A 57671-nucleotide genomic window follows, 5' to 3' on the forward strand; every position below is an offset into this window, starting at 1 on the left:
CGGGACGCTTGCGCGCGTTCAGCTTGGTAGTCGTTGCCCGGCTCACTATTTCGACGAATTTCGCGGCTGATAGTGGAGGGAAAACGACTCAGGCATCGAGTAATGGCTCGGAGGCTCAAGCCTTGAGAGAGGCAAACCTGGTTAGTGGCACGATCAGTAATGCTGAGTTCTAAGTATGACATGAGCGCAATACCTTACAGGGAACTCAGGTGTTGCACTCAGAATCTGCGGCCAAGTACTATAAAAAACTAAAGAAGCAAGTTAATTTTTGCCACTACACAAGCATAGCTGTATACTCTTGACTAAACAGCAGCGCAGCAAACATTGCACTTATAATAACTGCATGTTGACATGTACCTTATACTACACTGAGTAACTAATGAATTTATTTTTAGCTGAATCGCCATTACAGATTATCTCTTGCTATGAACTTGCAGCTCAGTTATTTAGAGGGCAGGAAAATATCCTAATTGTAAAATACTCTGGTGAGGATAAAAAAGCAACCCATGACTATCAGATCCAAAGAACTGTAGAGGCACTCGATTGGGATGAGGTAATTGAGATTTCTTTCAGACACCGCCTGCAGCAATTATCATGGCTGAAAAAAAGAAAACATATTTCTGAAATCACAAAAAAATATCAAAAGAGAGTTAATAATTTATGTATGGGAGAATTTCGTAGCGCTTGGATGCATGACATTAAAGAGCGCCTATCACCTCTTAATCTATATTTATCGGATGATGGAGCAGCGATTATTACAGTGAAAAAACAATACATCGACAAGGGAATCCATCACGTATCTAAGAAAAAAGAAAATACCAAGCACGACAATTATTCGCGACCAATCATCTTCACCTCTTTTCTTAATGACTCCAATAAAGAGGGGATCATACATAACGATTATCGTGTATTGCGAAGCAAGAATGATACAAAGCAGGTAGATGATAAACTTGTACTATATTTTGGCTCAAAATATAGTGAAGGTGGTATAATGAGCTTAGAAGATGAACTCTTGCTTATAGAAAAAGCCAACTCTTATTACATGAAAAAACATAAAAGAATGACTTATATTCCCCATAGAGGAGATTCTGAAAAAAAACTATCGCTTATCGCAGATACATTAGGAGTCAAAACAAATAGTCTCGGACTACCTGCAGAATTATATATTTTAACATTAAACAAGATGCCTTGGGGGATAGCTGGGGCATACACCAGCGCGCTCATAAGCCTTAAAGGTATTGCTGACTTTAACTCTATATGTTCTTTTAAAATACCCAACGAGCATTTAAACCCGAAACATGTAGACACAATAAACACTGTATATGAAGAATACTACAAATCTGGAATCGAAGTAATCGACTAACAGTCAGTTGATGAATTGCAAATAACACGCGACCACGACAAACGTGGTCGCGCGTATTAGATCAAAAGATATCTTCGCGTTTTAACTGCGATCCTTTTACAACATCTCTTTTCAATTTCTTACCTATAAGCATTTCATAGTCTTCTGCGGTGAAGTCACCACTACCTGGCCTTTTTACCCATATATCATCTTCTGAGATCATGCTACCTTCAGACATATCTCTTTCCGCGACAACTGAGGCGAAAGCAAAGTCCATGGTCACACGCTCTTCAGCAACTGGCCCTTTACTACCTCCACTTGCTTGATATATAGCTTTAGATCCTTTAACAAGATCTTTGAGCGCACCCGGATCCATCGAACACTCTATATCAGGACCAGGACGTGACATTTTGTCGGTGAAATGCCTTTCAAGTATTCTTGCACCTAGAGCTACAGCTCCAAGACATGCATAATTATCAACTGTATGATCAGATAAGCCAATGACAGCATCAGGGAAGCATTGAGCTAACTCAGTCATGGCACCTAAACGCACAAGATTATAAGGTGTTGGGTAAACATTAGTGCAATGTAATAATGAGAACGGGACTCCAGCCTCTCTCAAAATATTAACAGATTTTTCGATGCTTTCGATGCTATTCATGCCAGTAGACAATATTACAGGCTTACCGAAAGAAGCTACCAGCTTGACCAGTGGGTAATTATTACACTCTCCAGAGCCTATTTTAAATGCTGGAATATTCATTTTTGCAAGTCGATAGGCTGCGGCTCTTGAAAAAGGCGTACTGATAAACTCCATACCTTTAGATTGCACATATTGCATGAGACTCAATTCATCTGCCTCATTCAATGCACACCTTGCCATAATCTCATATATCGAAACATCGGCATTTCCGGGGATGACTTTTTTCGCTTCGTCCGACATCTCATCTTCGACAACATGAGTTTGATGTTTGACAATTTGAGCTCCAGCACGGTGAGCTGCATCAACCATTTCTTTTGCAACTGTCAAATCCCCTTCGTGATTAATGCCAATTTCAGCAATAACAACGGGGTGGCAAGCATTCCCTACTTCGACGTTACCAATTTTAAAATAATTCATATAGCTCTCCTAGAGTAAAGATAGTTTGCCAGTTCAAGATCAGCTTCAGTATCGATGTCTAATGATACATCTCTAGTCATTTGATAAAGACTAAAAGGTTTAACAAAGAACGTTTTATATGCAATCAATTCGGCAATTGACACGATATATATAGCACCATTCGGTTTGACCGCTAGTGGCAACTGCTGCCTAGGTGATTCTAAGTCTTTAAAATCACGCACAGGTGAGGCATGACTGCCTTCCATAACAAAAGACTTGAAAGGATGATCATGCATTTCACATACAGAAATAACACTTTTCACAGCGTTATCATCAAACTCTTCATAAGCTTTTAAAATATGTTCCGATGTTCGGAAAGGGCTAGTCGGCTGGAGTAGTGTAACTTCACCCTGTACTATTTTCATTGAATCTAGTGCATGCAAAACTGCATCAATACTTTTAGAGCCATCTTGTGATAAGGATGATGGTCTTTTTATAATATCGGCACCTAATGCTTTGGCGTGTATTAGTATCTCGTCGTTGTCGGAGGATACAACGATACTATCAAAAATATTTGATTCCAGTGCAGATTTGAAGGTGATGGCAAGGAGTGAATCACCGCCTACCTTACGTAAATTCTTTCTACGCACACCCTTTGAATTACCTCGGGCGGTGATGATTGCAATTTTTTTCATTCAAACTCCATAAATAACTTTTGTGTCGGTGTGGCCCAAAAATTATCATCTTTCAATGCTGCAGAGAATAAAGCCAAGCTATTACCATCACCAAACCAATCGTCTTTCGCAACTTCAGTTATCCGAGCAGCTTTTTCAATACCAGCTAAAATACTATTGCGGCTATAGTCAACATCAATAATCGTATTACCAGAATACCTATTCTGCTGACGAGTACCAACATTCACAGTTGGAACACCATAAAATGGTGCTTCTCTTATACCCGCGCTAGAGTTTCCAACGATCATTTCTGCATTTTCTAGCAATACCAAAAAGTGCTCAAAATTTATCGAGGGGAATACTCTGAAGTTCTCATCATCCTTTAAGCGTCTAATTTCATCAACGATGAAGTCTGAGCCATCATCATTATTAGGATATACGACAATATAATTTTTATTAGAAGCTTTAAGCGCGTTAAAAAAGCTCGAGGAATAGTCTTTAAATGAAGATTTCTCTGTTGTAACAGGATGAAATAGCGCTATCGAATATGTAGGAAATTCTATTTCGTACTTTCGCTTTGAGTCTTGTAAGGATGGTAGTGTCTTGCTATTCATAACATCAAGATCAGGAGATCCGATGATATATATATATTCGCTACCTTCCCCCATTTGCATTAGTCTTTTTTTTGCTCTTTCGTTGGCAACCATATGTATATTAGATAGCTTGCTTACAGAATGTCTAATCAACTCGTCTACAGTGCCAGAAACCTCGCCACCTTCTATATGGCACACTAATATATTTTGTAGTGCTCCCACAGCGGCCCCAGCCAAGGCTTCAAGTCGATCTCCATGGATAATAATCAGATCGGGAGAAATTTCTTCAGCTAACCTAGAGAAAATAGATATTGTATTGCCCAAAACCGAGCTCATTGGTTCACTCGAGTTCTGATTGGGAACAAAGTAGGTATGTTGAAAACCTTCTTTCTCGATTTCACGATATGTTGATCCATATCGCTTCATCATGTGCATACCAGTACCAAAAACATGCAACTCCAAGTCATCATGTTTTTCAATAAACTGCATGATTCCTTTGAGCTTGCCAAAATCAGCTCGAGTGCCAGTCAAAATTAATATTTTTCTCATCTATACCTCTAAACGTAATCAACCAGCAATATATAGACACTTAAAATTAATAAATAAGAACACTACATTACGTTAACTGCCAGTCGATCGGCTTTTCCCCACGCGCTTCCAGCCAGGCGTTGGCTTGAGAGAAGTGGCGAGAGCCGAAGAAACCGCGGTGCGCTGCGAGGGGGGATGGGTGCGGCGCGTGGAGCACTAGGTGCTTCTGGGTGTCCACAGCGCAAGCCTTCTTCTGGGCATGACTGCCCCAGAGCAGGAAGACGACACCCTGGCAGTGCTGGTTGATCACGTCGATGGCGCGGTCGGTGAATTGCTCCCACCCCTGCTTCTGATGCGAGGCGGCCTTGCCCTGCTCGACGGTCAGCACGCTGTTGAGCAGCAAGACGCCCTGCTTCGCCCAGCTTTCCAGGAAGCCGTGATCGACGGGTTCGACGCCGATATCGGTGGCCAATTCCTTGTAGATGTTCTTCAGCGAAGGCGGCGGGCGCACACCGGGGCGTACCGAGAAGCACAGTCCGTGCGCCTGGCCCGGGCCGTGGTACGGGTCCTGCCCGAGGATCACGACCTTGACGTTGGAGAGCGGCGTCAGCCAGAAGGCACGGAACCAGTCATCGGAGTGCGGATAGATGACCTTGCCGGCATCTTTCTCGGCGCGCAGAAAGTTGCGCAGACGCTGCATGTAGTCAGCCTGAAACTCAGGGCCAAGATGCGCCTGCCAATCGGCAGGCAGCACCTCGGAGCGGCCACTCGCGGCAGTCTCCAACGGCATGTCAGCTATCGCTCTCTTGCTTCTTGAGCTGCTCGGCGATCGGCTCGACGTAGGCGATACCCATGTCCCACGGGAACTGGATCCAGCAGTTCTGCGGCACTTCGGTGATGAAGCCATCGACCAGCGGACGCCCTTCCGGCTTGGCATAGACGGTCACGAAGTGCGCCTTGGGCAGCATGTCACGCACCGCACGTGCGGTATTGCCGGTATCGACCAGGTCATCGACCAGCAGCCAGCCGTCACCATCATGATCGACGCCCTTGACCACTTCCAGGCCACCCTGCTCCATGTGGTCGTGATAGCTCTTGATGCACACGGTATCGATGTGGCGGATACCCAGCTCGCGGGCGATCAGGCCGGCCGGAATCAAGCCACCGCGGGTGATGGCGATGATGCCCTTGTAATCGCGACCGCTGAGGTCGTGACATAGCGCGCGCACATCACGGTGCAGCAGATCCCAGGAAACGATGAAGTGGTCGTGGTAGCGTTCGGAAGACATGTGGGTCACTCGCAATGACGAAACAGAAGGAAAGCATGGTGGCTGGCGCGCCACCGCACAAGGGGAAGATCCACTCAGCCACGCCGCAGCGCGGACAAGGGCCTCGGATTCGCTGCCCGCAGCAACGACGATGGCCCTGCCAGAAGACAGGGCCATCGCGTCAAGCCGGCATTACTCGGATTCGGTGAAGCTGCACGCCGCGAAGACGCTGTGGCCTTCTTCACGAATGCGCGCGGAGCCGCCGATTTCCGGCAGGTCGATGATGGCTGCGGTCTCGACGACCACACCACCGGTGCGCTCGATCAGCTTGCAGGCCGCCAGCATGGTGCCGCCGGTGGCGATCAGGTCATCCATCACCAGGATGCGATCGCCTTCACGGAAGGCATCGGAGTGCAGCTCGACGGTGGACTCACCGTATTCCAGCGTGTAGGTCTCGCTGATGGTCTTGAACGGCAGCTTGCCCTTCTTGCGCACCGGCACGAAGCTGCAGCCCAGCTCATAGGCCAACGGTGCGCCGATGATGAAGCCACGTGCATCGATGGCGGCGATGGCGTCGATTTCCATCTCCTGATAGCGGTGCACGAAGGAGTCGATCAGCTTGCGGAATGCGGCGGAATTCTGCAGTACCGGCGTGATGTCACGGAAGTTGACACCTTCCTGCGGCCAGTCCGGCACGGTGCGGATGACAGACTTGATGTAGTCGCTGTAGATGCTCATTAGAGGGCTCCGTCGAGGAACAGGTATTTGCAGGCGAACAGGATGGCGAGAATCACCAGCCCCGGGCTCAGATCACGATAACGGCCGGAGAACAGCTTGATCACGGCGTAGCTGATGAAGCCCAGCGCGATCCCGTTGGCAATCGAGTAGGTCAGCGGCATCACCAGGGTGGCAATCACCACCGGTGCCGCTTCAGTAATGTCGTTCCAGTCGATGCGTGCCAGGCCACCCGTCATCAGGCAGGCGACATACAGCAGCGCACCGGCAGTGGCGAAGGCCGGAATCGAGGTCGCCAGCGGCGACAGGAACAGGCTGACGAGGAACAGGCCAGCCACGACCACGGCCGTCAGGCCGGTACGTCCGCCGGCGGCCACGCCGGTGGCGGATTCGATGTAGCTGGTCACGTTCGAGGTGCCCATGACGGAGCCGACCATGGTGGCACTGGAGTCTGCCATCAAGGCCCGTCCCAGTCGCGGCAGGTGGCCACGCTCATTGGTCAGGCCAGCCTGCTGGGAGACGGCGATCAGCGTGCCCGAGGTATCGAACAGATCGACGAACAGGAAGGCGAAGATGATCGACACCATGCCCAGATTGAAGGCGCCGGCGATATCGAGCTCCGCCAGCGTCGGCAGCATGCTCGGCGGCATCGAGGCGAGGCCGTGGAAGTCATTGTTGCCGGTCAGGGTCGCCAGCAGCGTGACGAGCAGTATGCCGATCATCACCGCACCGATCACCTTGCGGTAGGACAGCGCGACGATCAGGAAGAACGAGAGCAATGCATACATGGCCGCCGGCGAGGACAGATCGCCCAGCGTGACCAGCGTGCCGGGGGCGTCGACGACGATGCCGCTGCCCTGCAGGGCGATGATCGCCATGAACAGGCCGATGCCCGCGGCGATGCCGGTCTTCAGCGAGGCGGGAATGGCATTGATGATCCACTCGCGAATCTTGAAGGCGGAGAGCAGGAAGAAGCTCACCCCGGACAGGAAGACCGCGCCCAGCGCGACCTGCCAGGGCACGCCCATCTGACCGGCGACCGTATAGGTGAAGAAGGCCGTCAGCCCCATGCCCGGTGCCAGCGCGATCGGGTAATTGGCATAGAGGCCCATGACCAGACAACCGATGGCTGCCGCCAAGCAGGTCGCGACGAACACGGCGCCGTGATCCATGCCGGTGGAGGCCAGCATCGAGGGGGCCACGAAGATGATATAGGCCATCGCGAGGAAGGAGGTAAATCCTGCGATGACTTCGGTACGCACATTGGTACCGTGCTCGGAGAGCTTGAAAAGACGTTCCAGCATTGAGGTAGCCCCTATCCTTGAGCAGTGCCTGTCCGGCAAGGCGCAGTGGTCGATGATTGTCAGAATCAGCAGATCAAGACGAACTCGCTCGGACAGGTATGCCGCACAGGGCGTTGGATGACGCTTTTCCCCTGTTCAGCCTGCCTGAACCACGATGCCCCGCCGGCGGCAGGGCATCGAAAGGCGCAACATGGTACCCAAAGGTCTGCAGCGAATCGAGCATTCCCGGCATATTTCCTGACCAGTCAGACGAGTACTGGCGTCCTGCCAGTGAGGTGATCCGCTGCAGACCAGCAAGCCTCATGCCAGACGGGAGGCCATGACCCGCTCGACGGTCTCGACAATGGCCTGCGTCTGCGGGTCGACTTCAAGGTTGACCTGATCCCCGACGGCACGGACACCCATCAGGGTGCGCTCGAGCGTCTCGGGAATCAGATTGACGCAGAAGCGCGTACCCTGCACCTCGCCGATTGTCAGGCTGACACCGTCAAGTCCCACATAGCCCTTGTCGAACAGAAAACGCATCAGCTCGGCCGGCGCCTGGAACCAGATGCGACGATTGTCGGCAGTGGCTTCGATGGCATCGATGGTCACCATCGCCATCACGTGCCCGGACATCGAGTGCCCACCGATCTCGTCGCCGAAGCGTGCCGCTCGCTCCACGTTCACGACGCTGCCCACCTCGAGCTCGCCCAGATTGGTCAGACGCAGCGTCTCGCGCATCAGGTCAAAGCTGGCCAGTTGGCCCTCAAGCGCCGTCACGGTCAGACAGCAACCGTTATGGGCCACCGAGGCCCCCAGCTCCAGCCCCGCCTCCAGCCCCGCCGGCAACCGGACCTGATGCGTGCGAAAGTCAGTGCGCTCTTCAATGGCCACCACTTCCGCCATGCCTTGTACGATACCCGTGAACATGCGTGATCTTTCCTTGCACTGCTGCTTCTTGCTGTCGAGAAGCCGTGAATAAGGGACGGCATGCAGCAGCGAGATGACCGGCATGCCCAGCCGAAATCCTAGCATGGTGGACTTGCCGTCGACATGCTGGCGTTGTCGACCGTTGGGCTGCGCGGCGTTGCCGCCCTCGCCACCCGCCGCGGGCACGTGCAGCTGCCACCGCGAACGCAGAGCAGCGATAGCAGGCCGAAACTCATACCCGACTGACCGTCAAGACAGGAAAGCCATTGATAGCAGTTGAAACCCTCGCCACGACCAGATGCTTGTAAGAAATGGCTTACAGAGCGTATCGCCAAATTACCATATCGAACGCCAGTTCGAATAAACGCCCGGCGCAAGACCAAAGTCGTTGACACCCCCAAGGTGACTGATAGAATGCGCCTCAAATCTGTTTGGCGCCGATTTGTACCCGGATTGCGGGCGCCCACCACGAGAGCTGGTCTCACGAGGTGCAAGTTCTGCTAAAAGGGTGTGTCCAGCGTTGATGGCCACCCGTCTTGGGTGGTCTTTTTTCTCCCCACTGGATCACTCCCCTCTATCGCTGTCTGCCATGTGCGCAGACGCCGGCAGAACGCTCTGTCTTCTACAGACCTTCGCCCGCAATCCGGATGGTGCCTTAACCACTCGGACTCCCATGATCACACTCAAGAACGTCTCCAAGACTTACGGCAGTGGTGACAAGGCCGTGGTCGCGCTCAAGGATGCCAGCCTCACGGTTCCTCAGGGCGCCATTACCGGTGTCATCGGCCTGTCCGGTGCCGGCAAGTCGACCCTCATTCGCTGCGTCAACCTGCTCGAACGGCCCACCGCCGGTAGCGTCGTCGTCGATGGCCAGGAGCTGACCGAGCTCGACGACTCCACCCTGCGCAGCGCTCGACACCAGATCGGCATGATCTTCCAGCACTTCAATCTGCTCTCCTCACGCACGGTCTTCGCCAATGTGGCATTGCCGCTGGAGCTGGCTGGCATCTCGAAAGACGAGATCAGCAAGCGCGTCGAGCCATTGCTGGAGCTGACCGGTCTGAGCGACAAGGCCGGCCAGTACCCTGCCCAGCTGTCCGGCGGTCAGAAACAGCGCGTGGCCATCGCCCGTGCGCTGGCCAGCCGCCCCAAGGTACTGCTGTGCGACGAGGCCACCTCGGCCCTCGACCCGCAGACCACCGCCTCCATCCTTGAGCTGCTCAAGGACATCAACACCAAGCTGGGCCTGACGATTCTGCTGATCACCCACGAGATGGAAGTGGTCAAGAGCATCTGTGATCAGGTCGCCCTGATCAGCGGCGGCGAACTGGTGGAAGTGGCCTCGGTGGGTGATTTCTTCACCGCGCCGCAGACCCGCCTGGGCCGCGAGTTCCTCAATGACTTCCTGGAACTTGAGCCGCCGCGTGCGCTGGTCGATCGCCTCGAAGCCAGCGCAGGGCCTCACACCCATCCCGTGGTCCGTCTGGCCTTCAGTGGCGATGCCGTCTCCACGCCGCTGATCTCCCGCCTGGCGCGTGAATGCCAGGTGGATGTCAGCATCCTGCAGGCCAAGGTGGAATCCATTCAGGACCGCACCCTGGGCCTGATGATCGCCGAACTGATGGGCGACAGCCGCCAGACCCGGCAAGCCCTCGATTACCTCGAATCCCACGACCTGAAAGTGGAGGTGCTCGGTCATGTCACCCGCACTGCTTGAACTCGTTCTGTCCTCCACCCTCGAGACGCTTTACATGGTCGCGGTGGCAGGTCTGATCTCCGCAGCACTCGGCATTCCGCTGGGCGTGGCACTCTACACCTCACGCCCCGGCCAGATTCTCGCGCGCCCGGCCCTCAACAACGTGCTGAGCATCATCACCAACATCGGCCGCTCGGTGCCGTTCATCATCTTGATGGTGGCGATCATCCCGCTGACGCGCCTGATCGCGGGCAGCTCGATCGGCACCAACGCCGCCATCGTGCCGCTGACCATCGCCTCGATTCCCTTCGTCGCCCGCCTGATCGAAGGCGCGCTGAATGAAGTCGGCCCGGGGCTGGTCGAGGCCGCACAGGCCATGGGCGCCACGCCGATGCAGATCATTACCAAGGTGCTGTTGCCGGAAGCACGCGGCGGCATCATCAATGGCCTGACCATCACCGTGGTGACACTGATCAGCTATTCCGCCATGGCCGGCACCGTCGGTGGCGGCGGCCTGGGGGATCTTGGCATCCGCTACGGCTACAACCGTTTCGACCCGATGGTGATGCTGGTGACCGTGGTCATCCTCGTCGTCATGGTGCAGGGCTTCCAGAGCCTGGGCGATCATCTGGTGCGCAAGTCGAACCACAAGTAAGCCTCGTTCCATGAGCGGTGACGAATCCACCAGTGACGTTCGATCTACAAATCACATGGCTTTCGGTATCGTGACGACTCATCACAAGGAGCCGTCACTCATAACATCCCGCGGACCCCACCGGTCACGTCGGATCACAAGGAGAACATCGATGCGCAACATGCTGAACACGCTTTCTTCCCCACTGCGCCTTGCCGGTGCTGCCACTCTGCTCGGCGCCACTCTGCTGGCAGGCTGCGGCAACGACGCGTCCGACGAGAACACCCTCAAGATGGGTACCGTCGCAGGCCCGGAAACCGAGGTGATGAAGGTCGCGGCCGAGATCGCCAAGGAAAAGTACGACCTGAACGTCGAGATCACCGAGTTCACTGACTACGTGTCTCCGAACGCCGCGCTGGCCGATGGCTCTCTGGACGCCAACGCCTACCAGCACCAGCCGTACATGGAATCCATGGTGCGTGAGCGTGGCTACGAATTCGCCAGCGCCGGCAAGACCTTCGTGTACCCGATCGGTGCCTACTCCGAGAAGTACGCAGACATCAGCGAACTGCCGGACGGCGCGACCATCGCCCTGCCGAACGATCCGTCCAACGAAGGCCGCTCCCTGATCCTGATGCACGACCTGGGCATGATCGAGCTGACCGACAAGGACAACCTCGAAGCGACCCCGATCGACGTCGCCAAGAACCCGCATGACTATCAGTTCAAGGAAATCGAGGCTGCCCAGCTGCCGCGCATCCTGCCGGACGTCGACCTGGCCTTCATCAACAACACCTTCGCTCAGCCGGCTGGCCTCGCGCCGGAAGACGCGCTGATCCGTGAAGGCGCCGAGTCCCCGTACGTCAACCTGATCGTCGTGCGTCAGGGCGATGAAGACAGCGAGAAGGTGCAGAAGCTGGTCAAGGCGTACCAGACGCCGGAAGTCGAAGCCAAGGCGGAAGAGCTGTTCAAGGGCGCGGCGGTGCCGGGCTGGAAGTGAGCCTCACCCCATGTCACTGACAGACACCTGAACGCGAAGCGCCGACCACTGGTCGGCGCTTTTGCATCTGATTGATGAACCACCCATCACGTTCAGATACCGATGCGGTGCAAGGGCGCGCGCAGGACGTGCTTGAAACAGCCGACCCGCGACCGCATTCCTGCGCCATATCGCAATCTTACCTACCCCACAGGAGCTCCAATGGCCACTCGCCCTGACTACTCACTGCTGGCCCGCCAGCTGGACGCCATCCTCGACACTCGCGACTGGCTGACCAACGCCTCCCAGACGGCCGCCTTCGTCAACATGACGGTGGAAGACCTCAACTGGGCAGGTTTCTATGTGCAACGTCAGCCGCAGGTCCTGCACCTGGGGCCGTTCCAGGGGCAGCCGGCCTGCCACCCGATTCCCTTCACCAAGGGCGTGTGTGGCGCCGCCGCCACCCAACGCACCACCCAGCGTGTCGCGGACGTACACGCCTTCCCGGGACATATTGCCTGTGACGCCGCTTCGCGTAGCGAGCTGGTGATCCCGGTGCTCATCGAGCAGAACGGCCAGCAAGTGCTGTGGGGTGTGCTGGATCTGGACAGCCCGAGCCCCGAGCGCTTCGACGAAGAGGATCAGGCCGGCATCGAGCGCCTGGTCGAGATCTTCATCGCCTCCAGCGACTTCGACAGCGTTCCTGCCTGACAAACTGAGCGCCCGCCTGACGGACAGCCTGAACGTCAGCATCACGCCCTGCCGCCCGCCACGCCACTCGCACGGCGGGCGGTTTGCGTTGTGACCTGCCAGGCCTTGCACAGCCCTGCGCGAGGTGACAGGTTAAGAGCTCTTGCCCCTGACAGGAGCCAAACATGTCATCCCGGTCGCCATCTCATCCCTCATCGCTCTCTACTTCGCCCTCTACCTCGCCCTCCTCTCCGGATTCACCACCCCCGCACGCGGAGGCCTCGCTGCAGAATCACGACGATGCGCATGCCGGGCTTGCGCGGGTCATCAAGCATCTTGAGCGTATCAAGGCTTTCACGGCACGCACCGGCAACGACCTCGGCGCCAAGCGCACCCTGCTTGAAGCCTACTTCGCCGCCGATGCCAGCATTCTCGACACTGGCGTGACACCGCGTCTCGTGATGGTGCCGGGTGGCGAGGGAGAGCGTGTCTGTGAGGTATTGCCGGCACCCGATGACGCACCAGCCCGCCCACGTCGCCTGCTGTATGTGCATGGTGGCAGCTGGATCGCAGGCTCACCTGCCGGTCATCGTCCACTGGCCAGCCGTCTGGGGCGAGCAGCACGCGCCGAGACCTACACGCTGGATTATCGCCTCGCGCCAGAGGCCGCCTTCCCGGCCGGCCTGCAGGACGTGCTGGCCGCGTGGCGCTGGCTATGTGACGAATACCCGCAGGACCACCTGGTGCTGGCCGGTGACAGCGCGGGCGGCAACCTCACGCTGGCGGCCGTGAATGCACTCAAGAACGCAGGTGAGCGACTGCCGGATGCAGTGATCGCCTTCTCACCCGCCACGGACCTCAGCTGGGGCAGCGCCTCGCTGTCGCGCAAGGCCGAGGTGGACCCGATTCTCGACCCCAACCTGCTGCCCTTCGTGAGCATGGCCTATGTGCAGGATGGCACCGACATGAGCGACCCACGCATCTCGCCACTGGAAGGACATCTGTTCGAGCTGCCTCCGACGCTGATCCAGTGCGGCGAGGCGGAGATCCTGCTCGATGACAGCCGCCGCTACGCCGCTCAGGCCCAGGACTGCGATTCGCCCGTCACACTGAGTCTGTGGCCGGATATGCCACATGTGTTCGTCGGCTTCGCCCCGCTGCTGGGCGCTGCCAATGCCGCCCTCAAGGAAGCACGCGAATTCCTCGACGCCACGCTTGCCTGAGCGGCCCGTGCCTGGCCCGTGTCAGAATTTCATGACACGCACACGAAAACGCCCGACTCGATGAGCCGGGCGTTTTCTGGAATCTGGTAGGACCAGGCGGATTTGAACCGCCGACCTCCACGATGTCAACGTGGCGCTCTAACCAACTGAGCTATGGTCCTGAAGTGTGGCAGATGACCCAGGAGCACTTGAAACTGGCCGTGCAACGGCTTGGTAGGACCAGGCGGATTTGAACCGCCGACCTCCACGATGTCAACGTGGCGCTCTAACCAACTGAGCTATGGTCCTGAATCAAGTGGCGTGATGTTGCCATCAGTGCCGATGCTGGTAGGACCAGGCGGATTTGAACCGCCGACCTCCACGATGTCAACGTGGCGCTCTAACCAACTGAGCTATGGTCCTATGTCAGCATGCTGAAATGCGAAGCAGTGTGATGCGAAGTGCTTTGCCCTGTCAGCGAGGACGTATTCTACGCAACTCCCGTTTTGATGCAACCCCCTGATGATAAAAAATTTTCTCGCCATTCCGCCTTGCCATGCCCGGGTAAAGAACGGACACGGACCAACCGCACGAGCGAGGCACGTGAACGAGACACGTCATCATGGCCAAGCCCTCAAACTGACAGACCTGATCTGTCCGGCACTGCCAGCCGCTCTCGCCGAATGGCACAAGGCTGGCTGGCAGCGCACGGACACGACAATGCCTGGCCGCAGCGCCTCGAATGCTAGAAGAAGACTCGACGCAGCGCAGCTGCCAACACGGCCCCCAGCAAGGGGCCGGCAATCGGCACCCAGGCATACCGCCAGCCCGAACTGCCCTTGCCGACAATCGGCAACACCCAATGCGCGATGCGCGGCGCCAGGTCACGCGCCGGATTCATCGCGTTGCCGGTCGGCCCACCCAGTGACAGGCCGATCGCCCAGACCAGCACACCGATCAGATACGGCAGCGCCTGATCGGTGATCAGCGCGCTGTTGACCATGCTGCCGATGGCGAAGATGAGCACCACCGTCGCGATCGCTTCACTGATGACATTGGCCGTCTTGTGGGACACTGCCGGATCAGTACAGAAGACCGCGCGCTTGCGCAGCGGGTCTCGGGTCGCCTCCCATGCGGATAATAGGCCGCCCACACCAGTACCGCCCCCATGAAGCAGCCGAGAAGCTCCGCCAGCATCATCCTGGCGACCTTGAGCTCGTCGGTATGCACGCCCAGCAGGTATTTCGCGACCGTCACCGCCGGATTGAGATCGCCGTAGGGCGACCCTGTCGAGGTCGAGACCAGCACCCCGACCATCACGGCAAATCCCCAGCCGGCATTGATCATCAACCAGCTGGAACCCGCTCCCTTGGTGCCCCTGAGCATCGCATTGGCGACCACGCCACCTCCCAGCAGAATCATGAAGGTGGTGCCCAGAAACTCGCCCGTCATGACGTCAGTCCACATCTTGATGACCTCCGCCACTTGCCCCTGTCAGTCGTCTACCGCCACCTCTCGCCCGCACGAACGCGCCCCATCACGATGGAGTGGTGCCATCGCCGGGGGATGGCGAGAAAAGGCGGAGACCCGAAATGACTTCGCCCCGTCGTGGGACGGGGCGAAGTCAGGCTACAGTGCCACAGGTACAGGGAGCTGCTCCAGCAGATTGCGGCAAGGATTTGTTACAGCAGCAGATGCCACATGGAGGCGGCGATCAAGGCGCCCGCCAGGGGGCCGGCGATCGGCACCCAGGCGTAACCCCAGCCGGAGGCGCCCTTGCCGTGGATCGGCAACAAGGAGTGCGCGATACGTGGGCCCAGATCACGAGCCGGGTTGATGGCATAACCGGTCGCGCCACCCAGCGAGAGGCCGATGGCCCACACCAGCATGCCGACCAGATACGGCAGCAGACCAGCACTGATGGTGCCGGAGCCGACGATGGCGCCGATACCGAATATCAGCACCACGGTACCGATCACCTCACTGAGCATGTTGCCCAGACGACACTCGACTGCCGGGTCCGTGCAGAACACCGCCCGCTTGAGGTCAGCATCACTGGTGCGTTTCCAGTGCGGCAGATAGGCCAGCCAAACCATCACGGCACCGGCGAAACACCCGAGCATCTGCGCGATGATATGCCGCGCCACATCCATGAGGGTGGCATGCACCCCTAGCAGATACTTGGCAAGGGTCACCGCCGGATTGAGGTCTGCCTGGGGCGAGCCGGTCGAGACGGCCACGAACACGCCAATCATCACGGCGAAGCCCCAGCCGGTGGTGATCACGATCCAGCCGGAGCCATTGCCCTTGGTGTCAGACAGCACCACATTGGCGACCACGCCACCGCCAAACAGGATAAGGAATAGACAGCCGAGAAACTCGCCTGTCATGACATCGGTCCACATGCTCAGTGGCCTCCGTCGCTTTTCACTCTTTCCACCGCTTCCAGCCAGCCGGCGTAGAGGCGTTCGCGCTGCTCTTGCGCCATTTCCGGCGCGAAGGTACGCTCGCAGTGCCACAGCTCGCTGATCTCATCCAGGCTGTCATACCAGCCGATATGCAGGCCCGCCAGATACGCGACGCCCAGCGCCGTGGTCTCCAGCACGCGCGGACGATCCACCTTCACGCCCAGCATGTCAGACAGGAACTGCATCACCCAGTTGTTGCTGACCATGCCGCCATCCACGCGCAGATTCGCGCAGCTGATGGCCACGTCATCCAGCATGCACTCCTGCAGGTCACGCGTCTGATAGCACACTGACTGCAGGCCGGCCGCCACGATGTCGGTGATGCCGGTGCCACGGGTCAGCCCCAGGATCGCGCCACGCGCCTGCGGATCCCAGTGCGGTGCCCCCAGGCCAGTGAAGGCCGGCACCATGTAGACGCCGTGGTCGGCCTTGGCCGCACGCGCCAGCGGTTCGGTCTCGGAGGCATCGGAAAACAGCTTCAGGCCATCACGCAGCCACTGCACGGTCGCGCCCGCCACGAAGATGCTGCCTTCCATGGCATAGGTCGGCTTGCCATTGAGGCGATAGCCCACCGTGGTCAGCAGACGATTGCGGGACAGCTCCATCTTCTCGCCGGTGTTCATGATCATGAAGCAGCCGGTGCCGTAGGTGCTCTTGCTCATGCCGGGCGTGAAGCAGGCCTGGCCGACCAGCGCCGCCTGTTGATCGCCGGCAACGCCGCGAATCGGCATCGCTGCACCGAACAGCTGCGGATCGGTAGTGCCGAAATCATCACTGGAGTCCAGCACTTCCGGCAGCAAGGATTGTGGGATACCGAACAGCTCCAGCAGCTCACTGTCCCAGCACTGATCGACGATGTTGAACAGGCAGGTACGCGAGGCGTTGGTGGCATCGGTGACGTGGCGCTTGCCAGCGGTCAGCTTCCAGATCAAGTAGCTGTCGACGGTGCCGAAGGCCAGCTCGCCCTTCTCGGCACGTGCGCGAACGCCTTCGACATTCTCCAGAATCCAGCGCAGCTTGGTCGCGGAGAAATACGGGTCGATCAGCAGGCCGGTCTTCTGCTGGATCATGTCTCCATGACCGGCATCGGAAAGCTCACGACAGTACTCGTGGGTGCGGCGGTCCTGCCAGACGATGGCATTGTAGACCGGTACGCCGGTCTGGCGATCCCAGACGATCGTGGTCTCACGCTGGTTGGTGATCCCGATGGCCGCGACCTGCTCGGCGCCGATATTGGTATTGATCAGCGCCTGATGCACGGTGCGCTTCACCGATCCCCAGATATCATCGACGTGATGCTCGACCCAGCCGCTGTTCGGAAAGTGTTGAGCAAATTCTTCTTGTGCCAGTCCGGTCACCGCGCCTTCACGATCGAAGAGGATGGCGCGCGAGCTGGTGGTTCCCTGGTCAATGGACAGAATGTGGTTGGTCATCGTCAATATCTCCCGGTAGTCCGTTACAAGATGGCCCGCCCATGCAACGTGCGGCGGGCCATTTGAATGATGATGTTTCCGCTGGGAATCAGCTGGCGGTGCGTACCGACAAGCGAGCACTCTCGAATATCGTCAACGACAGCAGGACGACCGCCATCACGCACGAGCCAATCAACAACATGAAACCACCATCCCATCCATAGGCATCTACCGTATAGCCTACCAAGGCACTGGCAGCGACAGAGCCGCCCAGATAACCGAACAGGCCAGTGAAACCAGCCGCGGTCCCTGCCGCCTTCTTGGGCACCAGCTCAAGCGCCTGCAGACCGATCAGCATGACCGGGCCATAGATCAGGAAGCCGATGGCGACCAGACACATCATGTCGATTCCCGGATTACCGGCAGGATTCAACCAATAGACGGTGGTGAAGACGGCGACCAGCGCCATGAAACATACCCCTGTCGCGCCGCGGTTGCCCCGGAACAGCTTGTCGGATAACCAACCACACAACAACGTGCCGGGGATACCGGCCCACTCATACAGGAAATATGCCCAGGAGGACTTGTCGACGCTGAAGCTCTTGGCTTCCTGCAGGTAGGTCGGCGCCCAGTCGAGAACCCCGTAACGCAGCAGATATACGAAGACATTCGCCAGCGCGATGTACCAGAGCATGCGATTCTTGAGCACGTACTTGACCAGGATCTCCCGCGTGGAGAATTCCTGTTCGTGGCTTTCATCGTATCCCGCCGGGTAGTCATTCTTGTGCTTCTCGATAGGAGGCAAGCCACAGCTCTGCGGCGTGTCCCGCATGGTCAGCAGGGCGAAGATCGCCACGAAGACGGCCAGCGCGGCCGGCACATAGAACGCGGAATGCCAGTCGTTGAACCATGCCATGCCAAGAATGAACAACGGACCGACAAGACCACCGCCGACGTTATGGGCCACGTTCCACACCGAGACGATCTGGCCACGCTCACTCTGTGACCACCAGTGCACCATGGTGCGACCGCAGGGCGGCCATCCCATCCCCTGCACCCACCCATTGAGGAACAGCAGCACGAACATGATGCCGATACTGGAGGTTGCCCAGTCAGTGAAACCGAACAGGAACATGATGCCGGCGGACATCAGAAGACCAGCAGGAAGGAAGTAACGCGGGTTGGAGCGGTCAGAGACAGCCCCCATCACGAACTTGGAGATACCATAGGCGATCGACACGCCGGCAAAGGCCAGACCAAGATCACCACGGGAATAGCCCTGCTCCACCAGGGAAGGCATGGCCAGAGAGAAGTTCTTGCGTACCAGATAGTAGCCGGCATAGCCTAGAAAGATACCGAGAAATATCTGCCATCTCAGTCGCTTATAGGTGTCGTCTACCTTGGCGTCATGAAGCGGTGTGGCGTGCACCGCGGATTTGAATAAACCGTACATTCTGCTGCTCGCTCCTGATTTTACGACACCGACCTCTACACGGGCATAGCCACGCCTTGACAGACGCGCTTGGTGTTCGAATGCGAAAGTACAGGCTTCACATCAGTGTCACAATGCGAAAAGCACCGATATTCGCTAGACCTTTGTCTACATGATCTTGACAACCCTTTCTATTCAGTAAGTTATACATGATTTCACATGCCTTAAACGGCTTGCACTTACCGGGTCAGTCAGTGTGAAGACTGGCGTTACCGTAGGCATGTATCAAAAAGAACATCAAACGAACATTCTGGATGGCGCGCCGCCCCGCCCAGCCATCACCGGGCACCTGGTCGAGCAGCAAACGCACACAGACTCGCGTTGCCTCCGCGCCGGTTCAGAGCAGGCGTCTTTAACACCGGACATGAGCAAGAGGACAGGATGATGCAGCCAAAGCGCCATCGCGCCATTGTCGAACTGATCACGCGTCAGGGATATGCCTCCATCGAGCAGCTGGCCAGTCACTTCGATGTCACGCCACAGACCATTCGTCGCGACCTCAATCAGCTGTCCGAGGCCGGTGCGCTCAAGCGCGTGCACGGGGGCGCGGGGCTTGAGTCCAGCACCGTCAGCACCGCTTACAGCACCCGCAAGACATTGAACCTGGGCGCCAAGCGGCGCATGGCGGCGGCCCTGGCCAGGCAGATCCCCGACCACGCCTCGCTGTTCATCAACATCGGCACCAGCAACGAGATGGTGGCCGAGGCGCTGTGTGATCACCGCGGGCTTGAGGTCATCACCAACAACCTGAACGTGGCGGCCATCCTCCAGCACAAGGAGGATTTCAACGTCATCGTGGCCGGCGGCATGGTGCGCTCCCGCGATGGCGGCATCATTGGCGAGGCCACCATCGACTTCATCAACCAGTTCAAGGTCGACTTCGGCATCATCGGTATCAGTGGCATCGATGAAGATGGCTCGCTGCTGGAATTCGACTATCAGGAAGTGCGTGTCGCCCAGGCGATCATCCACAACTCACGCCAGGTCTTCCTGATCGCGGATCACTCCAAGTTCCAGCGCAATGCGGTCGTGCGCCAGGGCAACCTGAGCCAGCTCGATGCGCTCTTCACCGACATCCAGCCCCCGGAAAGCATTCTGACCCTGATGCGTCAGCACGAGGTCGCGCTGCACGTCGCCGACGACGAGTCGACGGGCGAGACCGGCGACGCTTGAGCACCGGGACGCGCCATCCAATCGACCAGTCACCTCACCAACGCGCCATGTCACCAACGAGCCAACACGACCAACTCGTCTCGCGATCACGGGGCCAGGCAACACGCCGACGAGCAGCCTGGCCCGGCTCTCACCCTTTTCTGCCTCGCCCCTTCCCCTCCATTCTCGTCGCCCCCTCTTGCACCAATGAGCCCTCGCAGATGACGACAGCCACACTTCTGCTGTCTTATCGCTGCCCAGTGACACCGCTTCGTCTACGCATGCCATGTCATGACGCTTGATCAGCCACTGCGCGCCCCGCCTGCGCCGCACGCGCGGTAACATGACAGCCAGCGCTTCATGAAAATGTCACGCCATGATCAGAGACTGAGAAAAAACACCGGCAAGACAACAGGTTGAATATCAGGCAATCCTCGGTTGCCAGACACTCGCCCAAATGATCACTTTCGAAAGCCATCGGCGCACAAGAATCCCCTTGATGTTCGACTTTTGCTAAGCTATGTTCACTTTCGAAAACCCATTATCGCGCACCTTGCCGGTGCAGACTCATTCGCCCCACCCGGTAGCGCCGGGCACGAGCAGGAGCAGCCCATGTCCCGCGACAACGATGCACTTCTTGACCTCTTCATCATCGGCGGCGGCATCAATGGCGCCGGTATCGCCAACGATGCCAGCGGCCGCGGCCTGAGCGTGGCCCTGTGCGAGCAGAACGACCTCGCCAGTGCGACCTCCTCCGCCAGCAGCAAGCTGATCCACGGCGGCCTGCGCTATCTGGAGCACTACGAATTCCGTCTGGTGCGCGAGGCTCTGCAGGAGCGCGAGGTGCTGCTCAAGAAGGCGCCGCATATCATCTGGCCACTGCGCTTCATCCTGCCGCACCAGCCGCATCTGCGTCCGGCGTGGATGATTCGCGCGGGCCTGTTCCTGTATGACCACATCGGCAAGCGCGAGACACTGCCAGCCTCCAAGGGTCTCAAGTTCGGCGAGCAGAGCCCGCTGGTCAGCGAGATCAATCAGGGCTTCGAATACTCGGATTGCTGGGTCGATGATGCGCGTCTGGTCATCACCAATGCGCTGCAGGCGCGCGAGCAAGGCGCCGAGATCATGACAGGCACCCGCTGTGTCGGCGCCCGTGATGTCGAAGGCCACTGGGAGCTGACACTTGAAGATGTCAGCAGCGGCGAGACCTTCATCCGCCGCGCACGCACCCTGGTGAATGCGGCAGGCCCGTGGGTGGAGTCCTTCATCAAGGGCGCCACCGAACGCACGCCGCGCTATGGCATCCGCATGATCCAGGGCAGCCACCTGATCGTGCCGCGCATCAATACCGATGACCGCGCCTTCATCCTGCAGAACAAGGACAAGCGCATCGTCTTCGTGCTGCCCTATCAGGAAGACTTCAGCCTGATCGGCACCACCGACGTGCGCTACAAGGGTGACCCCTCCGAGGTGGCCTGCTCCAGCGATGAGACCGACTACATGCTCGAGGTGGTCAACCATCACTTCAAGCGCAAGCTCGGCCGCGATGACGTGGTCTCGACCTTCTCCGGCGTACGCCCGCTGTGTGACGACGAGTCGGCAGACCCGTCCGCGATGACGCGTGATTACACCCTCCACCTGGATGACAGCGGCGCACCGATGCTGTCCATCTTCGGCGGCAAGATCACCACCTATCGCAAGCTGGCCGAATCGGCACTTGAAGACCTCAAGCCGCTGCTGCCGAGCATGGGCGAGCCGTGGACCCACGAGAAGGCCCTGCCCGGGGGTGATATCGAGAGCCGCGCAGCCTTCACTCGCCAGCTGCAGCGCGACTACCCGTTCCTCGGCGAAGCACGCGCCAGACGCTTCGCCTCAAGCTACGGCAGCCTGTGCCTGCATTTCCTCGACGGCAAGCAGAGCGAGGCGGACCTGGGCGAGGACTTCGGCGCAGGCCTGAGCGCTGCCGAGATCGACTACCTGGTCGAGCACGAATGGGCGCGTGAGGTGCAGGATGTCGTCTGGCGCCGCACCAAGCTGACGCTGCGCCTGAGCGATGAGCAGAAGACGCGCATCGGCGACTACCTCAAGGAACGCCTGCTGGCACGCGCCGCCTGATGAAAACCGGCTGAGCAAGCAGCGAAAAAAAGCCCGCCCCTCCGACAAGGAGGGGCGGGCTTTTCGTTCAGGGACAGGCGGAATTTTTGGTCATGTATTGACGACTTACTGGATACCGCCCGCCGTCAGCTTGGCCGGGTCGAGCAGACGCTCCAGCTCCTCGCGTGACAGCTCAGTCTCTTCCTCGGCCACATCCAGAATCGGACGCCCGGCCTGATAGGCCACCTTGGCCACTCGCGCCGCCTCGTTGTAACCGATCACCGGATTGAGCGCCGTGACCAGAATCGGGTTCTTGGCCAGCGGGGCCTCGATGTTGTCCTGGCGCACGTTGAAGGTGGCAATGGCCTTGTCCGCCAGCAGGCGGCTGACATTGGCACTCAGCGTGATCGAGGACAGCAGATTGTTGGCGATCAGCGGCAGCATGACATTGAGCTGGAAGTTGCCGCTCTGCCCGGCGATGCCGATGGTGGCGTCATTGCCCATCACCTGCGCCGCCACCTGAGCAGCCGCCTCGGGGATCACCGGATTGACCTTGCCCGGCATGATGGAGCTGCCCGGCTGCAGAGCCTCAAGCTCGATCTCGCCCAGCCCTGCCAGCGGGCCGGAATTCATCCAGCGCAAGTCGTTGCTGATCTTCATCATCGCCACGGCGTAGGTACGCAGATGGCCGGAGAGCTCGACTGCCGTGTCCTGGGAGGACAGCGCCGCGAAGAAGCTCTCGGCGGGGCGGAAGGCATGCCCGGTCTGGTGTGAAAGGCGTTCAGCGATGCGCTCGGCGAATTCCGGATGCGCGTTGATGCCACTGCCGACGGCGGTGCCGCCCTGGGCGAGGCGCTCGAGGCGCGGCAGCACCTGCTCGATACGCTCGATGGCCTGTCCGACCTGCGCCTGCCAAGCACCCAGCTCCTGACTCATGCGGATCGGCATCGCATCCATCAGGTGAGTGCGACCGGTCTTGACGACGTCGTCCACCTCAGAGGCCTTACGGGAGATCACCTCATGCAGATGGCGCAGCGCCGGCAACAGGGTGTCCGAGACAGCGATGACGGCGGACAGATGAATGGCTGTCGGGATGACATCATTGCTCGACTGCCCCATGTTGACGTGGTCGTTGGCACCGACGCTCACATCCTTGTCGCCCAGATGCTGATTGGCAAGCTGCGTCAGTACCTCGTTGACGTTCATGTTGGTCGAGGTGCCGGAACCGGTCTGGAAGACATCGACCGGGAATTGATCGGCATGCTGGCCGTCGATGACCTGGCGCGCCGCCTTGATGATCGCCTCGGCACGCACGTCATCCAGCAGCTCCAGGTCACGGTTGACCTCGGCCGCGGCCAGCTTGATGCGCGCCACGGCGCGAATGAAGGCAGCAGGCAACGGCTGGCCACTGACGGGGAAGTTATCGACCGCTCGCTGAGTCTGGGCGCCATAGAGTGCGCTTGCCGGCACTTCGAGTTCACCCATGCTGTCGCGTTCACGGCGGGTCTGGCTGCTCATGCTTGTCTCCCTGTGCTGTTGCATATGACGTCGCACCTGGCTGGCGTCACTTATGGGCGGCTGGCAATGACGTGATCGATGACCTGATCGCCAGCTTCAATCCCCTGATGATCAGTTGGGGACGTACAGGATACCAATCAAGCCGCTTGATGGTAGTGATTATCAATAACAATCACATATTCATTGCCGGGCTCCGTCATCACACGGCCTGCAATCTTTCGGATCCACCCTTGCAAGATGGCTCCTCACCAATCCTCTGTTACGCAAGACGAGGCCTCGGTTACACTGTGCAGCGCTTCAACCATGGCCATGGCCCCATGGCCACGCCTCATGAATCCTGTCGACGGAATGACCGCGAACCTGATGTCCACCTCTTCGCTGCTGAAACCCGCCGTGTGTGCGGTGTGCACCATCCCTCACTTCCTCGTGCCTGTCGGAGGGGAAATCGCGTCATGAAATGGTTATCGCACAACCCTTACTTCACCTACCTGCACCGCCAGCGCCTGCATATCCTGCGTGTGACCGTCGCTCTGACGCTGTGCTTTTCGATCATCGAGCTGTTCAGTCTGCCGCACAGTTCCTGGGCATTGGTCAGCACCGTGATGGTCATGGGCAATCTGCCCCACGTCGGCGGTGTCATCGACAAGGGCTGGCAACGTCTGGTCGGCACTCTGCTTGGTGGCCTGTGGGGCCTGATATTGATTCTGGTCGCCGAGCCACTGCCGGGCGTGGTGCCATTCTGGAGCATCGTCGGCATCGCCCTGGCGCTGAATGCCACCTTCAGCAACCGCTATGGCTACAGCTCGCTGCTGTTCTGCGTCACGCTGCTGATGGTGATCGGTGATGGCAATCATGATCTCGGCATCGGGCTGTGGCGTGTCTTCAATGTGGTGCTGGGCACCCTGATCAGCATCGTGGTCAGCATGGTGCTGCTGCCACAGAAGGCGACGGATGTCTTCCGCTTTCTGCTGGCCGACAACCTCGACAAGCTGGCACGCCTCTACCACGGCCATACCAAGGCCGAGCGTGAGGGCGTCAATGAGGGGCTCGCGCTGGTGCGTGCCACCTCGGCACAGCTGGTCAAGCAGCGCGGGCTGGTCGATGCCGTCGCTCAGGAAGGTCGCATCAATCGTGCCGACATCGAGGAAATCCTGTCCTTCGAGCGCCGCATGATCTCGACCATCGAACTGCTGCAGGAAACCCACTGGAACACCCGCGAAGGGCATGAATTCATCGAGGGGTTGGATGGCCTGCGTGATGCCCAGCATCGCCTGGCCCGTGCCCTGGGGACCCTGGCCTTCCAGGTACGCACCGGCCAGAGCATCGAGCTGACGGTGACGCCCTTTGACCTGCAACGCTATGCCGATGTTCGCAATGTCGAGAGCCGCAACGGCCGTGCGCTGTTCAGCCCGGCAGGCTACCTGTGGCTCAATCGCGAGCTGGCACGCCTGACCGAAGCCCTGGGCGAGCGGCTGGCCTTGCTGGAGCGTCTGCCGAGCCAGCGCCTGCAGCGCCGACTGCCGGGCCATGGCCTGATCAGTGATGCGCGCCGTCTGTTCCTGCCGGAAGACCCGACGCCGGGCGATACGGCAGCCCCCACCAGGCGCGAGAACAGCGCTGGCAGGCAACACTCTCCGGCCAGCAAGGCGCCGGCCAGCAAAGCGACGGCGAGTGATGACAGCAGCAGTGATGACACCTTCAGCGATGAGCCAGACCGCCGCGACAGGCGCCAGCCAGACTCGGGCGGCAATGAGACTGCCAGGAAAGATACATGAACTCAGTATCCGGAGTGACTCCCGCAAGCCAGCATGATGTGCTGATCGTCGGTGGCGGCGCGGCAGGTTTGACCCTGGCACTCAGCCTCGCCAATCGCCTGCTGCCCGGCCCGCGCACCCGCCGCGTCACGCTGTTGCGTCCAGCGCGTGAGGCACAGGGTGCCAGCCGCTGGGCACAGGGCGGTATCGCGGCGGTGCTGGCGCCAGAGGACGATGTGGAGTCCCATGTCGCAGACACCCTGATTGCCGGCGATGGCCTGTGCAACGAGCGCGCGGTGCGCTTCACCGTCGGTCACTCGCGGGAGGCGATCGAATGGTTGATCGCGCTCGGCGTGCCCTTCACCCCGGCCGATGCCGACGCCAGCTACCCCTTCCACCTTACCCGCGAAGGGGGGCATGGCCGCCGCCGCATCATCCACGCCGCCGACGCCACCGGGCGGGCGCTGCTCGACACGCTCAGCGCCCACGTCGAAGCTCACCCGAACATCGAGATTCTCGAAGACCTGCTGGCCGTCGACATCGCGATCAACGCTGGCCGCGCCAGTGGTCTGTGGGTGATGGACAGCACGGGCCAGCGCCAATGGCTGGCAGCCAATGACCTGGTACTGGCCACCGGCGGCGCCAGCGGGCTGTTCGCCCACGCCACCAGCCCGAGCGCCAGCGTCGGTGACGGCATGGCGATGGCGACCCGCGCCGGCGCCAGCCTGATGAACCTGGAGTTCCAGCAGTTTCATCCCACCTGCCTGTATGATCCCGATGGCACGCCCTTTTTGATCTCCGAGGCGGTGCGGGGCGAAGGGGGGCTGCTGCTGCGCCCGGATGGGCATCGCTTCATGGCCGATCATGACCCTCGCCTGGAGCTGGCGCCGCGTGATGTCGTGGCACGCGCCATCCTCACCGAGATGCGCACGCACGGTCTCGAGCATGTCTGTCTGGATATCAGCGCGCTGGGCGCCGAGGCGATCGAGCACCACTTCCCGACCATCGCCGAGCACTGTCTGACGCGCGGGATCGATATTCGTCATGCACCGATACCCGTCGTCCCTGCCGCCCACTACAGCTGCGGCGGCATCGCCACCGGGCTGGATGGCGAAAGCGACCTGCCGGGGCTCTGGGCCATCGGCGAAGTCGCCTGCACGGGCCTGCACGGCGCCAATCGCATGGCCAGCAACTCGCTGCTCGAATGCCTGGTGCAGGCGCGCGCCTGTGGTGAAGCACTTGGGCAACTCCACCGCGCCGACGAGCCACGCCTGACGAGCACGCTCGACTCGCTGATGCCGCAACACGCCACCCTGCTCACACAGCTTGCCGACAATGGTCAGGTCTGGCGCTGCGTGATGCGTTTGAGCGCGGACGAGGCACGCACGCGCCTGCACAGCTTGCGCCAGCTGATGAGTCTGCAAGCGGGAATCGAGCGCAGCCAGCACGGCCTGAGGGAGGCGTTGAAGCAGATAGCACAGTGGGTATCGCTTGAGGCGGGACAGGCGGCAGAGAGCGAGCAGCACAGGCAAGCTTCAGTGCCGCGGGCAGGGCTCGATCATCTTGCGCTCTATCAGGCCTTGACGCTGGCACCGCTGCTGCTGCTCTGCGCCCATCAGCGTCACGAGTCACGCGGCCTGCACTTCATCCGCGACTTCCCGATGCCGGCGCCGCGCGCTCGCGATAGCATCATTCGGCTCTCGGCCTTCGCTGCCGCGACCTGAGCGGTTTATGCGAAGCGCCATGAGAAGGACCATGAAAAGGCTCATAAGCAGGCTCAGCGTGCATGGCCCCCTTGGGCAGCGACGCGCCGCAGGGTATCCAATGGCGGTGGCTGACGCGGCAATCCATGCGGCAAGGGCGGCCACAGCAACCACAGGCGCAGCTGGTGAAGATCTTCGCTGGAGGCGCTATCCGGCCACAGCCATACCCGCTGGGTTTTCAGGTGCTGCTGGTCCGCGCCCTGCGCTCTCAAGCCCTGTAGCCCCATCCCCTGTGGCCCGAAGCCCTGCGGCGAGATCTCGAGCCCGATCAGCCGCGGCGAGCACCACAGGCAGCGCACGGTGACGGGCTGCCAGCTGCGTGAGGCACCATCGGCCCACCACCAGCAGAGCTGCATCTCCGGGTGACGATGGCGCGCATCTGAGGCAGGCGGGGTGTCACTGGCTTCGGTCTCGGCTTCGCTTTCTGCTTCGGTCTTGGCTTCAGCCTCATGCTCCGGCACTGGCGCCTGGCCACCGCTGGCAAGCGCCGCATCAGCGCAGAGGCTGCCCCCCAGGGCCAGCCAGACTCGCGCCTCGGGGTCCTTGAGACGCCGCCGAGCCTGGCGCCACCAAGATACCAGCTCTCCGGCCTGCAGCAGCCAGCCCAGCCCCACCACGCTCAAAAGCGCCATGACACCATCCGGCAGCTGAGCGAGCCCCTCAAACGCACAATGCCCCGCCTCGAAAGGCAGGGCATTGCGCAGGAATTGCCACTGACAGGTCCACCACGTACTGACAACGAACTGGCCAGTCGCCAGCTCGGCAAGCCAGACCCACAAGGCGAGACTCGCCGCCAACAGCCCGACGCGCAGGCTGGCGTGGGTCGCGAACGCCTGCCTAGAGGCCCTTGAACTGATCGCGCTCGCCATTCTCGGCATTGGCGATCACCATATTGATCAGGCGCTGGTACTCGGCATTGCCGCACGGGTCGCGCTTCATCAGCCACACGAAGAGATCCTGATCCTCTTCGGCCAGCAGCTGCACATAGAGCGCCTTGTCGTCTTCGCTCAAGGCGTCGAAACGCTGCTCCAGAAACGGCAGCAGCAGCAGATCGAGCTCCCACATGCCGCGACGCGAATGCCAATGCAGCCGCTTGCGAATCACATCTTCCATTGCCTGAACCTCAGTCGTCACATCAATGCGCGCAGTATACCCGAGGGGGGCGTCAGCGGCATCCGTTGACCCGTTGCTCGGGCAGGAATTGGCAATCCGTGCCGTGATCGGCAATGATGTCCCTAGTGCGTTGTTTTCTCAGGATTTGCCCATTATGCTGAGGAGATAACAATCACAAGGATGCGTGTGCCTGTCCGGTGACAAGAGGTCGCCCGGCTGACGCATCACGAACGCCTTTCGCGAGAAAGGTGCAGGCATGGAGAGATCCGATGACCAAGTCCGAGCTGATCGAACAGATAGCCATGCGACAGCCTGAGTTGTCGCTCAAGGATGTAGAGGCCGCGGTTCGCATCATCCTCGATGATGTGACAGACGCCCTGGCCCACGGCGGTCGCGTCGAGATTCGCGGTTTCGGCAGCTTCTCGCTGCACTACCGTGAGCCACGACTGGGGCGCAATCCCAAGACCGGCGAGCCTGTGGATCTGGATGGCAAGTTCGTCCCCCACTTCAAGCCCGGCAAGGAGCTGCGCGAGCAGGTCGATGCCAGTCGCGCCCTGGGGTATTGACCACAGTGATGATGACGATGCGACTGACTGACAGCGCTGACCGTAGATGAACACCCGGCGTGACAGGGCTGGCGGGTTCAGTGCCGGCAGACACCCGCTCAAGTCCTGATACCAGAGACGACAGCCACCCACCTCACGGCGTCGCCGCCAAGACTCGCGCGATGGGCAGTGATACACTCGCTCCCAGATGATTCACGACTGCATTTCATGACAAGGAAACCGTTATGCGTTGGCTAAAAGGTCTCGTTCTGGCCGTGATCCTGCTGATCGTCCTGCTGGTCGGTATTCTCTTTGCCGTTCACAACCAGCAAGCCGTGCCCCTCGACCTCATCTGGGTAGAGCTGCCTGCTGCGTCCCTTTCCATGTGGCTGCTGTTCTCGCTGGCCGTCGGCGTCGTGCTTGGCATGGTCGCGATGACCGGCATGTATCTGCGCCTGCGCACGCTGTTGACCCGTGCCCAGCGTCGCAACCAGCAGCAACGCAAGGAACTGGACCAACTGCGCATCCAGGAGATCAAGGAAGTGGCATAAATGCCTGATCTGATATTGCTGGGATTGCTGATGGCGGCCATCGCCATCGGATTCTGGCTGGGGCGGCGTGATCGTCGCCCCGATGAACAAGCACCGGCTCCTGCCACCCTGTCCCGCGACTACTTCGTCGGCCTCAATCATCTGCTCAACGAGCAGCCTGATCGTGCCATCGAAACCTTCGTTCAGGCCCTGGAAGTCAACAGCGACACCGTCGATACCCACATAGCGCTGGGCAATCTCTATCGCAGTCGCGGCGAAGTCGATCGTGCCGTCAAGATTCACCAGAACCTGCTGGCCCGCCCTGCCCTGGATAGCGAACAGAGCGAGCGTGTCCAGCTGGAACTTGCCCGCGACTTCATGCGCAGCGGTGTCTATGACCGCGCCGAGAAGCTGCTGGAAACTCTCCTCAAGCAAGCACAGCACGACAGTCATCGGCGTGCCGGCCGCCGCCTGTTGATCGACCTCCTCGAGCGGGAGCGCGAGTGGGAGGCCGCACTCGAAGTCGCTCACGCCATTCTGCGTCAGGAAGGCGGCATCCGCCGCGCGGCGGCCCATTGGCACTGCGAACTGGCCGCGCTGGATATCGCCGAAGGCAGCCAGGCGATGGCCCGCAAGCGCTTGAAGCAGGCGCTTTCCACCGACGAGAAATGCGTACGCGCCAACTGGATGCTGGCCGAGATCGAATTCGATCATGCCAACTACAAGCAGTGCATCCGCCTGCTGCAGCGCATCCCACGTCAGGACACCGGCTTCACCCCCATCATTCTCGAGCCACTGGGCAACGCCTTTCGCATGCTGGATGACGAGAGTGGCCTGGTGCGCCTGCTGCATCAGGAAGTCGAGCGCGCGCCCTACACCACGACCGTCATCAGCCTTGCACAATTGATCGAGCGTCGCGAGGGTGTCGAGGCCGCCGCCAGCTTCGCCAGCGAGCAGCTGCATCGTCACCCCAGCCTGCGTGGTGTCGACTACCTGCTCGATCTCTACCTGCTGGATGCCGACGAGCGCGAGACCGAGCGTTTCAATCTGCTCAAGCGCCATACCCAGCAGCTGATCCAGGCGCGTCCTCGCCATCGCTGTCATCGTTGCGGCTTCGAAGCCTCGATGCTGCTCTGGCAATGTCCGAAGTGCCGCCACTGGGGCACGGTCAAGCCGATCACTGGCCTGGAAGGCGAGTAATGGCGCCAACTGGTGCACAGCTACCCGCTGACAGACAGGCCACAGATACCAGAACGAAAAGCCCCCTGCAGCTACGCTGCAGGGGGCTTTTTCATGCCGCCTTGATGACTACCGGACTGACGCTATCGAACTGACGCTAGCGATCATATCAGCCCTGCCCGACGGTGCGCTCGCGCAGACGCGGCGAGAGCAGCTCGCCCACGAGACAGGCTGCCAGGATGACAGCCACGAAATACGGCCAGTCGCCGAATGACAGTTCTGCGACACCCAGGGCATCGACGAAGATCGCCAGGATGCAGACCGGGCTGACATAGCGAATCATGAACAGCCACAGACGATAGCCGGCGTCGCTCAGATTCAACTCATCGCGCAGCATGCTGCTCTTGAAGACGAACCCGGCCAGCAGCGCCATGGCGATGCCACCGATCGGCATCATCCAGCGCGAGGTCAGGTAATCGAGCCAGTCGAAGAAGTGCTTGCCGGCCAGCGTCCAGTCCGCGCCGAGATTGAACGACAGCATCGCGAACATCGCCACCAGCCACAGCACACTGCCGGCCAGCCACGAAGCCTTTGCGCGACTCATGTTGCGGTTCTCGCTCAGCCAGGCGACGGTCGCCTCGATCATCGAGATGGCGGAGGTCAGGGCGGCGATCGAGAGCATGGCGAAGAACAGCACCCCGAAAAGCTGCCCGAAGGGCATCTGGTTGAAGGCCACCGGCAGGCTCATGAAGATCAGCCCCGGCCCGGAGGATGGGTCCATGCCATTGGCGAAGATGATAGGGAAGATCGCCAGACCCGCCATCAACGCCACCAGAGTATCGGCGATCGCCACCGTGAAGGTGGTACGGGCGATGGAGGTGCCCGACGGCAGGTAGGAGCCGTAGGTGAGGATGGCGCCGGAGGCCAGTGACAGGGTAAAGAAGGCATGTCCCAGCGCGGCCAGCACCCCTTCGCTGCTCAAGCGCGTGACATCGAAATCGAACAGGAAGTGGAAGCCTGCCGAGAAGTTGCCCGAGGTCAGGGCGTAGCCGATCATGATCAGCAGCATGATCACCATGCCCGGCATCATCCAGCGCACACTCTTCTCGACACCTTCCTGCACCCCGCGCCCGACGATCAGCATCGTCACCACTGTCACCAGCGTGGCCCAGCCGCCCAATGCCCAGGGATTGGCGTTGCCGGCCTCGAAGATGGCGCCCAGCTCCGCGACGCTGTGTCCGGACAGCGCACCACTGGCCATCTTCCACAGGTAACTGAACGACCACCCCGCGACCACGACATAGAACGACAGGATCATGAAGCCGGCCAGCATCGCGATCCAACCGAAGACCTTCCACAACGGACTGGCCCCCGCTTCACGTGCCAGATTGGCAATCGCCTCGATGGGGCTGCCGCGCCCCCGCCGCCCGAAGGAAATCTCCGCCATCATCACGGGCACGCCCACGGCGAGAATGCAGGCCAGATACACCAGCACGAAGGCACCCCCGCCATACTCACCGGTGATATAGGGAAACTTCCAGATATTGCCCAGCCCTACTGCGGAACCGGTAGCTGCAAGGATGAAGCCCCAGCGACTGATCCAGAGATTCTTGGGTTGCTGTCTTGCCGTCATGGAATACCTTACAAGTTATTGTTGTGAGCCAGTGGTGATCGACGCAACGCCTGGCCGTCTTGGGTGCTCACACAGACCATTTTACTGATATGAAGCATGTTCGTCCGCGATTCCCATCGAAAATCACCACGATTCCCTCAGAATTCCTCTGCGAAAACGCCATCACCACACGACGGCAATCACTCTACATTAGATACTCCAACTTGGTAACATTTGAAACGATAATGACCACCCAGGGCTGGCAAGCAACCTACCCTGAGAGGAACGACGCCGCAAAAGGACCCGACATCACCGCATCACTGGAGTAGGCTCATTCAAGAGACGCAGACCAGAACGCTCTGGCTAGAGAGGTCTGGGCCTGAGAGTGCTGGGACCTGAGAGTGCCTGGCCAGAAAGCGTCTGGACAAAGAGCAGCTGGCCTCATCTGGCAGCGCAGACAAGGAGGCGTCATGCATCGTCAATTCGCGGTTATCGGACTGGGCTATTTCGGCAGCACCGTCGCGCGGGAACTCAGGCGCCATGACCATGAAGTGCTCGGCGTCGACGCCGATGAGAAGCGTCTCAATGCCGTGGCAGACCTGCTCAACCAGGCCGTGATCGCGGACCCCACCGATGAACATGCCCTGCAGGAGTTGGGGCTTGAACAGTACGATGCCGTCCTGATCGATCTGGCCGACTCGATGGAACAAAGCCTGATCTGCGCGCTGCTGGCCAAGGAGCTTGGCGCCAGAGAGCTGTGGGTCAAGGCCACCTCGGATGCACACCACAAGCTGCTCAGCCGCCTGGGGGTCGATCACATCGTGCATCCCGAGTACGACCTGGGCGTGCGCGTGGCGGAAAGCCTCGCCTACCATGCCATGGTCGACTTCATCCATCTCGGCGATCACCAGTTCGTGGTCGAGCTGGAGGTCAGTGCCCGGCTGGGCGATGACTGCCAGCAGCTCGATCAGCTGCCCATCGATGGCGACATCAGCGTGATCGCGCTGCGCAAGGGCAAGACCCTCGATCGCCAACCCTCCGGCAGCACGCGACTGTCCACCGGCGACCATCTGGTTCTGATCGGCGAATTGAGCGCGCTGCGCAAACTGGGGGCTCATCTATGAGGCAGCGCTACCGGCGCTATCTCCGCCCCCTGACCCGCACCCCACGCGGGCCCATCATCCATCTGTCGCCGCTGGAGATTCTGCTGAGCGGCTTTCTGGGCCTCGGCATGCTGGGCGCCTGCCTGCTGAAACTGCCCGGCATGCATCAGGAAGGCTTGAGCTGGCTGTCGGCGCTGTTCACCGCCACCTCGGCCGTCACGGTCACCGGCCTCTCCGTCACTCCGCTCAGCGACTTCACCCTCGCGGGCCAGACCATCGTACTGATACTGATCCAGCTCGGAGGCCTAGGCTTCATGACCATTGCCGCCCTGTCGCTGGTGATGCTGGGCCAGCGCCTGCCGATGCATCAGACCAGCCTGCTGCGCGAGGCGCTCAATCGCAGCAGTTCACGCGAGATAGGCCGCCTGCTCAAGATCATCACCGCCTTTGCACTGACGCTCGAGCTGGCAGGCGCTTCCTTGCTGGCGATGGACTGGGTGCCCGAGTACGGCTGGCAGGAGGGGCTCTGGCTGAGCCTCTTCCACTCGGTCTCGGCCTTCAACAATGCCGGCTTCACCCTGTGGCCGGACAGCCTGATGCGCGAGGCGGCCAATCCCCTGACCAGCGGCGTGATCGGAGTCCTGTTCATGACCGGCGGCATCGGTTTCGCCGTCATCGGCGAGCTGCGTGAGCGGCGACGCGAACATGGCTGGCGCGTGCTGCTGCAACCCTCGCGCTTTTCGGTGCAGACACGCCTGGTGATCGAAGCCACCGTGGCACTCAACCTGCTGAGCCTGGTGATGATACTGGCGCTCGAGTGGCGCAACCCCGGCACGCTGGGCGCCATGGCCAGTCATGGCGAACGCCTGCTCGCCGCCGCCTTCATGGCCATCACACCGCGCACCGCCGGTTTCAGCGTCATCGATACCGCCGAGATGACGCAAGCCTCGACCCTGTGGACCATGGCGCTGATGTTCATCGGCGGTGGCAGCGGCTCGACGGCCAGCGGAATCAAGCTGACCACCTTCGTGGTGCTGTTGCTGACCACCCGCGCCTTCCTGCGCCGCGAACCCTCTCCCACCCTGCATGGCCGCCGCATCGGCGATGACACCGTCTTCAAATCGATCGCCGTGGCACTGGCGGCGATGCTGCTGATCTTCAGCATGCTGTTCGGTCTGACCATCACCGACCCGGACCACGCCTTTCTGTCACTGGCCTTCGAGACCGTCTCGGCCTTCGGCACCGTCGGCCTGAGCCACGGCCTGACGCCCGAGCTCTCGCCCGGCGGGCAATTGCTGATCATCACGACCATGCTGCTGGGTCGCACCGGACCACTCGCCCTCGGCTACCTGCTGGCGACCCGCAGCCGCCCCGGCATCAGCTATGCGCGTACCGAGCTCTCGATCGGCTGATGTGCATGTGCACGGGCGATGGCGCGCGGCTGATGGCACACCACAGACGACACCTCAGAACGACGAAAGCCCCGACGCTGGGCATCGGGGCTTTCGTGAGCATGGTCACCCGCTCAGGGAGCGGCGGGTGAGGTCAGGCAATGACCTCAGTGATCATCATCATGATCATCGTGGTCATCATGCTCTTCAAGACGCTGATGTGCGTGCGTCTCGCCATCGTACTCATCCACTCGGGCCTTGAGCTTCTGACCTGGGCGGAATGTCACCACGCGACGCGCGGAGATCGGAATCTCCTCGCCTGTCTTGGGATTGCGCCCCGGACGTTCGCGCTTGTCACGTAGATCGAAGTTGCCGAAACCGGACAGCTTCACCTGTTCATTTTCCCGCAGGCAACCGCGAATCTCGTCGAAGAACACCTCTACCATCGACTTGGCTTCGCGCTTGGACATGCCGAGTTCTGCGTGCAGATGCTCGGCAAGTTCCGCCTTGGTCAACGCTCCCATGTCCGCTCCCTCGTTCAAGTGGCGACTCATGCTCTCAGCGCCGCCCCGAAACGTGTGTGGCCATCGGTGACGATCGCATCGACTAACTGATTGATTTCCTCATCATTCAGCGTGCGCGAAGGATGCTGCCAGGTCAAGCCCAGGGCGAGCGACTTGTGACCATCGGCTACCCCCTGGCCCTGATAGACGTCAAACAGGCGCAGGTCCGTCAGCCATTCACCGGCTTGCGAGCGGATGGCGTCGAGCAGCGACTGCACGTGAATGCCCTCTTCGACCACGAAGGCCAGGTCACGACGCACTTCCGGATACCTGGAGAGCGGCGCGAAGCGCGGCAGACGGCCTGCGCAGGCAGAGGCCAGCGTGATCTCGAACACGAACACCTCGACCTTCAGGCCAAGCTCGGCGCGCGCCGCCGGGTGCAGGGCACCCATCCAGCCCGCCGGCTCGCCATTGAAGAACAGCTGAGCGCACTGGCCCGGGTGCAGTGCCGGATGCTCGGCAGCTTCGAAGCGCCAGGCATCCAGATTGCCGCCCAGTGCCAGCAGTGCCTCGACATCGCCCTTGAGATCGAAGAAATCGACCTTGTCACGACCGCCATTCCAGCCTTCCGGCAGACGGGCACCGGTGATCAGGCCGCCGATCATCGGCGTCTGCTCGAGGGAGTCCAGCTCGCCGCGGAACACAAGCCCGGTCTCGAACAGGCGCACGCGCGACTGCTGACGATTGAGGTTGTGGCTCAGCGCCTTGACCAGCCCCGGCAGCAGCGAGCTGCGCATCACCGCCATGTCGCTGGAAATCGGGTTGGCCAGTGCCGGCGCCACCCCTTGCGGATCCAGCGTCTTCTGCAGCTCAGGGGCGACGAAGCTGTAGCTGATCGCTTCCTGATAGCCCCGCGCCACCAGCTGACGACGCAGGCTGGTCAGCGGCTGGGTGGTCTCATTGGCCACGGCCGGCGCCAGACGCGCGTTCGGGCGGCTGACAGGCAGATTGTTGTAGCCGTGGATGCGCGCCAGCTCCTCGATCAGGTCAGCCTCGATACTGACATCGAAACGCCAGCTCGGCACCGTCACCTGCCATTGGCTATTGCCATTCGCGGCGACCTGCATGCCCAGACGCTCAAGAATCTCGACGATCTCGTCATCCGGCAGCGCCATGCCCAGCGTGCGCTCGACACTGGTGCCGCTCAGGCTGACGACAGCGGCCTTGGGCAGCGCTGCGTCGCTGGCAACCTCGATGATCGGGCCCGGCTTGCCGCCGGTGATCTCGAGCAGCAGAGCCGTCGCGCGCTCGATGGCATCACGCTGCAGCTGCGCGTCCACACCACGTTCGAAACGATGCGAGCTGTCAGTGTGCAGGCCGTAGCTACGCGCCTTGCCAGCCACGCTCAACGGCGCGAAGAAGGCCGACTCGAAGAAGATGTCGCGCGTCTCGGCGTTCACACCACTGCCTTCACCACCCATCACACCGGCGATGGCCAGCGGGCCCTTCTCGTCGGCGATGACCAGGGTGTCGTCCCGCAGCGCGACTTCCTGACCGTCGAGCAGCGTCAGCGGCTCTTCAGCGGCTGCCATGCGCACCTCGATGCCACCGTTCAGGCGTGCCAGATCAAAGGCGTGCATCGGCTGGCCGAGTTCGAGCAGCACGTAGTTGGTGACGTCGACGACGGGGTCGATGCTGCGGATGCCACTGCGACGCAGACGCTCCTCGAGCCACAGCGGCGAGGTCGCGGCGACATTGACGTCACGCACGACACGTCCCAGATAGCGCGGGCATGCCTCTGGCGCGCTGACGGTGACCGGGAAGGTATCGTCGATCTGGGCGGCAACCGGCTCGATGCTCGGCGCCGTGACGGCGAGACGATTGAGCACGCCGACTTCGCGCGCCAGCCCCTTGACGCTCAGGCAGTCGCCGCGGTTCGGGGTCAGATCGACCTCGATGGCGTTGTCGTCAAGATTCAGGAAGTCACGTGCATCACGGCCCACCGGCGCGTCCGCGGCCAGCACCATGATGCCGTCGGAGGCCTCGGCTTCCAGACCCAGCTCGGAGGCGCCACAGATCATGCCGCGGGATTCGACACCGCGCAGCTTGGCCTTGCGAATCTTGAAGTCGCCCGGAAGCTTCGCGCCGACCTGAGCGAAGAGCACCTTCTGGCCAGCGGCGACATTCGGGGCGCCACATACGACCTGCACCAGTGCACCACTGCCATCATCTACCTGGCAGACATTGAGGCGATCGGCCTCCGGGTGCGGTTGCTTGTCCTTGACCTCGGCCACGACCACGCCGGTGAACTCACCGGCGACCGGTTCGATACCATCGACTTCCAGACCGGCCATGGTGACCTGATCGGCCAGCTGCTGGGTGTTCAGTTCCGGCGACACCCACTCACGCAGCCACTGTTCGGAAAATTTCATCTTGCTGTCCTGTTCCGTAAGTTCACGCCCTCAAGGCGCGATACGTGAATGAGTGCCTAGCTGAACTGGCGAAGGAAACGCAGGTCGTTCTCGAAGAACAACCGCAGGTCGTTGACGCCGTAACGCAGCATCGCCAGACGCTCTACGCCCATGCCGAAGGCGAAGCCGCGGAAGCGCTCGCTATCGATACCGGAGTGACGGAAGACTTCCGGATGCACCATGCCGCACCCCATCACCTCGAGCCAGCCGGTATGGGAGCAGACACGACAGCCGTCACCTGCACACATCACGCACTGGATATCGACTTCAGCGGACGGTTCGGTGAACGGGAAGTAGGACGGACGGAAGCGGACTTCCAGGTCATCACGCTCGAAGAAGGCATGCAGGAACTCTTCGACGGTGCCCTTGAGGTCGGCGAAGCTGACATTCTCGTCGACCAGCAGACCCTCGACCTGATGGAACATCGGAGTGTGGGTCAGATCGGAGTCGCAGCGATAGACGCGACCCGGGCAGACAATGCGCAGCGGCGGCTCACTGGCCTTCATGCTGCGCACCTGCACCGGAGAGGTGTGGGTGCGCAGAAGACGCGTGGCGTCAAAATAGAAGGTGTCATGCATCGCGCGCGCCGGGTGATGCGACGGGATGTTCAGCGCTTCGAAGTTGTGATGGTCATCTTCGATTTCCGGCCCTTCAGCGACACCGTAACCGATGTGCGAGAAGAAGCTTTCGATACGCTCAAGCGTGCGGGTGACCGGGTGCAGGCCGCCTACCGGCTCACCACGGCCCGGCAGGGTCACATCGACGCGCTCGGCGGCAAGACGCGCATTGAGCGCCGCCGTTTCCAGCGTATTGCGACGTGCATCCAACTCGCCACTCAACAGCTGCTTGGCTTCGTTGATGGTCTCACCGGCCTTGGGGCGCTCTTCGGGGGACAACTTGCCGAGGCCCTTGAGCAGTGCGGTGATCTCGCCCTTCTTGCCGAGAAAACGTACCCGTACCTCATCGAGGGTCTGGACGTCTTCGGCCGCCTGGATCGCGGTGCGTGCTTCGTCCACCAGGGTGGAAAGATGTTCCATCCGTTCAGCTCCGATCGCTTGAGTCACTGGCGCGGCAATGTCCGCCACCAATGGAAGTCGCGCCGACCTGAAGGTCGGCAGGGAGAGCGCCCCGCCTGCGGTGAATCACACAGACGATCGCGCCCTTGCCAGAGACCGGCCCGCAACGCGGCCAATCCCGTTCATGTCGCTGCTGCCCCACCGCCGGCTCTCTGACGGCGGGCCAAACAAAAACAGGGGAAGAGCGGCTGCTCTTCCCCTGTGACGTAACACGTCATCTCGATACCGCCTGAGTTGTCCAATGCAAGCATTCGACAGTCACGGCCCGGTTCGCCACCTCAGCGGCTCGCCGGGCCTGGGCGATATCTGATCCGGTCACTTACTGAGCAGCCTTGGCCTTCTCGACGATGGCAGCAAAGGCAGCTTTTTCGTGAACCGCGATATCGGCGAGGACCTTGCGGTCGATCTCGATATTGGCCTTCTTCAGGCCAGCGATGAAGCGGCTGTAGGACATGCCATTGATGCGGGCCGCAGCGTTGATACGCGCGATCCACAGGGCACGGAACTGACGCTTGCGGACACGACGGTCACGGTAAGCGTACTGGCCGGCCTTGATGACAGCCTGCTTGGCTACGCGGAAGACGCGTGAACGCGCTCCGTAGTAACCCTTGGCCTGCTTCATGATCTTCTTGTGACGGCGACGTGCGACGACGCCACGCTTGACGCGGGACATAGCGTACTCCTGATATTAAGAAAGTTGGACCGAGGTAAGGACGGCTTACAGGTTCGGCAGCATGCGCTGGATCAGCGCCTTGTCTGCAGCGTGAACCTGCTTCATGCCACGCAGCTGACGCTTACGCTTGGTCGACTTCTTGGTCAGGATGTGGCTACGGAAGGACTGCTTGTGCTTGAAACCGTTGGCAGTCTTCTTGAAGCGCTTGGCAGCGCCGCGGTTAGTCTTGATCTTCGGCATGAGTATTAACTCCGCTCGGTTTCTTGAGAAAATCCAGGGCCGACAAAAAGAGCCACGCCCGCAGGCGTGACCCTGATATGTCCGTTCTACTGCCTATGGATCACTTCTTTTTCGGCGCGAGAATCATGATCATCTGACGACCTTCCATTTTCGGGAAGGACTCGACGGTCACGAGCTCCGAGAGGTCGCCGGCGATCCGTTCCATCAGCTTGCGGCCGATGTCCTGGTGCGCCATTTCGCGACCACGGAAGCGCAAGGTTACCTTACCCTTGTCTCCGCCTTCGATGAAGCGAGTCAGGTTGCGTAGCTTGACCTGATAATCGCCTTCATCGGTACCAGGACGGAATTTGACTTCCTTGACCTGGATCTGTTTCTGCTTCTTCTTCTGCAGATTCTTCTGTTTCTTTTCGTCGAAAAGAAACTTGCCGTAATCCATGATCTTGCAGACGATGGGATCGGCATTGGAAATCTGGACGAGGTCGAGCCCTGCCTCTTCGGCCTTGACAAGCGCATCCTTGGTTGACACTACGCCAACCTGCTCGCCATCTGCGTCGATGAGGCGGACTTCGTCCGCACGAATACGGTCATTGATGGGAGCCCGCTTTTCCTGGGGGCGTCCGCGCTGATTATTCCGCTTGATCGTTGCGTCTCCGTTTGGCTGAAATTCGTTACTGTCAGACCTGTTCTTCCTTCAGGCGTTCCATGAATTCTGAAACTTTCATGGTGCCGAGGTCTTCACCGGAACGGGTTCTGACAGCTACTGCATCAGCTTCCACTTCCTTGTCGCCAACGACGATGAGGTAAGGAACCTTCTGCAGAGTATGCTCACGGATTTTAAAGCCGATCTTCTCGTTCCTCAAGTCTGCTTTGACACGGATGTCATGTTTCTCGAGGCGGGAGACCAGATCCTTGGCATATTCTGCCTGGGAATCCGTGATATTCATCACGACAACCTGCTCAGGGGCGAGCCAGAATGGCATCGCGCCTGCGTGGTGCTCGATCAGGATGCCGAGGAAGCGCTCGAAGGAGCCGAGAATCGCGCGGTGCAACATGACCGGCATGCGACGCTCTCCACTTTCATCGACAAACTGGGCACTGAGACGCTCAGGCAGATTGAAGTCGAGCTGTAGAGTACCACACTGCCAGACACGATTCAGACAATCTCGCAGAGAGAATTCAATCTTTGGTCCATAGAAGGCGCCCTCACCCGGCTGCAGCTCCCACGGCAGGCCAGTCGCATCCAATGCTGCCTGCAGGCCAGCTTCGGCCTTGTCCCACGCTTCCGGCTCACCGATGAAGGATTCCGGCCGAGTGGAGAGCTTCAGCTCGACGTCTTCGAAGCCGAACTGACGGTAGACTTCCAGCGTCAGACGGATGAAGTCCTCGGCCTCGGACTCGACCTGATCCTCGGTACAGAAGATGTGGGCGTCGTCCTGGGTGAAGCCACGCACGCGCATCAGCCCATGCAGAGAGCCGGACGGTTCGTTGCGGTGGCAGGAGCCGAACTCGGCCAGACGCAGCGGCAGGTCACGGTAGCTCTTCAGACCCTGATTGAAGACCTGGACGTGGCACGGGCAGTTCATCGGCTTGACCGCGTACTCACGCTTCTCGGACTCGGTGGTGAACATCAGCTCGTTGTAATGCCCCCAGTGCCCGGATTTCTTCCACAGCGAAAGATCGACCACCTGCGGTGTCTTGATCTCCTGGTAGCCATTGGCACGCTGGATACGGCGCATGTACTGCTCGAGCACCTGGTACATGGTCCAGCCATTCGGATGCCAGAACACCATGCCCGGCGCCTCTTCCTGCATATGGAAGAGGTCCAGCTTCTTGGCCAGCTTGCGGTGATCGCGCTTCTCGGCTTCCTCGAGACGCTTGAGGTAGGCCTTGAGCTGCTTCTTGTCCGGCCAAGCGGTGCCATAAATGCGGGTCAGCATCGGCTTGGTGGAATCACCACGCCAGTAGGCACCGGCCAGCTTGAGCAGCTGGAAGTGCTTGAGGTGGCGGGTATTCGGCACGTGCGGGCCGCGACACATGTCGGTGTATTCTTCGTGGTGGTAAAGACGGATGGTGTCGCCTTCGCCGATGCCCTCGATGATCTCCTGCTTGTACGGCTCATCGCGCTTCTCGAAAGCGGCCATGGCCTGGTCACGCGAGACATACTCACGCACCACATCGTACTCGCTGTCGATCAGCTGCTTCATGCGCTTCTCGATGGTCTCGAGATCTTCCGGGGTGACCGAACGGCCAAAGTCGATGTCGTAATAGAAACCGTCATCGATGACCGGGCCGATGGCCATCTTGGCCTCCGGGTAGAGCTGCTTGACGGCATGACCGATCAGGTGCGCGCAGGAGTGACGAATCACGTCCAGGCCTTCCGCATCACGCGCCGTGAGTATGGCGACGTTGGCGTCTTCGGTGATCATGTCAGCGGCATCGACCTCGACGCCATTGATCTTGCCGGCCACGCAGGCCTTGGCAAGACCGGGGCCGATGGACTCGGCCAGCTGCATCACGGAAATCGGGGTATCGAAGGTACGCTGGCTGCCGTCAGGCAGAGTAACGATAGGCATGAAGAATTCCTTGCGTTCAGTGGTGGCCCTTACCAAGGGTCACGTGAAGCGAATTTGGCCGAACGCGGGGCGCCGGCTCGAAATAGGGCAATGACGATCACACCCCTCACGCTACTGACCCCGGCCTACAATGCCTGGGGCGCCGCCCACCACCCCATGATGATCGAGTGACCAGTCAGGGTGTGGACACATAACGCGGGAACATGAGCGAGGCAAGACCTTAGCAGCCCGTTCAAAAGTCGTAAAGATACGCTTGAGCCACTGAAGACCATGCACGACACAGACGCAGACGGGGCGCCCTGAGGCGCCCCGTCTGATTCAGCTTACCGCGTTCGGCTTACTTGACTTCAGCAAGCTCGACACGACGGTTTTCGGCACGGCCTTCAGCGGTATCGTTGCTGGCGACCGGCTGCTCTTCACCGTAACCCACAGTCTGGATACGGTTGGTGTCAACACCTTCGGAAGCCAGGTAGGACTTCACGGAGTCAGCACGCTTCTGAGACAGCTGCTTGTTGTAGGAGTCAGAACCCACGGAGTCAGTGTGACCTTCGACGCGAACGCGGACGTTCTCGTTGGAGACCAGCTTGGCCGCCACACCGTTCAGCACTTTCTCGGCGTTGGCAGTCAGCTTGGCGGAGTCGAACTCGAAGTTCACGTCACGCAGGACGAGGTCAGCGACACAGCCCAGGGCATTGACCTTGGCGCCGGCCGGGGTATTCGGGCACTGGTCCTGGTAGTCCGGCACGCCGTCACCGTCGGAATCGAGCGGGCAGCCTTTCGCGTCAACAGTGACGCCGGCCGGAGTACCCGGGCACTGGTCCTTGTAGTCAGCAACGCCGTCACCGTCGGTGTCCAGCGGGCAGCCTTTCGCATCAACAGCGACGCCTGCCGGAGTCCCCGGGCATTCGTCACGGTCGTTCGGCACGCCGTCACCATCGTCATCCATGGACTTCGGAGCATCGTCAGCACACAGCAGTGCGCCAGCGGTCGCGCCGCCGACAGCACCCAGAGAAGCGCCGGTGTCTTCGTCGCTGTCACCAGAGACGCCGTAACCAATCCCGCCACCGATCAGGCCACCGGCCAGACCGCAGACGAACGGCTGGCTGTACCAGGGCTTCTCAGCAGATGAAGACTGGGAAGCAGAGCTTGCGCAGCCAGACAGGCCAACAACCAATGCAGAACCCAGAACCAGGCCAGTCGTAGATCTTTTCATGTAAGACTCCTTCTTAACACAGCGCAATATGTAACGAGGGTGTTACGTATCGACTCAGTATAAGAGCCGAACTCGTTACGATGAAAGGAATTTTATTCAAATCTTCCTTTAAGAAGAAAGCACATGCAGGTGCGTCCTTCCAGCTCTGATCGGGTCTGTTTCCCTTGAAAACGGTACCGATCCTCAGGCATACGTTGAAGGAAAACAGTGTTTTTTGCAACGTCGAAAAACTTTGACACTAACTGTATCAGATTGGCGACGCTGTAAAACCCCTGTTTTACTCTCTTCCAAGGTGCTGGCGTACCAGCCCCTCGAAAATCTCGACGCCGGGCGCCAACAGCGTATCAGGAAAATCGTAATCGGGGTGGTGAAGCCCCGGCATTTCCTCACCTGCGCCAAATGTGAACATGGCGGCATGGCAGTCTCGTGCCAGCACGCCAAAGTCCTCGGACCAACGATGCGCCTGGGGAAGTTCCACGCAATCAAGCCCTTGCTGCCGCGCCACACGGCGAATCATGTCATTCGCCTCAGGCGAATTCCAGGTCGCATCAAAGGTGTCACACCAGTCAACGTCGATACCCAGACGGTCTTCTTCCGCCTCGCTGCGCGCCAGTGACACGGCCGCTTCCGCCAGCGCCTTCATCATGTCATCGCTCTCGGTGCGCAGGGTGACCATCACCTCGGCATCGCCTGGCGAGGTACCGAACGCGACCTCGCCCAGGCGCGCATGGATCAGGGTCACCATCGCAAGCCCGGTTTCATCGGCAAATTGCAACGGCAGACGCGACAGGCCTTGCATAATGCGACACATGGCCATCGCCGGACTGCGACCGTTTTCCGGGTGGGCCGCATGCGCACAGAGCCCGGAAAGCCGCACGATCATGCCGCGCGAGGCACAGGTGAAGGCATGGTCGCGCACGCTGACTTCCCCGAGGGGACGCCCCGGCAAGTTATGGCACGAGTAGAGATAATCCGGCTTGAGTGCGGCAAAGGCCTTGCTGCGCACGACGGCACGCGCCCCTTCGCCGGTTTCCTCGGCGGGCTGGAACAGCAACACCACCTCGCCCCTGGCGACCGGAGACGCCGTCAGGCGCTGCGCCACGCCCAGCATCCAGCTCATGTGGCCGTCATGGCCGCACAGGTGCCCGACATGCGGATGACAGGAGGACCAGTCGCCACGCGGCGCCTCATCGATGGGCAGAGCATCCAGCTCACAGCGCAGCATGACGCGCGGGCCTGGCTCGGCACCGCGGAAGATGGCGGCCAGACCATGCCCGCCCAGACCGCTGACCACCTCGGCGCCGGCCTCCTGCATCCAGCCGGCGATGCAGGCCGCCGTGGCGGCTTCCTGTCCGGAGAGTTCCGGTGAGCGATGCAGTGCGTGACGCAGCTCGGCCAGCGGCGTACCCAGCAAGGAAAGTGTCGTGTTCATGCCTGCCTCTTGAAGACTCATCAGACGGCCTGCCCCAGATCTGCTGGCGAAGCGGGACGCTTGCGCCCCAGGTAATGCTGATGCCAGAACTCCATGTTGCTCAACACGCGACTCGCCGCCAGCTGCAGCGACTCCGCCAGCGCTTCCTCGACGGCGATGCGCTCCTTGTCTTCGGCCAGGCGCTCACGCGGCGACAGCTCCTTGCGCGCCGAGTGTGTGTGCAGGTGTGAGACCCGCCCATGCAGGACACCGAAGACCGAGAGCACGTCATCTTCGGCCAGTGAGGTATCGAGAATCTCGATCAGTACCTTGCAGCGCAGACCGCCTTCCACCATGTCGACCTGCCCGGCTTGCATGGCGCGTGCGATGGCTTCGAGGCTTTCCAGACAGTTGGCGCGTGCCTGGATGAGCTCTTGCTCGCGGCGCGCTTCACGCACCTTGACCTCGCGACGCAGCTTGAGGGCATAGAACGCCAATCCCGCGATGATGATGATCGCGATGACGGCCAGAATGATGCTGATAGTCAGGGACATGCCTTTCTCCTGCGGTAAACAAGCCATGAGTATAGGGACTGCACACGCGACACCCAAGGCGGGGCACTGCGACCGATGACCACGCACTCCGCCCCAGCCCGAACCTTTCGTCAACAAAAGACCCCGCATCAGGGATACGGGGCCAGTCGTGTCATTCACTCATGCGCGCTTTTCTCTGTCGCACTCATGCTTCGCTCGGCACGCGAGCGGCCAGTCTGGCAGCGCAGACTTCACCGCCCCGTCATCAAGGCCTCGAAGCTGGCCTTGAGCTTGAGATTCTGCGCCTGATGCGAGTAATTGCGTGCCAGGCTGGCCAGCGCAGTGCTCAGCGCCTGCGTGTCGCTCTCGAGCAGATGGGTGCAGCGCTCGGCCCACTGCTGTGGCGTGGACCCTGCGGCCATGACCAGCTCAGGATAGTCATCGAGCAGCTCGGCCGAGCCGACCCGCGCATTGAGCAGCACAGGCGCGCCACAGGCCATCGCCTCCAGCGCGACACGTCCGAATTCCTCGATATGGGCCGGCATCACGAACAGGTCCAGCGCGCCGTAGAGCGTCTCGACCTCCGGGATGGTCGAGCGCCAGAGCATGCGCTCGGCGATGCCCGCCTCTCTGGCCTGCTGCTGGTAAGGCGCGGCATCATCCTTGCCTACCACCAGGAAACGATAGCGGCCCGGTGAGGCCTGCTCCATCAGCGCCGCCATCGCCACGAACCCTGCCACATTGCGCTTGGTGAAGTTGCCGGATGACACCAGACCGACCAGCAGCTCATCTTCGGCCACGCCCAACGCCTCACGCCGGGCGGTGCGCCCTGCGCGCGCACGCTCGACCGTGAATTGCACCGGGTCATAGCCCGGGTAGCTGATCTCGATCCTCTCAGGCGCGATACCGTAGCGCGCCATCAGATCCTCGCCCATCATGCGCGAATTGACCGCGACCTGACGGAACTTGCCACCCTTGAGCACGTGATCATGAATCGCCGCCACTTCGTGGTCGCGAGGCAGCTCACGACCATGGATGCACTGCGAGGCAAGGTGCACGCAATTGTGCAGATAGACGGTATCCGGGCTTTCGCAGTCACCATGACTGATCAGCAGGTCGGGCGCATGACGGCTGGCCCAGGCCTGGACACGGCGATTGAACCAGAAACGACGATATGCCCCCTTGAAGGGCCACCGCCACAGGCGCACCAGCTCCGCGCCGTGGGAGCGAGCCAGTTCAGGCTTGCCGCGCTCGGCGAGTATCACCACGCGATAGCCCAGCGCGCGCAACGCATCCGCCTGTTCGAAGGCATTGCGGCTGGCACCGGTGTTCTTCTCGACCTGACGAATGGCGATCGCGGCCAGCTTGCCTGCATCAGTGCTCACGACGCCTCCTGCACACGACGCATGGAGTCACCGCGACCGACCGCGTAGTACATCAGGCCAGCGGCCTTCATGGCGGCGGGCTCGAACAGGTTGCGGCCATCGACCACCACCGGGAAGCCGAGCTGGGACTTCAGCCACTCGCCGTCCAGGGTGCGGAATTCCTTCCACTCGGTGCACACCACCAGCGCATCGGCACCCTTGACTGCCTGCTGACGGTCGGCGACCAGCACCAGATCGTCGCGCTCGCCGTAGATGCGGCGGCATTCCTTCATGGCTTCCGGGTCATAGGCCTGCACGGTCGCGCCAGCCGCCCACAGCGCTTCCATCAGCGTGCGGCTCGGCGCGTCGCGCATGTCATCGGTGTTGGGCTTGAAGGCCAGACCCCAGACGGCGATGGTCTTGCCCCTGAGGTCGCCATCGAAGGCCCGCGACAGCTTGTCGAACAGCGTGACCTTCTGGCGCTTGTTGACGGATTCCACGGCGGTGAGCAGCTCGGCGTCATAGCCGACCTGACTGGCGGTACGCGCCAGTGCCTGGACATCCTTCGGGAAGCAGGAGCCACCATAGCCACAACCGGGATAGATGAAGTGGTAGCCGATACGCGGGTCACTGCCGATGCCGCGACGCACTTCCTCGATGTCCGCGCCCAGGCGCTCGGCCAAGTTGGAGATCTCGTTCATGAAGCTGATCTTGGTGGCCAGCATGGCGTTGGCGGCGTACTTGGTCAGCTCGGCGGCGCGCACATCCATGAACATCAGCTTTTCATGGTTGCGGTTGTAGGGCGCGTAGCATTCGCGCATGCGCTCACGCACCGCTTCGGAATCGGTGCCGACCACGATGCGCGCGCCACGTGTGAAGTCCTCCAGCGCGGCGCCTTCCTTGAGGAATTCCGGGTTGGAGCAGACATCGAAGTCGACACTTTCGCCGCGCTCGGCAAGCACTTCAGTGACTCGCGCCGTGACACGGTCCGCCGTGCCCACCGGCACGGTGGACTTGTCGATGATGACCTTGTAGTCATTCATGTGCTCGCCGATGGTCTCGGCCACCGCAAGCACGTACTTGAGGTCGGCGCTGCCGTCTTCGTCCGGCGGTGTGCCCACGGCGATGAACTGCAGCACGCCGTGCTCGACGGCCTGACGGGCATCAGTGGTGAAGTTGAGACGGCCGGCCTCGACATTGCGCAGCACCATGCTCTCCAGCCCCGGCTCGAAGATGGGGATCTCGCCCTGCTTGAGGCCATCGATCTTGGCCGCGTCAACGTCCATGCAGATCACGTCATGGCCGACATCGGCCAGACAGGTGCCAGTCACCAGGCCTACGTAGCCTGTTCCGAAGACAGTGATTTTCATGTCAGTCCTTGAGAGTTTCTGAAGGTAATGAAGCAGGTGACAAGGTGAACGCCGACGAATCCTCTGGCGGCGTCACGCGGGAATCCGATTCTGGCGCTTGCCCATCGCGCGTCGCGCCCTGTCCGGACATGAACTCCGGACGCTCCAGCAGCTCGGTGGTCGCCTCGACCGCTTCCTCGAGCTCTTCGGCACCCGGCGCGAGAGGTCGGGAAAGAAAGTCCGACGGCAGGGCTTCATAGAAGTTCAATCGTCCCAGCTGGTCCAGCACCGGATGACGCTCACGCGGCTGATAGCAGACCGCCCAGGGCGACAGGCACGGCTTGTCACCGGAGAAGCGGATACCCATCCAGTCGCTGGCCAGATAGGGCAGATCAAAACTGGCGAAGGGCTCATCGGCATTCGAGCGCAGGCGAGTCAGCTCACGCGCGGGATTGGGCGCCTGCCCCATCTGCCACAGCCATAGCGGAATGCGGTACGGTGCCTGGCTGGGGCGATCACCACCATGCACATAGGCGTCACTGAGCGGGTCATGCTCGAGGCCGTGGTCCGACAGATAGAGCACGCCAGCAGGCTGCCCTTCGAGGCGCTGGAAGACGCCCTCGATTATCTGATCCGTGAAGCGGATGCTGTCATCGTAGGCATCGGTCAGCGGCGAGCGGCTGTCCGGAGTCAGGAAATAGCGCAGTGAGTCCGGGTACTGCAGGCTGGCCGGCGGATGGCTGCCGTAGAGATGCAGCACGATCAGCCGCGGCCCCTCGACCTCGCGCGCCAGTGCCTCATCAAGTGCATCCAGCAAGCCGTCGTCATAGTCGGTCATGATGGTGCGAGCGATATCGGCACGCTGGGCGATGGCGGTGATCCAGGTGCGCTCGGAGGTGATATCGAGCCCCTGGCGGGACAGCCACTCGGTATGATAGCCGGCCTGATTGGCCAGCGAGATCAGGTTGGCGTCCAGATAGCGTGGCGAGAAGGTCCGCGGGTCAGTCAGGCTGGCCAGCATCGGTACCGCCAGCACGGTCTGCGGCGCCGGCGCGATGGCCTGATCGAAGACCACCAGCTCATCGCGGCGTGCATCGAGATTCGGCGTCGTGGCGCGGGAATAGCCATACAGCGACAGCTGATCGCGGCGCTGGGATTCGCCGATGATCAGGACGAAGACAGCATCCTCCGACACTTCGGGGCTGCGCGAGACGCCGCCGAAATCATAGTCATCCGCCATCAGCGCCTTGTAGCGTTCCTTCTCCCACCAGGCATGCGAGGTGGTGGCCAGATTCCACCCCGGCGAGACCGACAGCGTCGTGATGACCAACGGCACGCTGGCCCGCCCCCACTGCCAGCTACCGGCCAGCAGCATCAGCATCCAGAGCACGAAGGCGATTCCGCTGCGCCCACCCAGCCGGGCACGCGCCAACCCCGACCCGAAGCGATTGCCCAGTGACAGCGCCAGCAGGAAGAATCCCAGCGGAACGATCAGGGCCAGCGGGAATTTGAACAGCATCGCCATCGATTCGCTGCGACTGGTATCCAGCGAGCTGAGCGCAAAGGCCAGGCCGTAGCGGGAATCGTAATAGACGGCGCTGACCACACTTGCGGAGAGATTGACACCCAGCGCCGCCATCAGCCCCAGCGCCGGCCAACGCCAGCGCGGGCGATGGAGCGCTGCCAACAGACACGGCCACAGCAACAGGTTGCCGAACAGGATCAGGCCGCCCTCGAGCAGGCCGTGATAGATCAATGGCACCAGACTCGCCAGCAGGGACAGCATGATGGCGGAGATCACCCCAGCCCGCTTGCTCGCCTGATCACTGCGCGCAAACAGGCGACGGATGAAGCGCTGCAGCAGGCCCTTCATGTGCGCCCTCGCCATGACATGAGTGCTTCAACCCTTGCGCGGGCCGATGGATGCACGAGCCGTCGAGCCCCGGCCACCCTCAGACGTCCAGCGCCTGGCGCCAGCGACCATCCGCTTGGCCACAGGCGATGAAGAAGGGATTCACCAGCGTATCGCGGGCGTTGTAGTCCAGACGACGCGGCTGTGCGGGCAATGACTCGGCATCGAAGACCTGGCCGCCGGCCGCTTCCAGCACGGCCTGTGCCGCCGCGGTGTCCCACTCGCTGGTCGGCGCGTAGCGCGGATAGAGATCCGCCTTGCCTTCCGCGATGCGACAGAACTTGAGCGAGCTGCCACAGCTGACATTCTCCACCGGTGCCAGGCGCTCGATCAGCGCCGCCGTGCGCGCATCGAGATGCGACTTGCTGGCCACGACTCTCAATACCTCCGGCTCCGGGCTGACCGCGATCTCGACACGCCCGGCGGCGTCTTCCCGGAAGGCCCCCACGCCGGCAAGCCCGCTCCAGGTCGTCTCCAGTACCGGCGCATCCACTACGCCCAGCACACTGCGCGACCCCTGGATCAGGGCCACGTTGACGGTGTATTCACCGCTGCCGGTGACGAATTCGCGCGTGCCATCCAGCGGATCGACCAGCCAGAAGGTCTGCCAGTCACGCCGCGCCACGATATCGGCCTTGTCGCTCTCTTCCGAGAGCACCGGAATCTGCGGTGCCAGACGGGCCAGCCCCTCGACCAGCACATGATGCGCCGCCATATCCGCCGCCGTGACGGGACTGTCATCCGCCTTGGCGCGCGTGCCGAGCTCTCCCCCACGGGCGACGGCGAGTATCGCCTGCCCCGCTTCACGGCAAAGCTGTTCAATGGCCGTCAGCAGTTCAAGATCGGGGGTGACATCAGACTGGGTCATGGGGGGCTCGCAGAGAATTCGAAGGAGTCGGCATGGGCCCTTGGGCCCGCCGTCATCATACGCAAAAGCGGCCGCGGATGCTGCCCGCGACCGCTTCGAGAGGTCTTCACACAAGCGCCGTCAACTCAAGCTCGGTCAATTCAAGCTTGGTCAAGTCAAGCTCGGTCAATTTCGGCGCACTGACCATGCAGTATCAATTGTCAGGCACTGCGATAGCCGTTGGGGTTGCGTGACTGCCAACGCCAGCTGTCGGCCATCATGCGGTCGAGACCCAGCTCTGCCTTCCACTTGAGCTCGCTGAAGGCCTTGTCCGGCTCCGCCCAGCACTCGGCGATATCGCCGGCACGACGCGGTGCGATGCGATACGGCACCGGACGACCGCTGGCCTTCTCGAATGCCTTGACCATGTCCAGCACGCTATAGCCGGTTCCCGTCCCCAGGTTGTAGGTGTGAACGCCATCGCGCGCATCACCGGCCAGGTAGTCCAGCGCCTTGAGATGGCCATCGGCCAGATCGACGACGTGGATGTAATCGCGCACCCCGGTACCATCCGGCGTCGGGTAGTCATCACCGAACACGGCCAGTTCCTTGAGACGACCCACGGCGACCTGGCTGATATACGGCACCAGGTTGTTGGGGATGCCGTTGGGGTCTTCACCGATGGTGCCGGACTCATGGGCGCCCACTGGATTGAAGTAGCGCAGCAGCGCGATACGCCAGCTGTCATCCGCGACAGCCAGGTCGCGCAGCACTTCCTCGACCATCAGCTTGGAGCGGCCATAGGGATTGGTCGCGGAGGTCGGGAAGTCTTCACGGATCGGTGTGGAAGCCGGATCGCCATACACGGTGGCGGAAGACGAGAACACGATACGCTTGACCCCGGCACGCGCCATGGCGGCACACAGCACCAGGGTGCCATTGACGTTGTTGTCGTAGTAGGCCAGCGGCTTGGCGACGCTCTCGCCGACCGCCTTGAGCCCGGCGAAATGGACCACGGCCTCGATATCGTGACGCTCGAACAGGCTGTCGAGCAGCGCGCCGTTGCGGATATCCCCTTCGACGAACGGCACTTCACGCCCGGCAAGCGTCGCCACACGCGCAAGAGAGGCTTCGCTGGCATTGGACAGGTTGTCCAGCACCAGCACCTGATGGCCGGCCTCCATGAGCGCCAATACCGTATGAGACCCGATGTAGCCTGCACCACCCGTGACCAGAATCATCAATCATCTTCCTTGTGAAGTAACGCGACAGCGGGCCACGCAGTTGCCCTGCGCTGGCCCTGTTCATGGCTGCTAACCCTACCTTCCAGCCCTTGCGCTCACAAGTCCACAGCCAACGACAGCGTCTGTCGCCAGACAGCAACCTGACCCGTGCAAGATGGCGTCACACAGGGGCCTGGCCGGAGGTTGGAACGCCTCGGATCACGCGTCGCGCTTGCGCGGCGTCAAGGTTTCACTAACCGGCGTTTCAAAACAGGCAATGAAGGCTATTGAGCCGCGCCGCAATACTGAGACAATGGCCGCGCCTTGTCGCATGAGCGCCCGGCTGATCGACTCGCGAGCGACTTTCTGACAAGGCAGGCAACATGACACGCCGTGCACGTCACCCCGACCGGGGATATATGCGCGGCATGTAATGAATAACACCAACACGACAACTCGCCATCACCTACCATGACCCATACCAACAACACGATGACCACCATGATGAGGAAGCCAGTCGCCGACCGGCTTCTCTGGAGTCGACATGCCTGAGCAATCTCCCGATCACATCGCTGATCAGTCCACTACGCCGCCACAAGCGCCACTCGCGGCGCGCATCGGCCTGATACTCGGACCGCTCCTGTTGCTGATGACCTGGCTTACACCGGCGCCGGGTGACATGCCGGACAGCGCCTGGCTCTGCGTCGGCCTGGCCCTGCTGATGGCCACCTGGTGGGCTACCGAGGCCCTGCCGATCCCGGTGACCTCACTGCTGCCCATCGTACTGGTGCCGGCACTTGGCATTGACGACATCAAGAGCACCACAGCCGCCTATGCCAACCCGACCATCTACCTGTTCCTCGGTGGTTTCCTGCTCGGGATCGCCATGCAGCGCTGGGACCTGCATCGCCGCGTGGCCTTGCATACGCTGAAGCTTGCCGGTCATTCCCCGCGCCGCCAGATCGCCGGCTTCATGATCGCCACCGGCTTCATCAGCATGTGGGTATCCAACACCGCCACCAGCATCATGATGCTGCCCATCGGCATGTCAGTGGTCAGCCTGATGTCGAGTGGTCAGGATGAGCGCGACAGCAATGACCCGGAACTGAAGCGCTACGCCGCCGCCTTGCTGCTGGGCATCGCCTACTCCGCCAGCCTCGGCGGTATCGCGACCCTGATCGGCACGCCGCCCAATGCCCTGCTGGCAGGTTACCTGTCCAGTGATCAAGGCATCGAGATCGGCTTCGCCCAGTGGATGCTCGTCGGCCTGCCGGTCGCCATCGCCATGTGTGCCATCACCTGGTGGTGGCTGACGCGCACGCCCTTCTCCTTCAAGTCCGAGACGGCAGACAGCGGCGAGATGATCAGCCGCGAGCTCAAGGCACTGGGTGCCATGAGCAGCGCCGAGAAGCGTGTCGGCGTTGCCTTCCTGGTGGCTGCCCTGCTATGGATGTTCCGCCCGCTGATCAACCAGATGGGCCTTGCCTGGCTGTCGGACACCGGCATCGCCATGGCCATCGGCGTGGGCCTGTTCGCCATTCCCTCCGGCACCTCACGCGGTCGTCGACTGCTGGTGTGGGAAGACGCGCGTGACCTGCCCTGGGGCGTGTTGCTGCTGTTCGGGGGTGGCCTGGCACTGGCGGGCGTGATCAAGAGCTCGGGCCTCGCCGAGTGGATCGCCGGCCAGCTGTCGATGTTCAGCGTGCTGCCGCTTATCGGCCTGGTCGCCATCGTTGTCGTGGTGATCATCTTCCTGACCGAAGTCACCTCCAATACCGCGACGGCAGCCGCCTTCCTGCCGCTTTTGGGAGCACTGGCGCTGTCACTGGACATCGATCCGCTGCTGATCACCGTACCGGCGGCCATCGCGGCCAGCTGCGCCTTCATGATGCCGGTGGCGACCCCGCCCAACGCCATCGTGTTCGCCACCGGCCACCTCAAGATCCAGACCATGATGCGCGCCGGCTTCTTCCTGAACCTGGCCGGTACCGTGGTCGTCACCCTGCTGGCCTATGGCCTGATCGTGGCACTGTGGGTGTAGAAGCAAGTGCTGACGCGGAGCCTGGAAGGCCACGAGGAAGAGTACGAGGAGAAGAGTGAAGGTGAGAACGAGGGGGAAAACACAAGCGCCTGACAAGTTTTTCACTGCCCTTGAAGCCTGAGCCCTCGAAACCTGTAAGCCTCAGCCCCGAAACGACAACGCCGGACTCCAATGGAGTCCGGCGTTGTCGTTCATGCCAGGCAGATTCTGCGACTTCTCATCATGACACCTGCGGTCATGTTCAGAAGAAGCCGAGGAAGCCCTTGATGATCAGCGAGTTGGCGATATCGATCAGGAAGCCGCCCACCACCGGCACGATGATGAAGGCCAGACGCGACGGCCCATGATGCTGCGTGACCGCTTGCATGTTGGCGATCGCCGTCGGCGTGGCGCCCATGCCGAAACCACAGTTACCCGCGACCAGTACCGCTGCGTCGTAGTTCTTGCCCATCAGGCGGAAGGTGATCTGGGTGGTGTAGAGGAACACCAGCGCAACCTGTGCCAGCAGGATGGCCAGAATCGGCAGTGCCAGATTGGCCAGATCCCAGAGCTTGAGTGTCATCAGCGCCAGCGCCAGGAAGATGGACAGGCTGATATTGCCCAGCACATCCACGGCGTGGGTATTGAGGTGCTTGTCGCCGAAGGCGCGCACCACATTGCCGATGACGATACAGCTGAACAGCACCCACACGAAGGTCGGCAGCGAGAAGGCGGTGCCCGACGTGAGCGACTGCAGCTGCTGGCCACAGACGACTCCGAGCAGCAGCATGAAGAGTGTCTTCAGGGCATTGGCCGTATTCAGCGGATGCTGGACTTCCGTCTCGTCATATTCGGAATCGCTGACCTGGGCGTTGATGTCCTGCCCTTCGCGCTTCATGCGATTGATCAGGAAGCGTGCCGTCGGCCCGCCGATCAGGGAACCGAACACCAGCCCGAAGGTGGCACAGGCCATCGCGACTTCCATCGCGCCATTGATGCCATATTCATCGGCGAAGACGTTGGCCCATGCTGCGCCGGTGCCGTGACCACCGGACATGGTGATGGAGCCACCGAGCAGACCCAGCACCGGATCAAGACCGAACAGGCTGGCGACACCGACACCCAGCAGGTTCTGCAGGATGAGCAGACCGATGACCAGCGCGAGGAACAGCACCAGCTTGCTGCCGCCGGCACGAATCATGCGAACGTCTGCCGACAGGCCAACGGAGCCGAAGAACAGCAACATGAAGGGAGTCTGGAGGCCGCCGAAGAACTGGAACTCGTAACCCAGGCCGCGCAGGCCGGTGACGATGATGGTAGCGATGAGGCCGCCGACCACAGGCTCGGGGATATTGAATTCGCGCAGCACGCGCACGCGCTCGACGATCAGATGGCCAACGACGAGGACAAGCGCCGCCAGCAACAGGGTGGTGATAGCATCAAGTTGAATCATGCGATACCGATGAGTAGTTGTGGGTTGTTCTAGCGGACCTCCTGAACGAGAGGTGCACTGGCGATTCCCGACCAGAGCATGGATGGGGACGCATCCATTATCTCTTCCATCAGGGGGGTTGCCTTTGCACCGCTTGGAATTGTTGTGTTCTCGAATCCGGTCTGCCACCAGATCGTTATCATTATGCGGGTGCAGCGATGATACGCAGGGTGGGCACCGGTGCAAGCCCGGATGTTGACTGAGCCGTCAACATCAGACAAAAGTCTATAGGGGCCTGGCGAGCATGACACGTATTTTCCACGCAAGCCTACCCGCGTCAGCCCAGCAACGGCGGGCGTGAGCGCCAGCCGGGCAACTTCTGCCCTGCCGCGAAACGCAAAGACCCTCGCTCTGATGAGCGAGGGTCTCGAGAGAGGCAAAAAAGCCTCTGATCAGTCACGCATGAGGCGTGATGTCATCAGACAGCGACCGGGCCGGCTTCCTCGGCACGTTCCGCTTCGCTGCGTGCACTGCTTTCCAGACCGCGATTGACCGCCGACAGCACGGCCTTGAGCGACGCGCTTACGGTATCGCCATCCTCGGCCATGCCGCAGACACGCTTGCCATCCAGGTTGAGCATCACGAAGGCCACCGCGACGGCATCGCTGCCTTCGCCGAGGGCGTGCTCACCGTAGTCCACCACGCTGACGGTGGAACCGGTGTGGCGCTGCCAGGCATCCATGAAGGCGGAGATGGCACCATTGCCTTCACCGGCCAGCGCGATCTGCTCGCCCTTGTCATCGACCAGTGTCGCGGTGAGCTGCTCAGCCCCTTCGCGATCCAGACGATAGCCCTTGAGACTCAGCGGCGCTTCGCGCTTGAAGCTGGCATCGAGAATCGCGCGAATCTGGTCGCTGGACAGCTCACCACTGACCTGCTCGCTGGCCTTCTGCACGTGCGGCGCAAGCTCGAGGCTCATCCAGCGCGGCAGGCTGATGCCGTGATCCCGCTCGAGCAGGAAGGCCATGCCGCCCTTGCCGGACTGACTGTTGACGCGGATCACCGCCTGGAAGTCGCGACCGAGATCCTGCGGGTCGATGGGCAGATAGGCGACCTGCCACGGCTCGTCAGGCTGCTGCTTCTTGAGGCACTTGCGGATGGCATCCTGATGGCTGCCGGAGAAGGCGGTGTAGACCAGTTCGCCGACCCACGGGTGACGCGGGTGAACCGGCAGGTTGGTGCACTCGGTGTAGACCTGGATGATCTCGTCCGGGTTGGAGAGATCCAGCTCCGGATCGATGCCCTGGCTGTAGAGGTTCATCGCCAGGGTGATCAGGTCCATGTTGCCAGTGCGCTCACCGTTGCCCAGCAGGGTGCCTTCGATACGGTCAGCCCCGGCCAGCAGGCCAAGTTCGGCGGCGGCGGCGGCGCCACCGCGGTCGTTGTGGGTGTGCAGCGAGATGATCGCACAGTCACGACGGCTCAGGTGCTTGATGAAGTACTCGACCTGGTCGGCGAAGTGATTGGGCGGGCCCACTTCCACCGTGGCCGGCAGATTGAGGATGCAGCGTTTTTCCGGCGTCGGCTGCCAGACATCCATCACCGCTTCACAGACCTCGACGGCGTAATCCATCTCGGTGGAGGTGAAACTCTCCGGCGAGTACTGGAACACCCAGTTGGTGTCCGGGTAGCGCTCGGCGTAGTCCTTGACCAGCTGAGCACCCTCGACGGCGATGGCCTTGATGCCGTCACGGTCCATCTCGAACACCCGCTCACGCTGCACGGTGGAGGTGGAGTTGTAGACGTGAACGACGGCATCACGCGCACCGACCAGCGATTCGAAGGTGCGCGCGATCAGATGCTCACGCGCCTGCACCAGCACCTGGATGCTGACGCCTTCCGGGACCTGATCTTCCTCGATCAACCAGCGCACGAAGTCGAAATCGAGCTGACTGGCGGAGGGGAAACCGACTTCGATCTCCTTGAGGCCGATCTTGACCAGCAGCTTCCACATCAGCTTCTTCTGCTCGACCGTCATCGGCTCGAGCA

The 57671-nt window shown here is 60.7% G+C and carries 51 protein-coding genes and 3 tRNA genes (1 of these 54 running past the window's edge); 16 read left to right on the forward strand and 38 right to left on the reverse strand.

Features of this window, described 5'->3' with window-relative positions; translation table 11 throughout:
- The coding region (locus tag QQF40_RS11390) for a helix-turn-helix domain-containing protein (RefSeq protein WP_285461408.1) at positions 1 to 182 on the reverse strand (182 nt) is incomplete at its 3' end.
- Positions 183 to 379: 197 nt separating this feature from the next.
- Between QQF40_RS11390 and QQF40_RS11395 the strand changes: the two genes are divergently transcribed.
- On the forward strand, positions 380 to 1363 hold the full coding sequence (locus tag QQF40_RS11395; RefSeq protein ID WP_285461409.1) for a polysialyltransferase family glycosyltransferase: 984 nt from the start codon (positions 380 to 382) through the stop codon (positions 1361 to 1363).
- Positions 1364 to 1424: 61 nt separating this feature from the next.
- On the opposite strand, the gene QQF40_RS11400 is transcribed toward QQF40_RS11395, so the two are convergent.
- From QQF40_RS11400 to QQF40_RS11435, 8 genes are all read right to left on the reverse strand, one after another.
- Complete coding sequence (locus QQF40_RS11400) at positions 1425 to 2462, reverse strand: N-acetylneuraminate synthase family protein (protein WP_285461410.1); 1038 nt, start codon at positions 2460 to 2462, stop codon at positions 1425 to 1427.
- Complete coding sequence (locus QQF40_RS11405; RefSeq protein WP_285461411.1) at positions 2459 to 3136, reverse strand: acylneuraminate cytidylyltransferase family protein; 678 nt, start codon at positions 3134 to 3136, stop codon at positions 2459 to 2461. Before QQF40_RS11405 ends, QQF40_RS11400 begins: the two co-directional genes overlap by 4 nt.
- Positions 3133 to 4257 (reverse strand): UDP-N-acetylglucosamine 2-epimerase, encoded by a 1125-nt coding sequence (gene neuC, locus QQF40_RS11410; protein WP_285461412.1) that lies wholly within the window; start codon positions 4255 to 4257, stop codon positions 3133 to 3135. The genes QQF40_RS11405 and neuC overlap by 4 nt, the downstream gene beginning before the upstream one ends.
- A gap of 67 nt (positions 4258 to 4324) precedes the next feature.
- Positions 4325 to 5026 carry a uracil-DNA glycosylase gene (ung, locus tag QQF40_RS11415; RefSeq protein ID WP_285461413.1) on the reverse strand — a complete coding sequence of 234 codons (702 nt, stop codon included), beginning with the start codon at positions 5024 to 5026 and terminating at the stop codon, positions 4325 to 4327.
- Between the two features lies 1 nt (position 5027).
- Positions 5028 to 5525 carry a xanthine phosphoribosyltransferase gene (gene gpt / locus QQF40_RS11420; protein WP_175089368.1) on the reverse strand — a complete coding sequence of 166 codons (498 nt, stop codon included), beginning with the start codon at positions 5523 to 5525 and terminating at the stop codon, positions 5028 to 5030.
- Between the two features lie 171 nt (positions 5526 to 5696).
- Positions 5697 to 6242: an adenine phosphoribosyltransferase gene (locus QQF40_RS11425; RefSeq protein ID WP_175089366.1), complete on the reverse strand. Its 546-nt coding sequence runs from the start codon at positions 6240 to 6242 to the stop codon at positions 5697 to 5699.
- Positions 6242 to 7543 (reverse strand): NCS2 family permease, encoded by a 1302-nt coding sequence (locus QQF40_RS11430; RefSeq protein ID WP_175089365.1) that lies wholly within the window; start codon positions 7541 to 7543, stop codon positions 6242 to 6244. Before QQF40_RS11430 ends, QQF40_RS11425 begins: the two co-directional genes overlap by 1 nt.
- 300 nt (positions 7544 to 7843) lie before the next feature.
- Positions 7844 to 8641 (reverse strand): riboflavin synthase subunit alpha, encoded by a 798-nt coding sequence (locus QQF40_RS11435; protein WP_438940920.1) that lies wholly within the window; start codon positions 8639 to 8641, stop codon positions 7844 to 7846.
- Positions 8642 to 9128: 487 nt separating this feature from the next.
- Here QQF40_RS11435 and QQF40_RS11440 point away from each other — a divergent pair, with 487 nt between their 5' ends.
- The 5 genes from QQF40_RS11440 to QQF40_RS11460 all read left to right on the forward strand — a co-directional run bounded on the left by QQF40_RS11440 (position 9129) and on the right by QQF40_RS11460 (position 13677).
- Entirely contained in the window at positions 9129 to 10172 is a 1044-nt protein-coding gene (locus QQF40_RS11440; RefSeq protein ID WP_285461414.1) for a methionine ABC transporter ATP-binding protein, read from the forward strand.
- Positions 10153 to 10806 (forward strand): methionine ABC transporter permease, encoded by a 654-nt coding sequence (locus tag QQF40_RS11445; RefSeq protein WP_175089362.1) that lies wholly within the window; start codon positions 10153 to 10155, stop codon positions 10804 to 10806. The genes QQF40_RS11440 and QQF40_RS11445 overlap by 20 nt, the downstream gene beginning before the upstream one ends.
- Positions 10807 to 10966: 160 nt before the next feature.
- Positions 10967 to 11785, forward strand: coding sequence for a MetQ/NlpA family ABC transporter substrate-binding protein (locus tag QQF40_RS11450; RefSeq protein WP_175089560.1), 819 nt, complete (start codon positions 10967 to 10969; stop codon positions 11783 to 11785).
- A gap of 201 nt (positions 11786 to 11986) precedes the next feature.
- Positions 11987 to 12475 carry a free L-methionine (R)-S-oxide reductase MsrC gene (msrC, locus tag QQF40_RS11455; RefSeq protein WP_285461415.1) on the forward strand — a complete coding sequence of 163 codons (489 nt, stop codon included), beginning with the start codon at positions 11987 to 11989 and terminating at the stop codon, positions 12473 to 12475.
- 164 nt (positions 12476 to 12639) lie between these two features.
- Positions 12640 to 13677 carry an alpha/beta hydrolase gene (locus QQF40_RS11460; protein ID WP_285461416.1) on the forward strand — a complete coding sequence of 346 codons (1038 nt, stop codon included), beginning with the start codon at positions 12640 to 12642 and terminating at the stop codon, positions 13675 to 13677.
- 84 nt (positions 13678 to 13761) lie between these two features.
- On the opposite strand, the gene QQF40_RS11465 is transcribed toward QQF40_RS11460, so the two are convergent.
- From QQF40_RS11465 to glpT, 8 genes are all read right to left on the reverse strand, one after another.
- Positions 13762 to 13838, reverse strand: a tRNA-Val gene (locus QQF40_RS11465).
- A 50-nt stretch (positions 13839 to 13888) separates the two neighbouring features.
- Positions 13889 to 13965 (reverse strand) — tRNA-Val (locus QQF40_RS11470).
- Positions 13966 to 14002: 37 nt separating this feature from the next.
- Positions 14003 to 14079 (reverse strand) — tRNA-Val (locus tag QQF40_RS11475).
- A 322-nt stretch (positions 14080 to 14401) separates the two neighbouring features.
- Positions 14402 to 14731, reverse strand: coding sequence for an aquaporin (locus tag QQF40_RS11480; protein ID WP_285461417.1), 330 nt, complete (start codon positions 14729 to 14731; stop codon positions 14402 to 14404).
- The gene (locus QQF40_RS11485; protein WP_285461418.1) at positions 14641 to 15123 is read right to left on the reverse strand and encodes an aquaporin; all 483 of its coding nucleotides are present in this window, start codon (positions 15121 to 15123) and stop codon (positions 14641 to 14643) included. The genes QQF40_RS11480 and QQF40_RS11485 overlap by 91 nt, the downstream gene beginning before the upstream one ends.
- Before the next feature lie 215 nt (positions 15124 to 15338).
- The gene (locus QQF40_RS11490; protein WP_175089355.1) at positions 15339 to 16061 is read right to left on the reverse strand and encodes an MIP/aquaporin family protein; all 723 of its coding nucleotides are present in this window, start codon (positions 16059 to 16061) and stop codon (positions 15339 to 15341) included.
- Between the two features lie 2 nt (positions 16062 to 16063).
- Positions 16064 to 17557 (reverse strand): glycerol kinase GlpK, encoded by a 1494-nt coding sequence (glpK, locus tag QQF40_RS11495; protein WP_285461419.1) that lies wholly within the window; start codon positions 17555 to 17557, stop codon positions 16064 to 16066.
- Positions 17558 to 17645: 88 nt separating this feature from the next.
- Positions 17646 to 18989, reverse strand: coding sequence for a glycerol-3-phosphate transporter (glpT, locus tag QQF40_RS11500; RefSeq protein WP_175089352.1), 1344 nt, complete (start codon positions 18987 to 18989; stop codon positions 17646 to 17648).
- Between the two features lie 420 nt (positions 18990 to 19409).
- Between glpT and QQF40_RS11505 the strand changes: the two genes are divergently transcribed.
- Together QQF40_RS11505 and glpD are read left to right on the forward strand one after the other, a co-directional pair.
- Positions 19410 to 20201 (forward strand): DeoR/GlpR family transcriptional regulator, encoded by a 792-nt coding sequence (locus QQF40_RS11505; protein WP_175089351.1) that lies wholly within the window; start codon positions 19410 to 19412, stop codon positions 20199 to 20201.
- A gap of 591 nt (positions 20202 to 20792) precedes the next feature.
- A complete protein-coding gene (gene glpD, locus QQF40_RS11510) occupies positions 20793 to 22295 on the forward strand; it encodes a glycerol-3-phosphate dehydrogenase (RefSeq protein WP_175089350.1) in 1503 nt (500 codons plus the stop codon).
- 105 nt (positions 22296 to 22400) lie between these two features.
- Here the strand turns inward: glpD and QQF40_RS11515 are convergent, their stop codons facing one another.
- Entirely contained in the window at positions 22401 to 23792 is a 1392-nt protein-coding gene (locus tag QQF40_RS11515) for a class II fumarate hydratase (protein WP_285461420.1), read from the reverse strand.
- A gap of 452 nt (positions 23793 to 24244) precedes the next feature.
- Between QQF40_RS11515 and QQF40_RS11520 the strand changes: the two genes are divergently transcribed.
- Together QQF40_RS11520 and nadB are read left to right on the forward strand one after the other, a co-directional pair.
- Complete coding sequence (locus QQF40_RS11520; protein WP_285461421.1) at positions 24245 to 25567, forward strand: FUSC family protein; 1323 nt, start codon at positions 24245 to 24247, stop codon at positions 25565 to 25567.
- Entirely contained in the window at positions 25564 to 27270 is a 1707-nt protein-coding gene (gene nadB, locus QQF40_RS11525; RefSeq protein ID WP_175089344.1) for an L-aspartate oxidase, read from the forward strand. Before QQF40_RS11520 ends, nadB begins: the two co-directional genes overlap by 4 nt.
- A gap of 53 nt (positions 27271 to 27323) precedes the next feature.
- On the opposite strand, the gene QQF40_RS11530 is transcribed toward nadB, so the two are convergent.
- On the reverse strand, positions 27324 to 28187 hold the full coding sequence (locus QQF40_RS11530; RefSeq protein WP_285461422.1) for a hypothetical protein: 864 nt from the start codon (positions 28185 to 28187) through the stop codon (positions 27324 to 27326).
- A complete protein-coding gene (locus QQF40_RS11535; protein WP_043335628.1) occupies positions 28147 to 28422 on the reverse strand; it encodes an FAD assembly factor SdhE in 276 nt (91 codons plus the stop codon). The genes QQF40_RS11530 and QQF40_RS11535 overlap by 41 nt, the downstream gene beginning before the upstream one ends.
- 269 nt (positions 28423 to 28691) lie before the next feature.
- Between QQF40_RS11535 and QQF40_RS11540 the strand changes: the two genes are divergently transcribed.
- The 3 genes from QQF40_RS11540 to lapB all read left to right on the forward strand — a co-directional run bounded on the left by QQF40_RS11540 (position 28692) and on the right by lapB (position 30697).
- Positions 28692 to 28988: an integration host factor subunit beta gene (locus QQF40_RS11540; protein ID WP_043335630.1), complete on the forward strand. Its 297-nt coding sequence runs from the start codon at positions 28692 to 28694 to the stop codon at positions 28986 to 28988.
- Positions 28989 to 29212: 224 nt separating this feature from the next.
- Positions 29213 to 29518: a lipopolysaccharide assembly protein LapA domain-containing protein gene (locus QQF40_RS11545; RefSeq protein WP_054555462.1), complete on the forward strand. Its 306-nt coding sequence runs from the start codon at positions 29213 to 29215 to the stop codon at positions 29516 to 29518.
- Positions 29519 to 30697, forward strand: a complete 1179-nt coding sequence (gene lapB / locus QQF40_RS11550; protein ID WP_175089339.1) for a lipopolysaccharide assembly protein LapB — start codon at positions 29519 to 29521, stop codon at positions 30695 to 30697.
- A gap of 148 nt (positions 30698 to 30845) precedes the next feature.
- Here the strand turns inward: lapB and QQF40_RS11555 are convergent, their stop codons facing one another.
- Positions 30846 to 32309: a sodium-dependent transporter gene (locus tag QQF40_RS11555; RefSeq protein ID WP_285461423.1), complete on the reverse strand. Its 1464-nt coding sequence runs from the start codon at positions 32307 to 32309 to the stop codon at positions 30846 to 30848.
- A 449-nt stretch (positions 32310 to 32758) separates the two neighbouring features.
- Between QQF40_RS11555 and QQF40_RS11560 the strand changes: the two genes are divergently transcribed.
- Complete coding sequence (locus QQF40_RS11560) at positions 32759 to 33412, forward strand: potassium channel family protein (RefSeq protein WP_285461424.1); 654 nt, start codon at positions 32759 to 32761, stop codon at positions 33410 to 33412.
- Complete coding sequence (locus QQF40_RS11565) at positions 33409 to 34803, forward strand: TrkH family potassium uptake protein (protein WP_285461425.1); 1395 nt, start codon at positions 33409 to 33411, stop codon at positions 34801 to 34803. The genes QQF40_RS11560 and QQF40_RS11565 overlap by 4 nt, the downstream gene beginning before the upstream one ends.
- A gap of 146 nt (positions 34804 to 34949) precedes the next feature.
- On the opposite strand, the gene ihfA is transcribed toward QQF40_RS11565, so the two are convergent.
- The 15 genes from ihfA to galE form a co-directional block, all read right to left on the reverse strand.
- Positions 34950 to 35306 carry an integration host factor subunit alpha gene (ihfA, locus tag QQF40_RS11570; protein WP_107336300.1) on the reverse strand — a complete coding sequence of 119 codons (357 nt, stop codon included), beginning with the start codon at positions 35304 to 35306 and terminating at the stop codon, positions 34950 to 34952.
- A 26-nt stretch (positions 35307 to 35332) separates the two neighbouring features.
- Positions 35333 to 37717, reverse strand: a complete 2385-nt coding sequence (pheT, locus tag QQF40_RS11575; protein ID WP_175089333.1) for a phenylalanine--tRNA ligase subunit beta — start codon at positions 37715 to 37717, stop codon at positions 35333 to 35335.
- A gap of 56 nt (positions 37718 to 37773) precedes the next feature.
- Positions 37774 to 38793, reverse strand: coding sequence for a phenylalanine--tRNA ligase subunit alpha (gene pheS, locus QQF40_RS11580; protein ID WP_043335643.1), 1020 nt, complete (start codon positions 38791 to 38793; stop codon positions 37774 to 37776).
- Between the two features lie 358 nt (positions 38794 to 39151).
- The gene (gene rplT / locus QQF40_RS11585; RefSeq protein ID WP_043335644.1) at positions 39152 to 39505 is read right to left on the reverse strand and encodes a 50S ribosomal protein L20; all 354 of its coding nucleotides are present in this window, start codon (positions 39503 to 39505) and stop codon (positions 39152 to 39154) included.
- A 45-nt stretch (positions 39506 to 39550) separates the two neighbouring features.
- Positions 39551 to 39745, reverse strand: a complete 195-nt coding sequence (gene rpmI, locus QQF40_RS11590; protein WP_043335648.1) for a 50S ribosomal protein L35 — start codon at positions 39743 to 39745, stop codon at positions 39551 to 39553.
- Positions 39746 to 39845: 100 nt separating this feature from the next.
- Positions 39846 to 40385 carry a translation initiation factor IF-3 gene (gene infC, locus QQF40_RS11595; RefSeq protein WP_082388253.1) on the reverse strand — a complete coding sequence of 180 codons (540 nt, stop codon included), beginning with the start codon at positions 40383 to 40385 and terminating at the stop codon, positions 39846 to 39848.
- 34 nt (positions 40386 to 40419) lie between these two features.
- Complete coding sequence (gene thrS / locus QQF40_RS11600) at positions 40420 to 42318, reverse strand: threonine--tRNA ligase (protein WP_175089331.1); 1899 nt, start codon at positions 42316 to 42318, stop codon at positions 40420 to 40422.
- Positions 42319 to 42655: 337 nt separating this feature from the next.
- The gene (locus QQF40_RS11605) at positions 42656 to 43531 is read right to left on the reverse strand and encodes an OmpA family protein (protein WP_175089329.1); all 876 of its coding nucleotides are present in this window, start codon (positions 43529 to 43531) and stop codon (positions 42656 to 42658) included.
- Between the two features lie 277 nt (positions 43532 to 43808).
- Complete coding sequence (locus tag QQF40_RS11610; RefSeq protein ID WP_175089328.1) at positions 43809 to 44963, reverse strand: amidohydrolase; 1155 nt, start codon at positions 44961 to 44963, stop codon at positions 43809 to 43811.
- A 20-nt stretch (positions 44964 to 44983) separates the two neighbouring features.
- Positions 44984 to 45496, reverse strand: a complete 513-nt coding sequence (locus QQF40_RS11615) for a DUF2489 domain-containing protein (RefSeq protein ID WP_175089326.1) — start codon at positions 45494 to 45496, stop codon at positions 44984 to 44986.
- Between the two features lie 230 nt (positions 45497 to 45726).
- A complete protein-coding gene (locus QQF40_RS11620) occupies positions 45727 to 46860 on the reverse strand; it encodes a glycosyltransferase family 4 protein (protein ID WP_285461426.1) in 1134 nt (377 codons plus the stop codon).
- The gene (locus QQF40_RS11625) at positions 46857 to 48209 is read right to left on the reverse strand and encodes a UDP-glucose dehydrogenase family protein (protein ID WP_282627780.1); all 1353 of its coding nucleotides are present in this window, start codon (positions 48207 to 48209) and stop codon (positions 46857 to 46859) included. The genes QQF40_RS11620 and QQF40_RS11625 overlap by 4 nt, the downstream gene beginning before the upstream one ends.
- 1 nt (position 48210) lies before the next feature.
- Positions 48211 to 50061, reverse strand: coding sequence for a sulfatase-like hydrolase/transferase (locus QQF40_RS11630; RefSeq protein WP_285461427.1), 1851 nt, complete (start codon positions 50059 to 50061; stop codon positions 48211 to 48213).
- Between the two features lie 79 nt (positions 50062 to 50140).
- Positions 50141 to 50968: a 3'(2'),5'-bisphosphate nucleotidase CysQ gene (gene cysQ / locus QQF40_RS11635; RefSeq protein WP_285461428.1), complete on the reverse strand. Its 828-nt coding sequence runs from the start codon at positions 50966 to 50968 to the stop codon at positions 50141 to 50143.
- A gap of 200 nt (positions 50969 to 51168) precedes the next feature.
- Positions 51169 to 52191, reverse strand: coding sequence for a UDP-glucose 4-epimerase GalE (galE, locus tag QQF40_RS11640; protein WP_175088648.1), 1023 nt, complete (start codon positions 52189 to 52191; stop codon positions 51169 to 51171).
- Between the two features lie 523 nt (positions 52192 to 52714).
- Between galE and QQF40_RS11645 the strand changes: the two genes are divergently transcribed.
- On the forward strand, positions 52715 to 54211 hold the full coding sequence (locus QQF40_RS11645) for an SLC13 family permease (RefSeq protein WP_285461429.1): 1497 nt from the start codon (positions 52715 to 52717) through the stop codon (positions 54209 to 54211).
- Positions 54212 to 54452: 241 nt separating this feature from the next.
- On the opposite strand, the gene gltS is transcribed toward QQF40_RS11645, so the two are convergent.
- On the reverse strand, positions 54453 to 55643 hold the full coding sequence (gene gltS / locus QQF40_RS11650) for a sodium/glutamate symporter (RefSeq protein WP_175088646.1): 1191 nt from the start codon (positions 55641 to 55643) through the stop codon (positions 54453 to 54455).
- 457 nt (positions 55644 to 56100) lie between these two features.
- On the reverse strand, positions 56101 to 57671 hold the 3' portion of the coding sequence (locus tag QQF40_RS11655) for a 2-isopropylmalate synthase (protein ID WP_285461430.1). It continues 154 nt past the right edge of the window; the window shows 1571 of its 1725 coding nt (coding positions 155-1725); its start codon lies beyond the right edge, outside the window; its stop codon occupies positions 56101 to 56103.

Origin of the sequence: Cobetia sp. LC6, from assembly GCF_030264805.1 — a bacterium.
Classification (GTDB): domain Bacteria; phylum Pseudomonadota; class Gammaproteobacteria; order Pseudomonadales; family Halomonadaceae; genus Cobetia.

Bases quoted from the DNA above. Each gene is read 5' to 3' on its own strand.
- QQF40_RS11395 (WP_285461409.1), top strand. From the start codon at position 380: ATGAATTTATTTTTAGCTGAATCGCCATTACAGATTATCTCTTGCTAT.
- QQF40_RS11400 (WP_285461410.1), bottom strand. From the start codon at position 2,462: ATGAATTATTTTAAAATTGGTAACGTCGAAGTAGGGAATGCTTGCCAC.
- QQF40_RS11405 (WP_285461411.1), bottom strand. From the start codon at position 3,136: ATGAAAAAAATTGCAATCATCACCGCCCGAGGTAATTCAAAGGGTGTG.
- neuC (WP_285461412.1), bottom strand. From the start codon at position 4,257: ATGAGAAAAATATTAATTTTGACTGGCACTCGAGCTGATTTTGGCAAG.
- ung (WP_285461413.1), bottom strand. From the start codon at position 5,026: ATGCCGTTGGAGACTGCCGCGAGTGGCCGCTCCGAGGTGCTGCCTGCC.
- gpt (WP_175089368.1), bottom strand. From the start codon at position 5,525: ATGTCTTCCGAACGCTACCACGACCACTTCATCGTTTCCTGGGATCTG.
- QQF40_RS11425 (WP_175089366.1), bottom strand. From the start codon at position 6,242: ATGAGCATCTACAGCGACTACATCAAGTCTGTCATCCGCACCGTGCCG.
- QQF40_RS11430 (WP_175089365.1), bottom strand. From the start codon at position 7,543: ATGCTGGAACGTCTTTTCAAGCTCTCCGAGCACGGTACCAATGTGCGT.
- QQF40_RS11440 (WP_285461414.1), top strand. From the start codon at position 9,129: ATGATCACACTCAAGAACGTCTCCAAGACTTACGGCAGTGGTGACAAG.
- QQF40_RS11445 (WP_175089362.1), top strand. From the start codon at position 10,153: ATGTCACCCGCACTGCTTGAACTCGTTCTGTCCTCCACCCTCGAGACG.
- QQF40_RS11450 (WP_175089560.1), top strand. From the start codon at position 10,967: ATGCTGAACACGCTTTCTTCCCCACTGCGCCTTGCCGGTGCTGCCACT.
- msrC (WP_285461415.1), top strand. From the start codon at position 11,987: ATGGCCACTCGCCCTGACTACTCACTGCTGGCCCGCCAGCTGGACGCC.
- QQF40_RS11460 (WP_285461416.1), top strand. From the start codon at position 12,640: ATGTCATCCCGGTCGCCATCTCATCCCTCATCGCTCTCTACTTCGCCC.
- QQF40_RS11485 (WP_285461418.1), bottom strand. From the start codon at position 15,123: ATGTGGACTGACGTCATGACGGGCGAGTTTCTGGGCACCACCTTCATG.
- QQF40_RS11490 (WP_175089355.1), bottom strand. From the start codon at position 16,061: ATGTGGACCGATGTCATGACAGGCGAGTTTCTCGGCTGTCTATTCCTT.
- glpK (WP_285461419.1), bottom strand. From the start codon at position 17,557: ATGACCAACCACATTCTGTCCATTGACCAGGGAACCACCAGCTCGCGC.
- glpT (WP_175089352.1), bottom strand. From the start codon at position 18,989: ATGTACGGTTTATTCAAATCCGCGGTGCACGCCACACCGCTTCATGAC.
- QQF40_RS11505 (WP_175089351.1), top strand. From the start codon at position 19,410: ATGATGCAGCCAAAGCGCCATCGCGCCATTGTCGAACTGATCACGCGT.
- glpD (WP_175089350.1), top strand. From the start codon at position 20,793: ATGTCCCGCGACAACGATGCACTTCTTGACCTCTTCATCATCGGCGGC.
- QQF40_RS11515 (WP_285461420.1), bottom strand. From the start codon at position 23,792: ATGAGCAGCCAGACCCGCCGTGAACGCGACAGCATGGGTGAACTCGAA.
- QQF40_RS11520 (WP_285461421.1), top strand. From the start codon at position 24,245: ATGAAATGGTTATCGCACAACCCTTACTTCACCTACCTGCACCGCCAG.
- nadB (WP_175089344.1), top strand. From the start codon at position 25,564: ATGAACTCAGTATCCGGAGTGACTCCCGCAAGCCAGCATGATGTGCTG.
- QQF40_RS11530 (WP_285461422.1), bottom strand. From the start codon at position 28,187: ATGCCGAGAATGGCGAGCGCGATCAGTTCAAGGGCCTCTAGGCAGGCG.
- QQF40_RS11535 (WP_043335628.1), bottom strand. From the start codon at position 28,422: ATGGAAGATGTGATTCGCAAGCGGCTGCATTGGCATTCGCGTCGCGGC.
- QQF40_RS11540 (WP_043335630.1), top strand. From the start codon at position 28,692: ATGACCAAGTCCGAGCTGATCGAACAGATAGCCATGCGACAGCCTGAG.
- QQF40_RS11545 (WP_054555462.1), top strand. From the start codon at position 29,213: ATGCGTTGGCTAAAAGGTCTCGTTCTGGCCGTGATCCTGCTGATCGTC.
- lapB (WP_175089339.1), top strand. From the start codon at position 29,519: ATGCCTGATCTGATATTGCTGGGATTGCTGATGGCGGCCATCGCCATC.
- QQF40_RS11555 (WP_285461423.1), bottom strand. From the start codon at position 32,309: ATGACGGCAAGACAGCAACCCAAGAATCTCTGGATCAGTCGCTGGGGC.
- QQF40_RS11560 (WP_285461424.1), top strand. From the start codon at position 32,759: ATGCATCGTCAATTCGCGGTTATCGGACTGGGCTATTTCGGCAGCACC.
- QQF40_RS11565 (WP_285461425.1), top strand. From the start codon at position 33,409: ATGAGGCAGCGCTACCGGCGCTATCTCCGCCCCCTGACCCGCACCCCA.
- ihfA (WP_107336300.1), bottom strand. From the start codon at position 35,306: ATGGGAGCGTTGACCAAGGCGGAACTTGCCGAGCATCTGCACGCAGAA.
- pheT (WP_175089333.1), bottom strand. From the start codon at position 37,717: ATGAAATTTTCCGAACAGTGGCTGCGTGAGTGGGTGTCGCCGGAACTG.
- pheS (WP_043335643.1), bottom strand. From the start codon at position 38,793: ATGGAACATCTTTCCACCCTGGTGGACGAAGCACGCACCGCGATCCAG.
- rplT (WP_043335644.1), bottom strand. From the start codon at position 39,505: ATGTCCCGCGTCAAGCGTGGCGTCGTCGCACGTCGCCGTCACAAGAAG.
- rpmI (WP_043335648.1), bottom strand. From the start codon at position 39,745: ATGCCGAAGATCAAGACTAACCGCGGCGCTGCCAAGCGCTTCAAGAAG.
- thrS (WP_175089331.1), bottom strand. From the start codon at position 42,318: ATGCCTATCGTTACTCTGCCTGACGGCAGCCAGCGTACCTTCGATACC.
- QQF40_RS11605 (WP_175089329.1), bottom strand. From the start codon at position 43,531: ATGAAAAGATCTACGACTGGCCTGGTTCTGGGTTCTGCATTGGTTGTT.
- QQF40_RS11610 (WP_175089328.1), bottom strand. From the start codon at position 44,963: ATGAACACGACACTTTCCTTGCTGGGTACGCCGCTGGCCGAGCTGCGT.
- QQF40_RS11615 (WP_175089326.1), bottom strand. From the start codon at position 45,496: ATGTCCCTGACTATCAGCATCATTCTGGCCGTCATCGCGATCATCATC.
- QQF40_RS11625 (WP_282627780.1), bottom strand. From the start codon at position 48,209: ATGAAAATCACTGTCTTCGGAACAGGCTACGTAGGCCTGGTGACTGGC.
- QQF40_RS11630 (WP_285461427.1), bottom strand. From the start codon at position 50,061: ATGAAGGGCCTGCTGCAGCGCTTCATCCGTCGCCTGTTTGCGCGCAGT.
- cysQ (WP_285461428.1), bottom strand. From the start codon at position 50,968: ATGACCCAGTCTGATGTCACCCCCGATCTTGAACTGCTGACGGCCATT.
- QQF40_RS11645 (WP_285461429.1), top strand. From the start codon at position 52,715: ATGCCTGAGCAATCTCCCGATCACATCGCTGATCAGTCCACTACGCCG.
- gltS (WP_175088646.1), bottom strand. From the start codon at position 55,643: ATGATTCAACTTGATGCTATCACCACCCTGTTGCTGGCGGCGCTTGTC.